We start from the raw sequence: 57,671 nt of genomic DNA on the forward strand, positions 1-57,671 counted from the left end.
CTTTTTTTTTCCCTTTCGCCGATTTCTTTGAAAAAGTCGAACTTCCCCCCCCCCCCAATCAACCCCCCAAAGCCGAAACAGTCTGCCCCCAGGCAGACGCCCTTGATCTTGATCTTGATCTTGATACGAAGCACGGCAGGTCAGCCGTGTACCGACCTTGATACATTCACGACAATCCACCGACACCTGCCCCCCTCACCCTTCCGCCCCGCTCGCCAGCGAAGTAGCATGGCAGCGTCGACTCCTACCCGCGGCCCACTCGGCAGCACCACACGGCGGCAGCACCATGCAGACAACACCCGACAGCACCACCGCCACCGCGCCGAGCGAAGAGCGCCGCTGGAACACCCGCGCCCTTATCGTCGACGACGACATCCCCATCCGCGAACTGCTCTGCGACTACCTCGCCCGCTTCAACATCCACAGCACCGGCGTCACCGACGGCAACGCCATGCGCCAGGCCCTCACCGAAGACACCTACGACGTCGTCGTCCTCGACCTCATGCTCCCCGGCGAAGACGGCCTCTCCCTCTGCCGCTGGCTGCGCAGCACCTCCGACATCCCCATCCTCATGCTCACCGCCCGCTGCGAACCCACCGACCGCATCATCGGCCTGGAACTGGGCGCCGACGACTACATGGCCAAACCCTTCGAGCCCCGCGAACTCGTCGCGCGGATCCAGACCATCCTGCGCCGCGTGCGCGATGACCGCACCGAAGAACGCACCACCCTGCGCTTCGACAACTGGCGCCTGAACAGCGTCCTGCGCCAACTCACCGCGCCGGACGGCCTCGTCGTGCCGCTGTCCAATGCCGAATTCCGCCTGCTGCGGGTCTTCCTCGAACGGCCGCGTCGCGTGCTCAACCGCGAACAACTGCTCGACGCCGCCCGGGGCCGCTCCATTGAAGCGTTCGATCGCAGCATCGACCTCCTCGTCTCGCGCCTGCGGCAGAAGCTCGGCGACGACCCGAAGTCACCGCAACTGATCAAAACCGTGCGCGGCGAAGGCTACATGTTCGACGCCCGGGAGATTGGTTGATCCGCTCGGCCGATACCCTGTTTGCCCGGCTGTTTGGCGGGGCAATGCTGGCGATCGTCCTGGCGCACCTGCTCGCATTCGTCTGGTTTCACCACTACGGCCCGAGAATGCCGCCCCCGCCCGGTTGCGATCGGCCGATGGAAAGCCAGATGCAACCGCCACCCGAACGCGACGCTGCAACGGACGACGACCTTCAGCGCCCTCCTCCACCGCAAGGATGCCGCCCGCCGATGCTCGGCATTCCGCTGGTGCCCTTGCTGTTCCAGCTGATCAGCCTGGTGCTCGCCGCCTGGTTCGGCGCCAAGGCCCTGAGCCGGCCGATCCGCCGACTGAGCGAAGCGGCCGAGCGCCTCAGCGAAAACCTCGACAGCCCGCCCCTGGCCGCCAATGGCCCTCGCGAGGCACGTCAGGCGGCGCAGGCGTTCAACCTGATGCAGGAGCGCATTCGCGAACAGGTGCAACAGCGCGGGCGCATGCTCGCCGCCGTGTCCCATGACCTGCGCACGCCGCTGGCGCGTCTGAAACTGCGGGTCGAACAGATCGACGAGCCGCGGCTGCACGGGCAGATGAGCCAGGACCTCAACGACATGATCGGCATGCTCGACGCGACCCTGACCTACCTCAACGAACAGCGCACCAGCGAAGCGCTGCAGTATTTCGACGTGCAGGCGCTGATCGAATCCCTCGCCGAAAACGCCCAGGACAACGGTGACGACATTCAGGCGAGCGGCACCTGCCGGCCACTGAAGTCCCAGCCCATGGCCCTGCGCTCTTGCCTGAACAACCTGATCGACAACGCCCTGCGTTACGCCGGGCACGCGCGGGTGGAGATCGAAGACGCCAGCGATCGCCTGCGGGTCAGCGTCATCGATCACGGCCCCGGCATTCCTGAAGACCTGCGTGAAGTGGTGTTCGAGCCCTTCTATCGCGTCGAAAGCTCGCGCAATCGCAACTCGGGCGGCGTCGGCATCGGCATGACCATCGCCCGGGAAGCCGCGCGCCGAATGGGCGGCGACCTGCGCCTCGAAAAAACCCCTGGTGGCGGCCTGACCGCAGTGCTGGATCTGCCGCGAATCTGACCCGGAGCCATCAGCAGGATGGGACCGGGTGAGTTCGGTGGTACTGGCGATGGAGCCCATTGTGGGACCGGCTTTAGCCGGGAATTCGTCAGGCGTCACACCCTAAATCTGACGGTGTTCTGACTGGCCTCTTCCCGGCTAAAGCCGGTCCCACTGAGCTAAGCCTGACGCAAGCGCTCAGGTAACTCCGCCGGTACAAACCCAACACACCCACGACACGCCTTGCCCTGACGCTGCATAAGCCGGAGCACCGCCCGGCATTATCCATCTGATGGGGAGTCAGTCCGATGATCACAGGCGTCAGCGGCAGCAGCAGTTATTCCAGCTACACCAGTGCCAGCACGAGCAGCACCACCAGCACAGCCAACAGCAAGAAGTTCGCCGACGAATTATTGAAGAAACTCGACGCGAACGGCGACGGTAGCATCGACAAGGACGAGCTGAGCTCGTCGCTGTCCTCAGATTCAAAAGACGGCATTACCGTCAGCTTGAGCAAGGCGTTCGGCGATCTCGACAGCAATGACGACGACAGCCTCGACGCCGACGAACTGGCTGCGTTGACGCCTCCGCCGCCACCGCCGATGCAGATGGACGCCGCGTCCTCCGAAGACGAAGCGCAAAACCTGCTCAGTGCGCTGGACAGCGACGGCGACGGGACAGTCAGCAGCGCTGAACTGACCACAGCGTTGAGCAGTTCCGGCAGCAGCGCCGACAGCAGTAAAGTGTTCGATGCCCTCGACACCAACAAGGACGGCACCGTCAGCCTCGACGAACTGACCGCCAGCCTGCAGGCCCAACAACCGCCGCCTCCGCCCCCTGCCGAAGACGCCAGTGACCTGTTCAGCAGCCTGGACAGCGACAGTGACGGCAGCATCACCGCGGCTGAACTGACCAGCGCGTTGCAGGGCACGACAAATTCCGCCAGCACCTCGTCCTCCAGCAACCAGACCGCCGCTAGCCAAACAGCCACTTCGCAAACCACCACCCAGGCCACCGAAGCCTTGAACCGCATGGTCGCGGCCCTCAGTGACCGTTACAACCTCAACAGCAACGCCACGTCCGGCAAATACGTCAGCACCTCGGCCTGACGAAAAAAAACCGCCGCCGGGCTGAGCTCGGCGGCGGTTTTTTATGCCCGTGTTTTTTACGGGTGTGAGTTACTTGACCGGCTGCCGCGCGCGGCTGTCGCCGACCCAGTCCAGCAGCAAGCTGTAGGCCACCGCCAGCAAGGTCGGGCCGATGAACAGGCCGATGAAGCCGAACGCCAGCAACCCGCCAAACACCCCGAGCAAGACAATCACCAACGGCAGGTTGCCGCCGCGACTGATCAGGTACGGCTTGAGCACGTTATCGACGCCACTGACGATGAAGGTGCCCCACAGGCCGAGAAAAATCGCCATGCCGTAATCGCCTCTCCAGGCCAGCCACGCCGTGGCAGGTATCCAGATCAGCGGCGGGCCCATGGGCACCAGGCTCAGCAGGAAGGTGCCGATGCCCAGCACCAAAGCGCCCGGTACGCCGGCAATCAGAAAACCGATCAGGGCCAGCACCGCTTGCGCCGCAGCCGTGCCGATCACACCGTTGACCACCCGTTGCACCGTGCCGGCCACCAGATCGAGGTAATACTGAGCGCGATCGCCGATCAGCCGTTCCAGCAGACTCAGCACGAACGCCGCCACCCGCGGCCCGTCGCGGTAGAAAAAGAACACGAAGATGATGCTCAGGGTCAGCTCAAGAATGCCGCCGCCGATCTGCGCACTGCGCGCCAGCAGCCAGTTGCCTACTTGCCCGAGGTAAGGCCGGACGCTGACCAGCAGCGCCGCGCCTTGTTGGTCGATGGTGTTCCAGTAACCCACCAACCGCTCGCCCACCAGCGGAACGCCCGCCAGCCAGGTGGGTGGATCCGGCAGGCCGTCCACTTGCACGTCCTTGACGAACGCCGTTGCGTCGCGCACGTGGTCCGCCAGATTGAAGCCCAGCCAGACCAGCGGCGCGAGCACCAGCACCATCCACCCCAGGGTCAGAATCGCCGCCGCGAGGGACTCACGCCCCTTGAGCGCGCGGGTCAACAGACGCATCAGCGGCCAACTGGCAAACGCCAGCACCGCACCCCAAAACAGCGCCGACCAGAACGGCACCATCACCCACAGGCAGGCGCCGAGCAGCGCGAGCAGGAGAATCTGCACCAACAGGCGATCGTTATTGAACATCGGTCATTCCGCAAAAGAGGGGGTTTAATCCGAGAAGCATACCGTCTAACCACGCAGCCCGCCGCGCGCTCACACCCACGCCAGCCTTAAGGAAGGAACCGAGACGGGTCGATGCGTGCTGAAGACCTGTCCGCCGGTGTTTGCGGGCGAATTGACCTTCTATCACTCAGCCCATTCTTTATTAACGGTAAAGGCGATTGTCAGCCAACGATCAGGGCCGGTACCTCCGACCTCTTCGCCAATTTCATCCCGGATCAGATCCCATGCCTCCAGGGAGCGTGGCGGCAAGCCCGGTGGAACGATGAAGTAAATCTCGATCTGCCTCCCGCGCCCCACCCGGGCCACATAGGCACGGTAGGAAAGGAAGCCATGTCGCTGGACAGCATCGCTGGCAACGTCATCGACTCTTTTCTTCATTTCTGGCGGGGTCACCAACAGAACATCTGCGAGAGCGTCACGAATCGTTGGCAGAGGCAAGGGTAGAACGATGAGACAAACAAGCGCCAACACCGCTGGATCTATGTAAGGCGATAACCACTCCAGCTCTGTGCCCGTGATAATCCAGCCGGTCAGGAACGCGAGTAACAGAGCGCCGGTCATTGCAGCGGAGATTGTCCAGGCTTTAACGTCCAGGGCGATGAAGCTTGAATTGAGGCGTTTGTTTGCTCGTCTGCCATAGATGATCATTCCAACCGCGCTCACAAGGGCCACAAAAGCAAAAATGAGCGCGAGATCGAAGTCCAGGTGTCGCCCGCCCGCCATCAGGCTTCCGACGGCCATGATCAGGCCATAGCCAGCGGTTCCAACCAGTAGCGTGCCGGATAAACCAAGCACAATGGGCTCAAGGTGCCAGAACCCCATCGTGAAATTCTTGGTCAGGCGGGCGCGACCGACATCGTTGTGAGAGAAGGCAATAAGTTTGGCAACGACCAGCGCAAAGCTCGTCATGATTGCGTCGATAAGGGTGTATACGCCGTCAAAAATAATCGACGCAGACCCGGTCAGCAGACCGAATACCACCCCAAAAATAGCCAGAGCAAACGTCACAATAATGGAAAGGCGAAGCACGCTTGGCTCTGTCATCTGACTCACGAGTACGATTGGAGGGCGGCATTGTAAACACACGGTGAAGTCAGACCAAACCTGGCTCTGCGGCGGTCAGCGGATGAGTTCGAGGGTCAGGCCGGGATTTTTCCGGTCGCCCGCTTCCAGCCGTGCAGCGCGTACGCCTTTGGCCACCAGCGCTTGACGCCACGCTTCGCGCTGATCCCCGGAAAGCGTAACCCGCAAGGTGCTGTCCAGATTCAGGCCACGGGACAGCAAGGTGATCCACGGCTCCTGCGGCTCAGCGGCCAGCATCGGCAGTTCCAGCTCGCCGGTGCTTTTCAGCTCGCGCAACAGGGTCGCGGAAGTCGGCAGCAAATCCCCCAGCGGCGTGCTCGACTGAAACTGCTCGACATGGAGGAAAGCCCGGCGGTTGCCCCGGGTGATGCCGTACAACGCCACGAGTGTGTTGTCCGCCGGCGCGGCCAGGCGCAGCAGCAAATAGGACTGACCGTTGTCGGCGCCATACAGCTTGGCATTGCCGAACACCTCGTTGGCCCACAGGCTGCTTTCGCCGCAATCCCGCGCCTGGCACCAGAACAGCAGCTGCGCGCCCTGCTGCTGTAGCGCTTCGCGGGCGGCGGTGAACGCTTCGTCGGCGCTGTGCTCGACCGGCAATTGGTAGGTGATGGCGGTGACGTTGCCGCGCCCGGACACTTGCCCGTCGAAGCGCAACTGGCCGCTGATCTTGCGAATCGAGCCCAGCGGGTAAATGCGTTCCAGCTCAACGGCAGGCCGATAATCAACGATTTCCGCGTCTGTCAGCGGCGGCACGATGGGCAAGTCCTGACTGCCGGGAACGTCGGCCGCCTGAGTGGCGACGCTGACGCCGGTCAGCAGCAGCGTCAGCGCGAGCGTGCGGGTGAACGTCATGGAGGCGCTCATGGCAGGGCAATCGGCGAGGCGGCGGCGAATGCAGCAGGCAAAGCACCCGGGGACGTAATCGGCAGGCAAAACAAAGCCGCGACAACGCGCGGCGAGCATGAAAATAAAACGGTGCGGCGTGGGCAGTGGTCCATCGTGCAGTCTCCTGTTTCAACTGCCCCAGCCTCGGCAGTTGCAGGTCGCAAGTCAAGACACGGCGAAGAAGCGATTGAAACAGTCTGCAACAGAGCGCGCCCCCGCCTCGTCGTTGAGGTGCAGATGGTGCCCGCCCGGCAAGGACGTCACCGTAAAAGGAACACTGGCGAGCAGCTCCCGGTTCTGCGCGAGCATGCCCTCCTCGGCCACGATCAACTGTGCCGGACAGCGCACCGCCGTGACGAAAGCCAGCGCCTGCGCGCGGGTCAGACGAATCGACGAGGGCAAGGTCAGTCGGCTGTCGCTGCGCCAGGTGTAACCACCCGGCACCGGCATCAAGCCACGCTGGGCCAACAGTTCGGCCGCCTCACGACTGACCGCGACCATGCCTTTCATCCGCGCCTCCACCGCCCGGTCCATGTCCGGGTAGACGGGCTTGCGCTTGCTCTGCTGGGTCAATTGCGCCTGCAGCGCCGCGCCCATGCGCTCGACCACAGACTCGGGCTCGCCCACAGGCGGAACCAACCCGTCGATCAAGGCCAGACGATTAACTCGTTCGGGGACCGCCGCCGCAACGATCACGGAAATAATTGCCCCCAAGGAATGCCCCAGCAGAGAAAACCGCTCCCAGCCCATCTGCCCCGCCACCTGCAACACGTCGTGGGCGTAGTCCGGCAAACCATACGCCGAACCCGGCGGGCGGTGGTCGGAGTGGCCATGCCCGGCCATGTCCAGTGCCAGGATCCGCAGCCCTTCAAGCTTGGGCGCCAGCCGCGCGAAGCTGTTGGCGTTGTCCAGCCAGCCATGCAGAGCGATTACCGGAATGCCGTCCTGGGGACCGAACAGATGAGCGGCCAGCTCGATATGGGGCAGGCTCAGGCGGATCTCTTCCACCGAGCAGGTCATGCGCGGGCTCGTTGCAGGGCGGCGTCAGTGGTCGCGCCTTCAGCCCTGGCCGTCCAGCGGGAAAACAGCGTTCTGAGCATGTGGGCGGTGTCCTCGGGGTGTTCGAGCGGGAACATATGCCCACCGGGCACGGAAAGATACTCGCCTTCGCGCATGCTTTTGACCGACAGCGCATGGTGGCGCCGCACCACATCGCTGCTCTCGCCGCGCACCATCGCCAACGGTACGCGCAACTGACGGGCCAGGCCGGGGCTGGTGTGGGGCACGCTGCGGTAGATGCTGATTTCGGTGGCGGGGTCGAAACGCAAGCGCAGCCCGTCGCCATCGGCTTGCAGCCCGTGAAGCAGATACGCCTCGAAACACTCGGGATCGAAACGCCGAAACAGCGACTTGCCGGCAAAATAATCCCGCGCCGCCTCCACGCTGCTGAACACCTCACGACGCCCCAACGTCCGGCCCGCAGGCGTGATGCGATCGATAAACCCGAAGCGCTTGGCCGCCCGAATCATCCACTGATCGAACCGGGTCAGCACCGGTGAATCCAGCATCACAACGCCGCGGTACAACTCAGGATGACGCAGCGCCGCGTGGTAATGCAGCACACCACCCAGCGAATGGCCTACGCCCCACACCGGTTGCGCCTGCTCGCGCAGATGATGAATCAACTCATCCACCAGCTCCGGCCAGTTGTCCGTCACCGGAAATTGCGGGTCATGGGCATGCTGCTCCAGATGACGAATCTCGAACTCAGGCCCAAGCGCCGCGAACAACTTCCCGTACGTACCCGACGGAAAGCCATTGGCGTGAGCGAAAAACAGAGGTTGAGACATGCCTACACACCCAGAGCAACCAGAACAAGCCGCGATTGTGCGCACCGCCCGCCAAGCGCGGCAATGACCGGAACTGCCATCGATGAGGCCACTCCGGTCATGGGGAGGTTTATCTGGTGGGTGTGAGCGCCACGGCAGAGACGCGGAGCGTCTGAGGCGGCATTACCACGCGGAGCGTGGGAACGATCGAGCGTTGGACCGTAAGATTGATGGTGCACAATCCGGCCTCTTCCCGGCTAAAGCCGGTCCCACTCACAGCAGCGCGTGCAGCCAGTGGGACTGGCGGTGACCCTGTGGGACCGGCTTTAGCCGGGAAGCTTTTGATCTGCTTTGCTTTTGATCTGCTTTTGATCTTCATGCACAAGAAGCTCAGACGCCGCCAATCGCGACTTGGGTGCAGGCTGAACGCAGGTTTTGCGGAGTGGGCCGAGCCGCATGGATGCGGCGAGAGCGCCGTCAGGACATGGATGTCCGTTCGGCGCGGGCCCACGGAGCGAGACCGGAGTGAAGGAACCCTGAGGAACGAAGGGCCCAACCAGGAGCAGGCACCTTTGGTTACTTGGGGTGCTTTTCCAAGTAACTCGCCGAAGGCGAAACCCGAGGCCGTTAGGCCGACGCCCTTGATCTTGGCGTCAAGCGCCCAACCATCAGCGAGACGGAGGCTGCTCACCATGGGGCACCACCGCCACCGTCAACCGGGAAATACAAAAGGCCTTGCCGTCCTCCGTCGTCAGACGAATATCCCAGACATGGGTCGTGCGCCCGATATGCACCGGGTGCGCCACTGCCGTTACCCGCCCACTGCGCACCCCGCGCAAATGGTTCGCGTTGACCTCAATACCCACACAAAAAAACCGATCGGTATCAATCACCAGATAACTGGCCGTAGACCCCACCGTCTCCGCCAGCACCACCGACGCGCCGCCGTGCAACAAACCGTAAGGCTGATGAGTGCGCTCATCCACCGCCATGCTCGCCGTCAGAGACCGATCGTCGACCGCTTCAAACCGAATATCCAGCACCTCACCGATGGTGTTCTTCTGCTTCGCATTAAGCGCGTCAAGGTCCGGAGGGCTACGCCATACACTCATGGTTCTTCCTTGTTATTAGCGAGTTATCAATACATATCACAGGCAGCAGGGGGAGCTGAGCAAACCGCTCACCGCCCCATCACTCAGCGTGCCGAACATCCACCAGTTCCATCGCACCGGCAAGGGGCAAATCCGCCTCAAGCTGAGCAAGACTGGCGGTGTGCATCGGTTGCGCCTGCTGCAAAGAGCCATGCACCGCCAGCCCGATCAACGTGCCCACCAAGGGCTGATGGCTGACCAGCAACACATTCTCCGCGCTGTACGCATCCAACTGCTCGAGCACCTTGTGCGGATTGCAGTCTGGCGTCAGCCACGGCACGGTCACGATGGCATCGGTGAACCCGAGGGCCTGACGGACCAGCTCGGCGGTCTGCTGAGCACGCACATAGGGGCTGGCGATAATCCGCTGCAGCGGCTGACCCATCAAGTGAGCGGCGCTGCGCAACACCTCTTCGCGGCCCTTGGCCGTCAGCTCCCGCTCGGCATCGGTACGGGCCTGAGGTTTCGCCTCGCCGTGTCGCAGAATCCAGAGCTTCACGGTTTCGGCTCTTCGTCGGGCTTAACCGGCGGAGTAACCGACGGGCTACCCGGCGCAGAGGACAATGCATCGGCAACAGGGGGCGACGTGTCGACCACCACCGGCGGGGTTTCGGAAACCACCGGCGGCGTGGCGGGAACCGGGTGCGGAGTCACTGGCGCCGGTTGAGGCGTGACGGGCGTCGGCTCAGCCGCGGCAGGCGCCGGTTGCGGCTTGACAACCACCACATGCGGCGCCTCGCCCTCGGGCGCACGCGGCGCAGGCCAGTCAGCAAACGGCCATGGCTTCTGATCGGTGTGGAAGGTGCCAAAGCGACCGATCTGCGCCAGATACTGGCTCAGGCTATCACCGAACGACATGACGCTGAGGCTCGGCGCGCCATTGAACAGGCGGTAAACCAGCTGCACCAGGACAGCCACCCCCAGCACCACCTCCGCCACTTGCCAGACCAGCACAAACAGCACCATCCACAGGATGCGCAGCAGGATCGATTCGTGTTGCTTGAGTTTTGATTCGTTCAAGAGCTTCTCCGTGAAGGGATCAGTTGAAACCACTGGTTGAAATGAAGTCGACATCGGTCTTCGGCTCGGCGCGCATCAGTAGTTCGATGACCTGCTCCAGCGTGCGGCCCTCGAAAAGAATGGCGTGAAGCCCGGCCACCAGCGGCATGTAGACCTGCAGTTCCTGCGCCTTGGCCTTGAGCACCTTGAGGGTGTTGACGCCCTCCGCGACCTCGCCCAGTCGGGTCACCGCTTCGTCCAGGCTCAGGCCCTGCCCCAGGGCAAAACCGACCTGATAATTACGGCTCTTCGGCGACGAACAGGTGACGATCAGATCGCCGACACCGGCCAGCCCAAGGAAGGTCATCGGGTTGGCACCCTGACTGACCGCAAAGCGGGTCATCTCGGCCAGCGCGCGGGTGATCAGCATGCTCTTGGTGTTCTCGCCCATATTCAGCGCCACCGCCATGCCGGCGATGATGGCGTAAACGTTTTTCAGCGCGCCGCCCAGCTCCACGCCAAAACGGTCGGCGCTGGCGTACACGCGGAAGGTACGACCGTGCAGCGCGGCCTGAACCTGCTGACAGAGGTCTTCATCTTCGCTGGCGACCACCGTGGCGGTGAGGGCGTGTTCGGCGATTTCCCGGGCCAGATTGGGCCCGGACAGCACGCCAATCCGCGCAGCGGGGGCGATATCCTGGAGGATCTCGCTCATGAGTTTGAAGGTGTCGGCCTCGATGCCCTTGGTCAGGCTGACCAGCATCTTGCCGGCGAGCAGATCGACATGCGGGGTCAGTACGCCACGCAGCGCACTGGACGGCAGCGCCACGAACACCAGTTGACTGTCTTGCAAAGTGGCGTGCAGGTCGGTGACCGGCTCGACGCCGTCGAGCACCTTGATGCCCTTGAGGTAGCGCGGGTTCTCGCGGTTCGTCCGGATCGCCTCGGCCTGCTCCGGATCGCGCATCCACTGCGTCACCCGATGACCGTTGCCGGCCAACAGATTGGCCACTGCGGTCCCGAAGCTGCCGCCGCCAAGGACCGCTATTGGTTGCTGCTGGGTCATAAAACAATCCATTCAGGGCCATCACATCTGGCGATGCGGGCATTATACGGAGCGTTAGTCTCGGGGCCAGCGGCAAAAGGTGCCCCCACGAACTTATAGCCGATCCCCCACTCTTGCCGAGGAAATTGCCCACAGCTCGGTTAAGATGCGCCCCCGAGATGAAAATTCCTCAGCGACGCCGATGAGCTATCGTCAGGTCGTTCCCGAAGAGATCAGTGACATGACACCAAGCGTTCACTTCCCGTGCCCCGTCAGGCGTTGCCATGCCTGACCCTCGGTACATCCTGCGAATCCGGCCAGCTGGAATCGCGTCGTGACGGCTCAGCGCGGCTGGAACATCAGCACCCGGACGCAGATCCTCAGCCTGGGCCCCGCGTTATTGCTGACCCTCCTGCTAATCAGCTTCTTTACTGTGGTGCGAATTCAGGACCTGCGACAGGAACTCAATCACACCGGGCAACTCATCGCCAACCAGTTGGCGCCCGCGTCGGAATATGGGGTCATCGTCGGCAATAACGCCGTCCTGGAAAACCTCATGAACGCCACGATGAACACGCCCCACGTGCGTTTTCTCGAAGTGCGCAACAGTGCCGGCAAGGTGCTGGTTCATGTCGAACCCGCCGAGGAACAAGGGCATTCGCGGCAGATGGAAGTGTTCCAGGCGCCTATCCGCCTGCAGCCGGACAGGTCCGCGCAGCCGTTCGAAAGTGCCAACGAGGCCGGTTCCGGTGACGACCCCAGCGTACCGGTGGAAGGTTATCTGGGACGGGTGCTGGTGGGCATGTCCAGCGACGCCTTCAATCAGCGCGAGCAGGAGATATTGCTGAAGGCCGGTGTGCTGGCGATGTTCGCCCTTCTCTTTACCTACATGCTGGCGAGACGCCTGTCGCTGAGCCTGTCCCAGCCGATCAGCGCCATGAGCGCGGCGGTGAAAGCCATTCAGCACGGCGATTACTCGGCCCCGCTGCCGGTTGCCGACGATGCCGAGCTGGGCGATCTGGCCAGACACATCAACAATCTGGCCCTGGGCCTTGAGAAGGCCAGCCGCGAGCAAAAGCAGGCAATGGACGAGCTCATCCGCACCCGCGAAGAAGCCGAACGTGCCAACAACGCGAAGTCCGAATTCCTCGCGATGATGAGCCACGAACTGCGCACGCCCATGAATGGCGTACTGGGCATGCTGCAGTTGATGGAAACCACGAAGATGACCGATGAGCAGGCTGAATACGCCGCGTTGGCCATGGAATCCACCGAGCACCTGCTGCGGGTCATCAACGACATTCTGGATTTCTCCCGCTTCGAACGCGATGCGCTGGAACTGGAAAGCATTTCGTTCAACCTCGCCGACCTCATCAGCACCTCGGTTCAGGCGTTTGCCCACAACGCACAGCAGCGCGGTCTGGTACTGGAACTGGATCTGCCGCCGTCGATGGGGGCGCTACAAGTCAAGGGCGACCCGACGCGCATCCGGCAGATTCTGGTCAACCTGATCGGCAATGCGCTGAAATTCACCGAGTTCGGCAGCGTGCGCGTCGAGGCGGACTTCACCCTCGCCGACCCGCAGCACATTTTCTTCACCTGCGCTGTGCGCGACAGCGGCATCGGCATTTCTCCGGACCTGCTGGAATCGATGTTCGACGCGTTTCAGCAAGCGGACAATTCCATCTCCCGTCGCTATGGCGGCACCGGCCTGGGCCTGCCCATTGCGCGCAACCTGGCCGAACGCATGGGCGGGTCACTGCAGGCCCAGAGCAGCGAAGGACTCGGCTCGGTGTTTCAGTTAAAAATCCCGTTGCAGCGGGTTCAGCCGCCAGTGATAGAACCCACGTCCGGCGGCGTCGGCGAAATGCCCCAGAGCCGCGACGCCTGTGTGTTGCTGGTCGAAGATAACCCGGTGAATCGCACCGTGGTCGAGGCGATGCTGCGCAGCCTGGGCTTGCAGGTAAGCGTGGCGGCGGATGGCGTTGAAGCGGTGAACATGGCCAGCCGGGAAAGCTTTGCGCTGATTTTGATGGACTGCCGACTGCCGGTCATGGACGGCTACGAAGCCACGCGCCGAATCAGAATGCTGCCGGGGCTGGCGACGTTGCCCATTATTGCCCTGACCGCCAACGCCCAGCACGGCGACCGGGACATCTGTCTGCAAGCCGGAATGAACGATTACCTGGCCAAGCCATTCAAACGTACTGATTTACAGCAGGTTTTGCAGCGATGGTTGACCATTAAGGCATCTGCGACTGGCGGTAAAGGATAAATTCCGGCAGTCTTGTGTGCCGATTCGACCCACGCCCACGCGCGGTCGAAAAATTTCAGTGCACAGGTGTACTTTCATTTCACCCGTGCTGTGACTTTCACTACAACGCAATAGTCTATGAGTAGGCTGCCAGCAGAGGGATGACCCGCTGGCCAGACTGGGTAAGTAACGCCACACCCTGCCGCACAGGATTATCGAGGAGTTCGCATGACCAAACAAAACGCCTTTACCCGGGAAGATCTGCTGCGCTGCAGTCGCGGCGAGCTGTTCGGCCCAGGTAATGCGCAATTGCCCGCCCCCAACATGCTGATGGTCGATCGCATCACCCACATCAGCGAAGAAGGCGGCAAGTACGGAAAAGGTGAATTGGTCGCCGAACTCGATATCAACCCGGACCTGTGGTTCTTCGCCTGTCACTTCGAAGGTGATCCGGTGATGCCGGGCTGCCTGGGCCTCGATGCCATGTGGCAGCTGGTCGGTTTCTTCCTCGGCTGGCAAGGCCTGCCGGGCCGCGGTCGCGCACTGGGCTCGGGCGAAGTGAAATTCTTCGGTCAGGTCCTGCCGACCGCCAAGAAAGTCACCTACAACATTCACATCAAGCGCGTCCTCAAAGGCAAGCTGAACCTGGCGATCGCCGACGGTTCGGTCAGCGTGGACGGCCGTGAAATCTATACCGCCGAAGGCCTGCGCGTCGGTGTCTTCACTTCCACTGAAAATTTCTAAGGGTATTCGCATGCGCCGCGTCGTTATCACTGGTCTGGGCATTGTTTCCTGCTTGGGCAATGACAAAGACACCGTCTCCGCCAACTTGCGTGCAAGTCGCCCTGGCATCCGTTTCAACCCGGAATACGCCGAAATGGGTCTGCGCAGCCAGGTATCGGGTTCCATCGATCCAAACCTGCCGCTCAAGGAACTGGTCGACCGCAAAACCCTGCGCTTCGTTGGTCAGGCGGCGGCTTATGCCTACGTGGCCATGAAAAGCGCCGTGGAAGACTCCGGCCTGACCGAAGAGATGGTATCCAACCCGCGTACCGGTCTGATTGCCGGCTCTGGCGGTGCTTCGACCCTGAACCAGATGGAAGCGCTGGACATCCTGCGCGAGAAAGGCATCAAAAAGGTTCTCCCGTATTACGTCACCCGGACCATGAGCAGCACGGTTTCAGCCTGTCTGGCGACGCCATTCAAGATCAAGGGCCTGAACTACTCCATCGCTTCTGCCTGCGCCACCAGTGCTCACTGCATCGGTACCGCTATGGAACAGATTCAGATGGGCAAGCAGGACATCGTGTTTGCCGGCGGTGGCGAAGAGGAGCACTGGAGCCAGTCGTTCCTGTTTGACGCCATGGGCGCACTGTCCAGCAAACGCAACGACAAGCCTGAACAAGCTTCCCGTGCCTACGACGCTGACCGTGACGGTTTCGTCATCGCCGGCGGCGGCGGCATGGTGGTGGTCGAGGAACTGGAGCACGCTCTGGCCCGTGGCGCGAAGATCTACGCAGAGCTGGTAGGCTACGGCGCCACTTCCGACGGTTATGACATGGTCGCTCCAAGCGGCGAAGGCGCCATCCGCTGCATGCAGCAGGCGTTGTCCACCGTTGATGGCACCATCGACTACCTGAACACCCACGGCACCTCCACTCCGGTCGGCGACGTCAAGGAAATGGAAGGCGTGCGTGAGGTGTTTGGCGACAAGGCGCCTGCCATCAGCTCCACCAAGAGCCTGTCGGGTCACTCCCTGGGCGCCGCCGGCGTTCACGAAGCGATCTACTGCATGCTGATGATGGAAGGCAACTTCATGGCCGGTTCGGCGAACATCGACGAGCTGGACCCAGCCGTTGCCGACATGCCGATCCTGACCAAGACCCGCGAAAACACCGAACTGAATCTGGTGATGAGCAACAGCTTCGGCTTCGGCGGCACCAACGCCACGCTGGTGATGAAGCGCTGGACTGGCAAGTAATAGAGTCAGTTGCAGATAAGAAAGGCGCCCCTCGGGGCGCCTTTCTTATTGCCAGCACAAATGCACTGCGTGGGGCCTTCTTTTTGTGGGACCGGCTTTAGCCGGGAAGACTCAAGGTGTCACACTGAGAATGCTGCAACCATGCCATTAAGGTCTGTCGCCAGTCGCGACAGTTCGTGGCTGGCAGCGCTGGTCTGGTTGGCGCCGGCCGAGCTCTGCAGGGAGATGTCGCGGATGTTGGTGAGGTTGCGGTCGACCTCCCGCGCGACCTGTGCCTGTTCCTCTGACGCACTGGCGATGACCTCGTTGCGTTCGGTAATGAGTGTGATCGCCGCAGCGATATCGTCCAGCGCCACCCCGGCGGATTGTGCCAGCTCAAGGGTGGTCTGCGCGCGGCTGTTGCTGCCTTGCATGGCGGCCACGGCCTGATCGGTGCCCTGACGGATGTCGCCCACCAGTTGTTCGATTTCCTGGGTCGATGACTGAGTCCGATGGGCCAAAGCACGCACCTCATCCGCCACCACCGCGAAGCCTCGTCCCGCCTCTCCAGCCCGCGCTGCTTCAATAGCCGCGTTCAACGCCAGCAGATTGGTCTGCTCGGCAACCGAGCGAATCACGTCCAGCACCTTGCTGATGCCATACACCTTCTGGGCCAGGGTCTGCACCTGCTCGCCGGCGTCGGTCACGTCTTCGGCCAGATGGGCGATGGACGCCACCGTCTGCTTGACCTGCTGCCGGCCATGTTGAGCAATCCGGTCAGACTCACCGGACGCTTCGGACGTGGCCACGGCATTGCGTGCCACTTCCTCGACCGCCGCGGTCATCTCGTTGACCGCCGTCGCCGCCTGATCAATCTCAAGGCTCTGCTGGTGAAGGCCGCGGGTGGCATCCTCGGTGACGGTGCTGAGTTCTTCGGAAGCCGACGCCAGCTGGTTCGAGGAGTCGGCGATGCGCATGATCGTGCTGCGCAAATTCTGTTGCATGGTCTTGAGGGCTTCCAGCAACCGGGCGGGCTCATCACGGCCCTCCACGACGATCGGTGCGGTGAGGTCACCCGCTGCAACCACCTGAGCAATGCCCAACGCCTGGGCGATCGGTCTGACGATGCTGCGGGTCAACCCCCACGCCAGCAACAGCGTGATCAGCGCCGTCAGCAGCATCATGCCGGCGACCCAGCCGACCGCACTCGAGAACACCACCCGCGCCAGATCGCTTGCCTGCCCGGCGCCCTGCTTATTCAACGAAGTCAGCTCGGTCAACGCGAGGGTCATCTTGTCGGCGAATTGATTCATTTCACCATTGACCAGCTGCATCGCGTCCTGCACCTGGTTGGCGGCGGACAGCTCCATCACCCGGTTCTGGCGCTGGAAGTAGGCCTCTTGGGCGGCTGCAAAGGTTTGGTACAACTCACGCTCGCGAGGCGATCCGATCAAGGTGGCATAGTTCTGCTGGGTGGTCTGCAGTCCCGCCTTGAGCTGATCAAGCTTGGCGGTATTGTCACGCAGGGCATCCAGGCTGCGGTTGAGCATCAGACGCAGCGTCAGGGTGCGGATCCGCATGAGGTCCTGGCCCATGGTGCCCAGCTCCATCACGCTGGGCAGCCACTTGTATTCGACTTCGTCCGACTGCTTGCGCATGTTCGACATCTGCACCAATGCGAATGCACCCAGACCGAACACCAGCAAGGCGAGCATGCCGAAACCGAGGGCGGCCCGGGGCGCGATGTTCATGTTTCTCACGGTCATATCCGATCCCTTCCCAAGACGCTGCTCCGGAGAGAGCAGTAGCCTGTGATGTCGGCTTACCTATGACGCTCTGTAGGACAATTCCCTGAGTACTTCGTAATAATTCATTACGGAGCGCGTGGCACTACCGTTCCAGCCACGTGCGCGGGAGATCTGTATCCTGCGTGCCATGTCCAGAGAGAGCGCCATCATGCTGACCATCATTCCCCGCGCCGAAGACGTCGAAGGCCAACCGATCCTGCGCCCCCTCCCCGCTGCGCAATGCCGAAGCGTCGGGCCTTTCGTTTTTTTCGATCACATGCTGGAGACCACCTACGCGCCCGGCACCGGCATGGACATCCGCCAGCATCCGCACATCGGCCTGTCGACGCTGACCTACCTGTTTGAAGGCGAAATCCGACACAAGGACAGCCTCGGCAGCGATCAGCACGTAAGGCCCGGCGAGGTCAGCTGGATGACCGCCGGCAGCGCCATCGCCCACATTGAACGCACACCCGAGGACTTGCACGCCAGTGGCTCTCGCCTGCATGGCCTGCAAGTCTGGCTGGCCTCGCCCAAATCCCATGAGCAAGGCGCCGGTCATTACAGCCATCACCCCGCCGCCACACTGCCGGTCAGCGACGCCATGGGTATTCGCATCCGCTTGATCGCGGGCGAAGGCTTTTGCCTGAAGTCGCCGGTGCCGGTGCTGTCACCCACGCTTTACGCCGAACTGAACCTGCAGACGGCGACGACGCTGTGTGTGCCCGACGAGCACGAGCAGCGCGCGTTGTACGTTATCGAAGGCGACTTGCTACTAGATGGCGAGCCGGTGCAGCCGCGCAGTCTGGTGGTGCTGGATTCAGGCAGCGAGCCGACGCTTTGCGCGCAGAGCGAATGTCACGCGGTGCTGATCGGCGGCGCGCCACTGGATGGGCCGAGGAGGATGAACTGGAATTTCGTCGCCAGTGACCCGGCGCTGATTGAACAGGCCAGGGCGAAATGGGCGGCCGGAGACTGGCCGACGGTGCCGGGGGAAGTGGAGCGGATTGAATTGCCGGTGGGCAGCAGGCCGAAGCGCTGATTGGCCGCGGCCTGCCCGGACGCTGTGGGAGTGACCGGAGGGGCACTCCCACAACAGTTAAAACATCACATCAGCCCGCGAACACTTCGTCCAGCAGGTTGTGCATCGAGGTAAACGCGCGCTTCGAAACGGTCGGGTTGTACATCTGTACGCCCGGATTGTTGGCGTGTGGGTCGGTGAACGAATGGAACGCCCCGCCGTAGCTCAAGAGTTGCCAGTCGACGTTGGCAGCGTTCATCTCGGCTTCAAACGCCGGCAGCTGCTCTTTTGGCACCAGAGGATCGGACGCGCCGTGCATCACCAGCACTTTGCCCTTGATGTTGTTGGCGTCAGCCGGGTTCGGTGTGTCGAGTGTACCGTGAAAGGACACCGCAGCCTTCAACGGCGCACCGGTGCGCGCCAGTTCCAGTGCGCAGCAACCGCCGAAGCAGAAGCCAAACGCCGCCAGCCGGGACGTGTCGACGGCCGCAATGGTCTGCGCAGTCAATTGATCCAGGGCGGCCTTCATGCGTGTGTTCAACAGCACGCGATCGTTCTTCAACGGCATCATGGCAGCCGCCGCTTCGTCACCATTAGTCGGGCGCACTTGCTGGCCGTAAAGATCCGCCAGCAAGACCACATAGCCCTTCGCCGCCACGTCTTTGGCAATCTGCTCGGCGTCTTCGCTGACGCCCATCCAGTTAGGCGCCATCACCAGACCCGGTGCGGCCTGAGCACCTTCGCTGAAGGCCAGACGACTCTCGTAGCTCACGCCGTCGATGTCATACACGACGGACTGCACGGTCACATTGCTCATAGCGAACTCCTGCTGATAAGGATGGAGGGAGATTAAATGACAAAACCCGCCGGAGCGGGTTCTGCCGTGACGCGGATGTTAAACCGAGAGCTCGACCAACAACTTGTTCAGACGGCGCACGTAGGCAGCCGGATCTTTCAAACTGTCGCCGGCTGCCAGCGCAGCCTGGTCGAACAGGATGTGCGACAGATCGCCGAAGCGGTCTTCATTCTGCTCGTTGTCCAGCTTGCCAATCAGCGGGTGCGACGGGTTGAATTCGAAGATCGGCTTGGAGTCCGGCACCTTCTGACCGCTCGCTTCCAGGATCTGACGCATCTGCAGACCAAGGTCCTGCTCGCCGATCGCCAGGATCGCCGGCGAATCGGTCAGACGGTGGGAAACACGCACTTCACTGACGGCATCACCCAGCGCAGTTTTCAGGCGCTCGATCAGGCCTTCCTTGTCCTTGGCGACTTCTTCCTGGGCTTTCTTGTCCTCTTCGGAGTCAAGCTTGCCCAGGTCCAGGTCACCGCGTGCAACGTCGACAAAACCCTTGCCGTCAAAGTCGCTCAGGTAGCTCATCAGCCACTCGTCGATACGGTCGGTCAGCAGCAGCACTTCAATGCCTTTCTTGCGGAAGACTTCAAGGTGCGGACTGTTCTTGACCTGCGCGTAGCTTTCGCCGGTGAGGAAGTAGATCTTGTCCTGACCTTCCTTGGCGCGCGACAGGTAGTCGGCCAACGAAACGCTCTGCTCGCCGCTGTCGTCGGAGGTTGATGCGAAGCGCAGCAGGCCGGCGATCTTCTCCTTGTTGGCGAAGTCTTCGGCCGGGCCTTCCTTCAGCACCTGACCGAAGTTTTTCCAGAAGCCTTTGTATTCTTCCGGCTGGTTTTTCGCCAGCTTCTCCAGCATGTCCAGCACACGCTTGGTCAGCGCCGACTTCATCGAATCGATAATCGGGTCTTTCTGCAGGATTTCACGGGACACGTTCAGGGACAGGTCGTTGGAATCGACCACGCCCTTGATGAAGCGCAGGTACAGCGGCAGGAACGATTCGGCCTGGTCCATGACGAACACGCGCTGCACGTACAGCTTCAGGCCGCGCGGTGCTTCACGCTGATACAGATCGAATGGCGCGCGGGCCGGCACGTACAGCAGCGAGCTGTATTCCAGCTTGCCTTCGACCTTGTTGTGGCTCCAGCTCAGCGGGTTCTCGAAATCGTGGGCGATGTGCTTGTAGAACTCCTGGTATTCCTCGTCCTTGACCTCGGTACGTGGACGGGTCCACAGCGCGCTGGCACGGTTGACGGTTTCCCACTCTTCAACAGGCTCGGCGTCGCCTTCGACCGACGCCTGCTCTTTCGGCAACTGGATCGGCAGGGCGATGTGGTCGGAGTACTTTTTGATGATGTTGCGCAGACGATAGCCGTCAGCGAACTCATCTTCGGCGCTCTTGAGGTGCAGCACGATGCGCGTACCGCGATCGGCTTTCTCGATCGTGGCGACTTCGAACTCGCCCTCGCCTTTCGACGACCAGTGCACACCTTCGCTGGCGGACAGGCCGGCGCGACGGGTGAACACTTCAACCTGGTCGGCCACGATGAACGCGGAGTAGAAACCTACACCGAACTGACCGATCAGGTGAGAATCTTTCTTCTGATCACCGGACAGGTTCTTCATGAAGTCGGCGGTGCCGGACTTGGCGATGGTGCCCAGATGAGTAATGACATCCTCGCGGCTCATGCCGATGCCGTTGTCTTCCAGAGTGACGGTCTTCGCGTCCTTGTCGTAGCTGACACGGATCTTCAGCTCGGCGCCGCCTTCCAGCAGCTCAGGCTTGGACAGTGCCTCGAAGCGCAGCTTGTCCACCGCGTCGGACGCGTTGGAGATCAGCTCGCGAAGGAAGATTTCCTTGTTCGAGTACAGCGAATGGATCATGAGGTGCAGCAGCTGCTTCACCTCGGTCTGGAAGCCCAGGGTTTCCTTTTGAGTTTCCACACTCATGGTCATCAAACTCCAATCAGTCCACACAAATAGGGGTAGCTGCGCGAAACGCCGAGGACGGCTCCGAGCAGCGGGTTGTCATCAAGGTGGGGGCTGGGGAGACGATTTCAAGGGCAGGCGTGCTGTGAGCGAAGAATCTTCACCCGCCGAAAACCTCCGGGCTGCAGATCTGTCGACTGAACACCGGACATAAACCACTAACCGCCTGTGATCAGCCGAGTTGTTACACCGCTGAGACGCTTATGTATTTATCCCGCCGGAACATGGAACTAACCTTATAAGCGAATGCTCGAAGGCACGTTGATGACCAATAAGGAGAAACACCCCATGCGTAAATCTTTAGCTATTGCCCTCATGCTTTCTGCCACTCTGGGCCTCGCCGCCTGTGACAAAAAATCCGAAGATAAACAGCAAGATGCAAACAAGGCTGCCGAGCAGTCGCAAGAATCGATGCAAAAAGCGCAAGACAAAGTGAACGACGCTGCCAAAGAAAGTCAGGAAGCCGCTCAAAAGAACGCTGAAGCCGCTCAAGAGCGCGCGAAAGAAGCGAACCAGGCAGCACCTGCAACTAAGCAGTAAGTTTCCAGAGTTTCAAAAAACAAAGCCCGCATTTAGCGGGCTTTGTTTTGTCTGCTTGAAAAGATCGGCGTGTTTATTCTGCGAAGCGCCGACCTTCCCCCTCAGGCCAGCGCTTCGCTGCGCTTGCCCAGCATGCGATCCACCACGAACGCGATGAACAGCGTGATCAGCGACGGGATCAGCCAGGCCAGGCCTTGCTCGCTCAACGGCAGATGGGCCAGCGCATCCGGCAGGTACACACCCAGCGCAGAACCCTTGACCGCATCCACCGCACCGATCAGGAACGCCACCAGCATGACCGGCGCGACGATCCGACCCTGCTCATGCCAGAAGTCCTTGCAGAAGCTCAACGCCACCAGCGCAATGCACGGCGGGTAGATGGCGGTCAGCACCGGGATCGAGAACTGGATCAGCTTGGTCAGACCAAGGTTGGACACCAGCAGCGAAAACGCCGCCAGCAGGATCACCAGTGTCTTGTAGGACAGCGGCAGCACGCGGCTGAAGTACTCGGCGCAAGCGCAGGTCAGGCCAACCGCGGTGACCAGACACGCCAGCGAGATCAGAACGGCAAGGAAGCTGCTGCCCAGGGTGCCGAAGGTGTGCTGAACGTAAGCATGCAACACCGCAGCGCCATTGGTGGCACCGGCGGCGATGGCATGGCTGTCCGAGCCCAGGCGGAACAGGCTGATGTAGACCAGGGCCAGACCGACACCGGCAATCAGGCCGGCAATGATGGCGTAACGGGTGATCAGCCGAGGCGACTCGACACCGCGGGAGCGAATCGCATTGACGATGACGATGCCGAAAACCAGCGCGCCCAGGGTGTCCATGGTCAGGTAGCCGTTGATGAACCCTTGGGAAAACGGCGCGGCGACGTAAGCAGGTTCGGCAATGCCCACCTCCCCCGCTGGCAGGAGAAACGCGGCGATGCCGAGGATGGCCAGGGCGATGATCTTCAGCGGCGCAAGGAAGCGGCCCACGGTGTCGAGCAATCGACCCGGATAAAGGGAGATCCAGAACACCAGCACGAAATAAACCAGGCTGTAGAGAAACAGTGCGAGGGGGCTTTCGCCGGTCAACGGCGCCAGGCCGACCTCAAACGACACCGTCGCCGTGCGCGGCGTGGCGAACAACGGCCCCACGGACAGGTAGCAGACGGCGGCGAGAATGGTCCCGGCGACCTTGCCGATCGGACTGCTCAACGCGTCCATGGCGCCGCCAACTTTGGCGAGCGCGATGACAGTGACCACCGGAAGGCCGACGGCCGTGACCAGAAAGCCCAAAGCGGCCATCCATACGTTGGGGCCGGCCTGGAGGCCTACGATCGGGGGGAAGATGATATTGCCAGCGCCGACGAACAGCGCAAACGTCATGAAACCCAGTGCCAGAATGTCCTGGCCTTTCAACACTTTCATTAAGGAAACCACACTGCTGAATCGGAATTAAGAAGAGGATTTCCCTGAGGGTGGGGGAAATGCTGCCCGCCCTTTTAAGACAGACCCTGAGCGCGCCGCCGCTCCTTGTGGGAGCCGACTGCACAAAACGGCGGGTAGCCTACCCTATTTGGCGCACCGATACAGGGCGGTGCGACCGCTGAATGCACATTCGTGTCGCATATCAGAAATGTCTGACAGGATTGGGCGAAGAGCACAAGGCAAATCGAAACGCCGGAAACGCAAAAGCCACCCGAAGGTGGCTTTTGTTGATCAAGTAGTGAGATGAGGGCGATTAAGCCTTCTTCACTTCCCAACCGGTCAGCTCAGCCAGGGCTTTGCCGATGTCTGCCAGCGAACGCACGGTTTTCACGCCTGCGTCTTGCAGTGCAGCGAATTTCTCGTCTGCAGTGCCTTTGCCGCCGGAGATGATCGCGCCCGCATGGCCCATGCGCTTGCCCGGAGGAGCAGTCACACCCGCGATGTAGGAAACGACTGGCTTGGTCACGTGTGCCTTGATGTAGGCAGCCGCTTCTTCTTCAGCCGAACCGCCGATCTCGCCGATCATGACGATCGCTTCGGTCTTCGGGTCTTCCTGGAACAGCTTCAGGATGTCGATGAAGTTCGAACCCGGGATCGGGTCACCACCGATACCGACGCAGGTCGACTGACCGAAACCGGCGTCAGTGGTCTGCTTCACAGCTTCGTAAGTCAGGGTGCCGGAACGCGACACGATACCGACCTTGCCTGGCAAGTGAATGTGACCTGGCATGATGCCGATCTTGCACTCGCCCGGGGTGATGACGCCTGGGCAGTTAGGGCCGATCAGGACCACACCCAGTTCGTCGCACTTGACCTTGGCTTCGAGCATGTCGATGGTCGGGATGCCTTCGGTGATGCAAACGATCAGCTTGATACCGCCGAACGCTGCTTCAAGGATGGAATCCTTGCAGAACGGAGCCGGAACGTAGATGACCGAAGCGGTCGCGCCGGTTTTTTCTACTGCTTCGGACACCGTGTTGAACACGGGCAGGTTCAGGTGCGTGGTGCCGCCCTTGCCTGGGGTCACGCCGCCAACCATTTTGGTGCCGTAGGCAATGGCTTGCTCGGAGTGGAAGGTACCCTGGGAGCCGGTGAAGCCCTGGCAGATAACCTTGGTGTCTTTATTGATCAGGACGCTCATTATTTGCCCTCCGCAGCTTTGACGACTTGTTGAGCAGCGTCGGTCAGGCTGGTAGCTGCGATGATGTTCAAGCCGCTTTCTGCCAGTACTTTAGCGCCCAGCTCAGCGTTGTTGCCTTCAAGGCGAACAACCACCGGGATTTTCACGCCGACTTCTTTCACGGCGCCAATGATGCCTTCGGCAATCATGTCGCAGCGAACGATGCCGCCGAAGATGTTGACCAGTACTGCCGCGACGTTGGTGTCGGACAGAATGATCTTGAACGCTTCGGTAACGCGTTCCTTGGTTGCGCCGCCGCCTACGTCGAGGAAGTTGGCTGGCTTGCCGCCATGCAGGTTGACGATGTCCATGGTGCCCATGGCCAGACCGGCACCGTTGACCATGCAGCCGATGTTGCCTTCCAGTGCCACGTAGTTCAGTTCGAACTTGGCAGCGTGGGCTTCACGTGGGTCATCTTGCGATGGGTCGTGGAAAGCCTTCAGCTTTGGCTGACGGTACATGGCGTTGGCGTCGATGTTGATCTTGGCGTCGAGGCAATGCAGATCGCCGTCAGCCTTGATCACCAGCGGGTTCACTTCCAGCAGGGCCAGATCGTGGTCCTGGAACAGCTTGGCCAGACCGGTGAAGATCTTGGCGAACTGGGTGACCTGCTTGCCTTCCAGACCCAGCTGGAATGCCAGATCGCGACCCTGGAATGGCTGAGCGCCAACCAGTGGATCGATGGTCGCTTTGAGAATCTTCTCAGGCGTGTCGTGAGCGATCTTCTCGATGTCCACGCCACCTTCGGTGGAAGCCATGAAAACGATACGACGGCTCGAACGATCGACTACAGCGCCCAGGTACAGCTCTTTGGCGATGTCAGTGCACGATTCAACCAGGATCTTGGTGACTGGCTGACCGTTGGCATCAGTCTGGTAAGTGACCAGACGCTTGCCCAGCCACTGTTGAGCGAACGCAGCGGCGTCTTCCTTGCTGCGAACCAGCTTGACGCCGCCCGCTTTACCGCGACCGCCTGCGTGAACCTGGGCTTTGACGACCCACTCGGTTCCGCCGATCTTGTCACACGCTTCTGCTGCTGCTTCCGGGGTGTCTACTGCATAGCCCTTGGATACTGGCAGGCCGTATTCAGCAAACAGCTGCTTACCCTGATACTCGTGAAGATTCATGCTTATTACCGTCTTCGTTAGGTACTGCGCATTCGGTGCTGCTCGTCAAAGCGTGCCGCACCACCTGTGACCGCTTCTCCCGGAGAACGCCGGTCAGGCATCAAGCCTGCCCTTCGCCGCCGGGAGTTCGAGTCCAACGGACCTTCCGCGGTAAGCCCTGCGAGCAGGGCCTACGACGGGCGGACCGTCGTGGTTATCTTTAGCGTTTTTTCTTGTTCTGGATGTGGATGGCGCCGCCATTCACAGCCAGTGCCGCTTCGTGCAGCGCTTCGGACAGCGTCGGGTGAGAGAAGACCATCATGCCGATGTCTTCGGCACTGGTGCCGAACTCCATGCCGATCGCGCCCTGCTGTACCAGCTCTGCAGCGCCAGGACCAATGACGTGCACACCCAGTACACGGTCGGTCTTGGCATCAGCGATGACCTTGACGAAACCGCCGGTGTCATTCGCTGCCATTGCACGGCCGCTGGCCGCGAACGGGAACTGACCGACGTTGACTTCCACGCCTTCAGCCTTGAGCGTCTGCTCGGTTTTGCCGACCCATGCGATTTCCGGATGGGTGTAGATAACCGACGGGATCAGGTCGTAGTTCATCTGGGTCTTGTGACCCTTGATGCGCTCGACAACCATGATGCCTTCTTCGGACGCCTTGTGCGCCAGCATCAGACCACGAACCACGTCACCGATCGCGTACACGCCAGGAACGCTGGTCTCGCACTGCTCGTTGACGAAGATGAAACCGCGCTCGTCGATGTCGACGCCGCTATCGGCAGCCAGCAGTTCGGTGGTTACCGGGCGACGGCCCACGGCCACGATCACGCGGTCGAAGGTGATGTTCTGCTCGCCGTCCTTGTCGGTGTAGGTCACGACGACTTCGTCGCCATTGACCTTGGAACCGGTGACGCGTGCGCCCAGCTTGATGTCCAGACCCTGCTTGGTGAAGGTCTTCTGCGCTTCTTTGGCAACAGCTTCGTCAGCGGCCGGCAGGAATTTCTCCAGGGCCTCGAGCACCGTCACTTTGGCACCCAGGCGAGCCCAGACCGAACCCAGTTCCAGACCGATTACACCCGCTCCGATAACGCACAGGCGCTCAGGCACAGCCGGGAATTCCAGGGCGCCTGTCGAATCGACGATGGTGACCTGATTGACCGGAGCCGGCGGAATGTCGATAGGACGCGAACCCGAGGCCAGAATGATGTTCTCGGCTTCGATGACTTCGGTGGTGCCGTCAGGCTTGGTCAGCTCGACTTTCTTGCCGGCCAGCAGCTTGCCGTGGCCTTGCAGGGACGTGACGCCGTTGGCCTTGAACAGGCTGGCAACGCCGCCGGTCAGGCCTTTGACGATCTGGGCCTTGCGGCCAATCATGGCAGCAATGTCCATTTTCAGGTCGTTGAGCGAGATACCGTGAACACCGAACTGGTTCTTGGCTTCGTAGAATTTCCAGGAGCTGTCCAGCAGCGCCTTGGAAGGGATGCAGCCCACGTTCAGGCAGGTACCGCCGAGGGCCAGCTTGCCCTCTTTATCCTGATACTTCTCGATGCAGGCAGTCGTGAGACCGAGTTGCGCGGCCTTGATAGCAGCCACGTAGCCGCCAGGGCCAGCGCCAATCACTACCACGTCGAATTTCTGGGACATAGAAAAGAGTTCCTCTTTAGCTGCGAGCTTTAAGCTGCAAGCTACAAGCTGACCTGCGATGAACTGCAGGATCGGCTTGCGACTTATTCATTGATACCAACCGCGAGTGACAAGCTGCATACCGTACCGCTTCTGACTTGAAGCTTTCGGATTGCAGCTTGACGCTGCTTCGTTAGATGTCCAGCAACAGACGCGCCGGGTCTTCCAGCAGGTTCTTGATGGTCACCAGGAACGTCACGGCTTCTTTACCGTCGATCAGGCGGTGATCGTAGGACAGCGCCAGATACATCATCGGACGGATGACGACCTGACCGTTGATCGCCATAGGACGCTGCAGAATGTTGTGCATGCCCAGGATGGCCGCTTGCGGCGGGTTGACGATCGGGGTCGACATCATCGAACCGAAAGTACCACCGTTGGTGATGGTGAAGGTACCGCCAGTCATCTCGTCGATGGACAGTTTGCCGTCACGGGCTTTCTTGCCGAAGGTGGCGATGCCGCCTTCGATTTCAGCCAGGCTCATCTGCTCGGCATTGCGCAGCACCGGAACCACCAAGCCACGATCGCTCGACACGGCAACGCCGACGTCGGCATAACCGTGGTAGACAATGTCGGTGCCGTCGATCGAAGCGTTGACGGCCGGGTAGCGTTTCAGCGCTTCGGTCGCTGCCTTGACGAAGAACGACATGAAGCCCAGGCGTACGCCGTTGTGGGACTTCTCGAACAGGTCCTTGTACTTCGAACGCAGCGCCATGACTTCGGTCATGTCGACTTCGTTGAAGGTGGTCAGCATCGCCATGTTCGACTGAGCTTCAACCAGACGCTCGGCAACCTTGGCGCGCAGACGGGTCATCGGCACGCGCTTCTCGGTGCGGTCGCCAACAGCGGTCACAGGAGCAGCGGCTGCAGCAGCAGGCTTGGCGGCAGGCGCGGCGGCCGGAGCGGATTTCTTCGCTTCGATGGCAGCGACGACGTCTTCCTTGGTCACGCGACCGTCTTTGCCAGTGCCATTGACGCTGGACAGGTTGATGCCGTTTTCTTCGGCCAGCTTACGGGCAGCCGGAGCGCCGATCGCGTCTTCGTCACCGGAAGCAGCGGCTGGGGCAGCGGCAGCCTGGGCAGGCGCAGCAGCAGGAGCCGACGCAGCGGCGGCTGGAGCGGCCGCAGCTGGAGCGGCAGCGGCGCCGCCCTCTTCGATCGAGCCCAGCAACTGGTTCGACAAGACAGTGGCGCCCTCTTCGGCAACGATTGCGCCCAGTACGCCGTCAGCTTCGGCCAGTACTTCCAGAACGACCTTGTCAGTTTCGATATCGACGATCAGGTCGTCACGCTTGACGGCGTCGCCCGGTTTTTTGTGCCAGGTGGCAACGGTGCCGTCGGCAACGGATTCCGGGAAAGAGGGGGCTTTGATCTCAATAGCCATTATCTGTAATTCCTTTAATTCGGTTTCTAGTGCGCGAAGGCGTTAAACGGAGAACGCGTCTTTCAGCAGTTTTTCCTGCTGTTCGGCGTGCATCGAAGCGTATCCACAAGCAGGAGCAGCGGAAGCATCACGGCCGGCATACTCGAGAACGAGGTTGCGGTTGTGATTGCCGATGCTGCGGCGCAGGTGGTGCTGACTGCTGTACCAGGCGCCCTGGTTCATCGGTTCTTCCTGACACCAGACCACGTTGGTCAGATTGGTGTAAGGCGCGATGGCCTCCATCAGGTCGTCTTCCGGGAACGGATAGAGCTGCTCGAGACGCACGATAGCGATGTCTTCGCGGCCTTCGGCACGGCGTTTTTCCAGCAGGTCGTAGTAGACCTTGCCGCTGCACAGCACCAGACGCGTCACTTTCGCGGCATCGAGGGTGTCGATTTCCGGGATGACGGTCTGGAACGAGCCATGGGCCAGATCTTCCAGGGTCGACACGGCCAGCTTGTGGCGCAGCAACGACTTCGGCGTCAACACGATCAGCGGCTTGCGCAGCGGACGGATCACCTGACGGCGCAACAGATGGTAGATCTGAGCCGGGGTGGTCGGTACGCAGACCTGAATGTTGTGCTCGGCGCACAATTGCAGGTAACGCTCAAGACGTGCCGATGAGTGCTCCGGGCCCTGCCCTTCGTAGCCATGGGGCAACAGCATGGTCAGACCGCACAGACGGCCCCACTTGTGCTCGCCGCTGGTGATGAACTGGTCGATCACGACCTGCGCACCGTTGGCAAAGTCACCGAACTGGGCTTCCCAGATCACCAGCGCATTGGGCTGAGTGGTCGAGTAACCGTATTCGAACGCCAGCACCGCCTCTTCCGACAGGAACGAGTCGTACAGGTCGAAACGAGGCTGACCGGCGTACAGGTTCTGCAGAGGCACGTAGGTCGCGCCGTCTTTCTGGTTGTGCAGCACGGCGTGACGGTGCGAGAACGTACCGCGACCGACGTCCTGCCCGGTGATGCGCACCTGATGGCCTTCGAATGCCAGCGTGGCGTAAGCCATGGTTTCCGCGTAGCCCCAGTTGATCGGAAGGCCACCGACTTGCATCTTCTGGCGGTCTTCGTAGATTTTCTGGACCTGACGCTGAACCACGAAACCTTCTGGCACTTCCATCAGCTTGGCTGACAGTTCCTGGAGCGTCTTGAGGTCGAAACTGGTGTCGTGACGTGCCGTCCACGCGTGACCCAGGTACGGACGCCAGTCGACGAACAATTCCTTGTTCGGCTCTTTGACCAGGCTTTTGACCACATGCATGCCGTTGTCCAGCGCGTTGCGGTACTCGTCGACCTTGGCCTGAGCGGCTTCGGCGTTGAGGATGCCGGCGGCGGCCAGAGAATCGGCGTACAGCTCACGGGTGGTGCGCTGCTTGGCGATCTGCTGGTACATCAGCGGCTGGGTGCCGCTCGGTTCGTCGGCTTCGTTGTGGCCGCGACGACGGTAGCAGACCAGGTCGATGACCACGTCACGCTTGAACTGCATGCGGTAGTCGATCGCCAGCTGGGTCACGAACAGCACGGCTTCCGGATCATCGCCATTCACATGGAGGATCGGCGCCTGAATCATCTTGGCAACGTCGGTCGCGTACTCGGTGGAGCGCGAGTCTTCCTGCTTGCTGATGGTGAAGCCGACCTGGTTGTTGATCACGATGTGGATCGTGCCGCCCGTCTTGAAGCCACGGGTCTGCGACATCTGGAAGGTTTCCAGCACCACACCCTGGCCAGCGAACGCAGCGTCACCGTGGATCGAGATCGGCAGCACTTTCTCGCCAGTGGCGTCGTTGCGACGGTCCTGACGGGCACGCACCGAACCTTCGACCACAGGGGAAACGATTTCCAGGTGGGACGGGTTGAACGCCATCGCCAGGTGGACTTCGCCGCCGGTGGTCATCACGTTGGACGAGAAGCCCTGGTGGTACTTGACGTCACCGGAGCCCAGTTCGACCTTCTTCTTGCCTTCGAACTCGTCGAACAGATCGCGCGGGTTCTTGCCGAAGGTGTTGACCAGCACGTTGAGACGGCCACGGTGGGCCATGCCGATGACGACTTCCTTGGTGCCGTAGGAACCGGAGCGCTGAATCAGCTCGTCGAGCATCGGAATCAGACTTTCGCCGCCTTCCAGACCGAAACGCTTGGTGCCGGGGTACTTGGTGCCCAGGTACTTCTCCAGACCCTCGCCCGCCGTGACGCGCTCGAGCAGGTGGCTCTTGATGTCGGCGGAATAGGCAGGACGGCCACGCACGCTTTCGAGGCGCTGCATGAACCAGTTGCGCTGGTTGGAATCGACGATGTGCGTGAACTCGGCGCCGATGGTGCGGCAATATGTCTGCTGCAACGCTTCGACGATTTCGCGTAGGCTCGCTTCTTCCTTGCCGATGAACAGGTCGCCGGCACGGAATGTGGTATCGAGGTCAGCGTTGGTCAAACCGTAATGGTTGATCGACAGGTCAGCTGGCGCAGTACGCTTCCACAGACCCAGAGGATCGAGTTGCGCACCCTGATGGCCGCGCATACGGAATGCCTGGATAAGTCGCAGCACTTCAACTTGCTTCTTTTCATGCTCGCTGCTCACGCTGCCGGCAGAGACCGGTTGGGCGCGGCGCTGGTTTTTCCCCAGCAACACAAAATGATCGCGAACCGTAGAGTGCGATACATCGGTGGCAGTGCTGCCGTCAGCCGGCAACGTCTGAAAATAGGTGCGCCACTCTTCTGGCACAGCGTTAGGGTCGTGCAGGTAGAGCTCGTAGAGCTCTTCCACATAGGCAGCGTTACCACCGGAAAGGTGGGCGCTGTTCCACATGCGCTGCATCACGCTTTCTTGCATGCTTGGTCACCCTCGATTAGGGGACACCATCGGCGTCGATGCCAGCGCAAACTTGAAAAGTCCATGTGCAGCGACTTCAAGTCACTAGGGATCACGCAGATAGTCCGGGTACCAGCCCGGATGCCCCTGCTGGTTTCATTTCTTCAAAATAAGAGCTGAAGCCATACGACAACTGCTCAGGTTAAAACTACGGCGCCGGTTGAAGCCTGCGCCGCAGCGTTTACGGGTGCTGCAGTAGCGGGTGCTGCGATGTTACAGGTGCGGCAAACTCAGACACCGCTTTTGAGCAGCATGTTGCGCACGTGACCGATAGCCTTGGTTGGATTCAAGCCTTTCGGGCACACGTTGACGCAGTTCATGATGCCGCGGCAGCGGAACACACTGAACGGATCGTCCATGGACGCCAGACGCTCTTGCGTCCGGGTGTCGCGGCTGTCAGCCAGGAAACGATAGGCTTGCAGGATCGCGGCAGGACCCAGGAACTTGTCGGGGTTCCACCAGAAGGACGGGCAGGACGTCGAGCAGCAAGCGCACAGAATGCACTCGTACAGGCCGTCGAGTTTTTCCCGCTCTTCCGGGGTCTGAAGGCGCTCGATGGACGGAGCCGGCGTGTCGTTCTGCAGGAATGGCTTCACCTTCTCGTATTGCTTGTAGAAGATGCTCATGTCGACAGCGAGGTCACGGATGACCGGCAGACCAGGCAGTGGGCGAACCACCAGCTTGTTGCCCTTGACCACGGCCGACAGCGGCGTGATGCAGGCCAGGCCATTCTTGCCGTTGATGTTCATGCCGTCGGAACCGCACACGCCTTCGCGGCACGAACGACGGTACGAGAAGCCTTCGTCCTGCTCTTTGACCAGAGCCAGCACGTCCAGCACCATCAGGTCCTTGCCACCGGTGTCGACCTGGAAATCCTGCATGAACGGCGCGGCGTCCTGATCAGGGTTGTAGCGATAAACACTGACTTGCAACATGGCGGTCACCCTTAATAAGTCCGAATCTTAGGTTCAAAAGTCGGAACAGTTTTCGGCGAGAAGTTCACGGCACGCTTGGCTACGCGTTTTTCACCCGGGAAGTACAGGGTGTGGCACAGCCAGTTCTCGTCGTCGCGATCTTCGAAGTCTTCACGGGCGTGAGCGCCACGGGACTCCTTGCGATGCTCTGCGGCGATCGCCGTTGCTTCAGCGACTTCCAGCAGGTTCTGCAGCTCCAGCGCTTCGATCCGGGCAGTGTTGAACGCCTGGCTCTTGTCGTTGATCTTGACGTTGGCGATACGCGTGCGCAGGTCAGCCAGCTGGGCAATACCCTTCTGCATGTATTCGCCGGTACGGAACACACCGAAGTAGTTCTGCATGCAGCTCTGCAGCTCTTTGCGCAGGGTCGCGACGTCTTCGCCATCGGTACGCGAGTTCAGGCCGTTGAGGCGAGCTAGCGCGACGTCGATGTCGGTTTCGGAAGCGCGACGGTAGTCGACGCCCTCGTTGAGCGCCTGCTCCAGGTGCAGACCCGCAGCACGACCGAAGACCACCAGGTCGAGCAGCGAGTTGCCGCCCAGACGGTTGGCGCCGTGAACCGATACGCACGCCACTTCACCGACCGCGAACAGGCCCGGGATGATGGTGTCGACGCCGGCGGCGTCCTGGGTGATCGCCTGACCATGAATGTTGGTGGCAACGCCGCCCATCATGTAGTGGCAGGTCGGTACGACAGGGATTGGCGCCACGGCTGGATCGACGTGTGCGAAGGTCTTGGACAGTTCCATGATCCCTGGCAGACGGCTGTGCAGCACTTCTTCACCGAGGTGATCAAGCTTGAGCATTACGTGGTCGCCGTCAGGACCGCAACCGTTGCCGGCGATGATCTCTTTAACCATGGAGCGAGCCACAACGTCACGACCGGCAAGGTCCTTGGCGTTTGGCGCGTAGCGCTCCATGAAACGCTCGCCGTGCTTGTTGATCAGGTAACCGCCTTCACCACGGCAGCCTTCGGTGACCAGTACACCTGCGCCGGCGATGCCAGTCGGGTGGAACTGCCACATCTCGATGTCCTGCACCGGTACACCGGCGCGCAACGCCATGCCCACGCCGTCGCCGGTGTTGATCAGGGCGTTGGTGGTGGAGGAATAGATGCGGCCGGCACCGCCGGTGGCCAGCACAGTCGCGTCGGCGCGAATGTAGGAGGTTTCACCGGTTTCGATACAGATGGCGATGATGCCGACGAAGGCGCCGTCCTGGTTCTTCACCAGATCAACTGCGTAGTACTCGTTCAGGAATACGGTGCCGGCTTTCAGGTTGGCCTGATACAGGGTGTGCAGCAGCGCGTGACCGGTACGGTCGGCAGCGGCACAGGTACGTGCAGCCTGACCGCCCTTGCCGAAGTCCTTCGACTGACCGCCGAACGGACGCTGATAGATGCGGCCCTGCTCGGTACGGGAGAACGGCAGCCCCATGTGCTCGAGCTCGAACACGGCTTCCGGGCCAACGGAACACATGTATTCGATAGCGTCCTGGTCACCGATGTAGTCGGAGCCCTTGACGGTGTCGTACATGTGCCAGCGCCAGTCATCGTTCGGGTCGGCCGAAGCGATTGCGCAGGTGATGCCACCCTGGGCGGAAACGGTGTGGGAGCGAGTCGGGAAGACCTTGGTGACGACAGCGGTCTTGTGGCCGCCCTGAGCCAGCTGCAATGCGGCACGCATGCCCGCACCGCCGCCGCCGATGATAATGGCGTCGAATGAAAGCGTATTAATGTTAGCCATGAATCAGATACCCCAAAGAATCTGCACACCCCAGACGAAGTAAGCGAACATCGCAATGCCGCACACCGCCTGAAAAAGGAAACGCACCACTGTCGCGGACTTGCCCAGCGCCATCGGCGTCAGGTAGTCGGTCGCGATGGTCCACATGCCAACCCAGGTGTGAGCCGCCAGGGCTACAAGGGCCAACAGGCTGAAGATGCGCATTGCGTTATGGGAGAAGAGCGCGTGCCACGTGGCGTATTCGATGCCAGGGTGAGCGATCAGGTACCCGATCAGGAAAATGAAATAAGCCGCGAGTACGACGGCGGAGACGCGTTGCGCCATCCAGTCATACAGGCCCGAACGAGAAAGGTTGGTGACGTTGGTTACCATATCCACACTCCTGCCAGAACGATCACCACCACAGACACGGCGATAACGATTTTAGAGCCCAGCTTGCCGCCTTCCAGCGTCTCGCCGATGCCCGAGTCCATGATGAGATGACGGACGCCCGCCACCAGGTGATACAGCAGTGCGGACAGAAGAGCCCAGATCACGAACTTGGCCAGCGGACTGGTCAGTCCCGCTTTCACCGACGCGAAGCCTTCCTCGGAGTCGAGCGACAGGTCCAATGCATAAAGCATGATGGCAATGCCGACGAAGAGGATGACACCGGAGATACGGTGAAGGATGGACGTGTAAGCAGTGATAGGGAGTTTGATGGTCCTTAGGTCTAGGTTTACAGGTCGTTGGCTTTTCACGGCTTTTTTTCACACTGAAGAGCCCTAACACTCAGGGCAAGTTGTTGGGAAGTGTACTGGTCAGGTACCCACTACCCAGGAAGTGACCAACCCCGTTGAATCGGGCCTGAAAGCCCCTGGCGGTCGGACGCGGAGTATAGACAGTTAGCCAACTAATGACAACGCGCAGACCCTGTCCCAAGGGTGGATTGCTTTAGCCCGATAATTGGCGTAAATGGCCCGTAATTTCGACGAAAACCCTGCGTTAAAGCCTTCTGCTACAAGACTTTTGGCAAATTGACTTTAGAATTTATCTCACTATAGTGATGCGGGCCCTGCGTGGGGGGTCTGTCTGATGATTTGAAGCATAATTAGGAGGCCACATGGCTGATAAAAAAGCGCAGTTGATCATCGAGGGCGCAGCCCCCGTCGAGCTGCCCATTCTGACCGGCACCGTTGGTCCCGATGTTATCGACGTACGCGGCCTGACTGCCACCGGACGCTTCACATTTGACCCTGGCTTCATGTCCACCGCCTCATGCGAATCGAAGATCACCTACATCGATGGTGACAACGGCATTCTTCTGCATCGCGGCTACCCGATCGAACAGCTGGCCGAGCAATCGGACTACCTGGAAACCTGCTACCTGCTGCTCAATGGCGAACTGCCAACCGCCGAGCAAAAAGCCGAATTCGTCGTCACCGTGAAGAATCACACCATGGTGCACGAGCAACTCAAGACCTTCTTCAACGGTTTCCGTCGCGACGCCCACCCGATGGCGGTCATGTGCGGTGTGGTCGGTGCCCTCTCGGCGTTCTACCACGACTCACTGGACATCAATAATCCGCAGCACCGCGAAATCTCCGCGATCCGTCTGGTCGCCAAGATGCCGACCCTGGCGGCCATGGTTTACAAGTACTCCATGGGTCAACCCATGATGTACCCGCGCAACGACCTCAGCTACGCGGAAAACTTCCTGCACATGATGTTCAACACGCCGTGCGAGATCAAACCGATCAGCCCGACGCTGGCCAAGGCCATGGACCGGATTTTCATCCTCCACGCCGACCACGAACAGAACGCCTCGACGTCCACCGTGCGCATGGCAGGCTCGTCGGGCGCCAACCCGTTTGCCTGTATCGCCGCCGGTATCGCCGCACTCTGGGGCCCTGCCCACGGTGGCGCGAACGAAGCCGTGCTGACCATGCTCGATGAGATCGGCGATGTGTCCAACATCGACACCTACATCGCCAAGGCCAAGGACAAGAACGATCCGTTCAAGCTGATGGGCTTCGGTCACCGGGTTTACAAGAACCGAGACCCGCGCGCCACTGTGATGAAACAGACCTGCGACGAAGTCCTGCGCGAACTGGGCATCACCAATGACCCGCAGCTCGAGTTGGCCATGCGTCTTGAAGAGATCGCCCTGACCGACCCGTACTTCATCGAACGCTCGCTGTACCCGAACGTCGACTTCTACTCGGGCATCATCCTCAAGGCCATCGGCATCCCGACCAGTATGTTCACCGTGATTTTCGCCCTGGCGCGAACTGTCGGCTGGATCTCTCACTGGAAGGAAATGCTCTCCAGCCCTTACAAGATCGGCCGTCCACGCCAGCTGTACACCGGCGAAGTGTCGCGCGACATCGTTCCGCTGGCCGAGCGCAAATAACTCGACAGCCACCACGACGACGCAAAAAAGGCTGCCCTCGGGCAGCCTTTTTTGCGTGTGGCTTTAGCGTCTCAAGCGAACCGATCAGTTCTTCTCGGCTCGGTCCTTCAGCGCTTTCAGGGTGTTGAACGGCGCATCCACCACGAACTTGTTCGCCAGCCAGGACGGCACGCTGCCGCCAGGTTCAGTGTGCACCTGATAGGTCACCTCGGTCAGGTTGTCGCCCTTGGGCACGAATTTCCAGAACCCCTCAACCTGCGCCACCCGCACAAAGCCCTTCTCTTCCGGGATGTACTTGGGCTCGCCTTCCAGCTCACGGGTCACGCTGCCATCGGCACCTTCCACCGTCGTTACTTTCAGCACCGAATCCCGCGGCGTGACCGGCCACGGCGTGTTGAACTGGGAGTAGGTCCAGGTCTTGTCGCCGTCGTGCTTGAGGATCTTCTGCAGCTTGCACTCGTGAATCCACGCGCAGGCAGCGGCGACGTCTTCCTGCAACGCTCTGAGCTTGCCGATGCCCGCCCTGATGGTGGTCACGCCTTGATAAGCCTTGTACTGCGATCCGGGAACTTCGCTGAGGGAGACCTTGATGCCCTCCTCGTTCTTCGCGACTTTCCATTCCTCAGCCTGCGCTGAAGCAGCCACCCATACAGTCAGTCCCAAGCCGAAAGCAATGCGGTACAGCGAACTCATATGTTGTTCCTTATTGTTGAAGTTCAGTCGCGCCTCGGGTGCGCTTCACGCCACCGATGTCATTTTTTCCCACCAGCCGATCAGACGGATCGCGTCCTCGGGGCCGGTGCCACACACCTCAGGGTCCGCCGCAAACTGACTACACACCGCCGGCCTGCCCGGCTGTCCAAAAATGCCGCAGAGCATATCCAGCGACAAGTGCAGACAGCGCATGCCCGCAGGCTTGCCGTTGGGCATCCCGGGAATCGGTGAGGTAATGGACGGCGCGATGCAGCACGCGCCGCAGCCTGGACGGCATTCCATGAAAAGAACCTGTGTGGCAGTGAGAGTGAGAACGATGGCCTGATCTTACGCGCTAAAACACACGTTTGAAAATCGAGCGCTCTGACAGCGTCATGGGTTCATCACTTTTTGAAGGTGAAATCCAGCGCAGCGCCTTCCACGTCCTTGCGCGCCTCATTGCGCAGCTGCAGGTCCATTTCGTTGCTCAGCAGACGGCCTTGCATCTGGAAGTCAGGGTCGGCGTTTGCGTCAGGGAACATTTTCGGAAGCAGCGGCTTGGCACCGGTTGACGGGGCTTTCGCCTTCGACGCGGAGGTAATCACGTTAGACGGCGGAGTCAGTTGCTTGACCATCTCGGGCGGCAAGCTCAGGTCAAGTGGCACTTTGTTCAGCTTGGTTTCCTTGACCACTTGCGATGCCGATTTGGTCTTGCTGGCCACCGGAGCACGCCGCGCCACTTCGGCGTTATCCGCTTTAACCTTGGCGGATTTGGCGTTGGGGCCCGCTGCCTTGTCGTCGGCTGTTTTGGCGTTGGTAACCGTTCGCGGCGCTTCAGCCGATGACTTGCCGGATGCGACTACAGGCACGGTCGTGATATTTGGCGCAAGGGTATGGACCGCCGGCGCGTCAGCCACAGACTTGTCCGGCAACGCAGGCGAAGGCTCAGGTCCGGAAGCAGGCTTCGCTGGTTCGGGAGACACGGGCGCCACAGCGGGCGCATCGGCAGGCGCGGCAGGCGCCGAGGCGGTGGCTTTCGCCGGTGGCGTGGGCGCTTTATCCGCATCACAGGCGCTCAGCAACACCAACAACATCACACTTATACAACGCAGTGATTTCATAGTCTGAACGGCAGTAAGTAAGACAGGGGCCATATGCTGGCCCTTTGCACGGCGGCTGACAAGTTCCCTTGTCCGCCTCCCCCGATAGTATGGAAAGCTGGCAACCCTACGAGTTCACCAGGATTGCCCGGCATCCTGGCACAACTGCTTGGCCAGCATGCCCACCGTCATCAGCGCCCTCTCTGCTTCCCGGTTCCACGGCAACCCGCAGTTAAGGCGGATGCAATGGTTGAACTGCTCCGTGTTACTGAAGATCAGCCCCGGCGCAATGCTGATGCCCTGCTCCAACGCGCGCACGTGCAACTCCTGAGTGTTCACCCGTCCCGGCAGACTGATCCAGAGAATGAACCCGCCCGCAGGCCGGCTGATCTGCGTGCCTTCGGGAAACATCTGCTGCACCGCCAGCTGAAACGCGCTGAGATTTTTGCGGTGCTCCTGGCGGATAAAGCGTAGGTGCCGGTCGTACCCGCCGTTTTCCAGGTAGGACGCCACCGCCATCTGCGTCACGCTGCACGCTGAATGGGTGCTGAAGGTTTGCAGGCGCTGGATTTCCGCCTGATATTTCCCGGCGATCATCCAGCCGATCCGCACTCCCGGCGACAGGGTTTTGGAGAAGCTGGAGCAGTAGATGACATGGCCCAGCCGGTCGAAGGCCTTCAATGCCTTGGTCTTGTTCTGCTCGTACATCAACTCGCCGTAGATATCGTCTTCGATGATTTGAATGTCGAAGTCCGAGGCCAGGCGCAGCAGGTGTTTCTGCCGCTCTTCCGGCATGGTGCTGCCCAGGGGATTGCTCAGCCGCGAAGTCATCACCAGGGCCTTGATCGACCACTGATTGGCCGCCAGTTGCAGCGCTTCCAGGCTGATCCCGGTGTTCGGGTCGCTGGGTATTTCGATGACTTTCAGGCCAAGCAGATCGGCCAGTTGCAGCAAGCCGTAGTACGTCGGAGATTCTGCGGCGATCAGGTCGCCCGGGCTGGTCAGCACCCGCAGCGACATCTGCAGCGCATCGACACAGCCATGGGTGATCACCACTTCCGAGGGATCGATCACCACGCCGGCGTCGCGCATGCGAATCGCCACCTGACGGCGCAGCGGTTCGAAGCCAGGGCTGAACATGTAATTGAACGCCCGAGGGCTCTGAAATCGGGTGACCTTGGCCAGTTGCTGATGCAACGCGCGCAGGGGCAAGTAATCGATGTGAGGGACAGCAGCGCCAAACGCGAACACCCCTTCCCGCCTCGCTTCGACCAGCACCTGTTGAATGATGCTGGCGCGGGTGACCAGACCGGGTCGCTCGACTCGCGCGATATCGGGGGTCGCCGCCGTGAGGGCCGGGGTTTGATGCACGTAGTAACCGGACTGCGGCCGCGCACGGATCAGACCCTGGTCTTCGAGATTGGCGTAGGCCTGCAGGACGGTGGCATGACTGACGTTGAGCTGGGAGCTCATCTTGCGCACCGAGGGCACGCGCTCGCCGGGCTGATACACGCCCCGGCGAATGTCTTCGGCCAGCTGTTGGGCAATACGTTGGTACAGCAACAGACTGGTCATTTCGCGTCCCTCGATCCCGTGCTTTGATCATGCGTGCGGCGATCGAAACGAAAGGATCACCGGAACAGTTCGGAAGTGTACGGTGACAGTTCCTGTTCCGGCTAGAGGGCGCGGTGTTTGAATCACCCGGATCCTGACAATCCCGTGATCCTTAACGAGGCGCGCTCAGATGGCCCTTGTCGTCGGAGAACACAATTTCCACACGACGATTCTGCGCACGCCCGCTTTCGGAGGTGTTTGCGTCCACCGGGTACTGATCGCCGTAACCCTCGACCTGAATCCGGTCTTCCTCGATGCCCAGATCAGACAGCACGTCAGCCACGGCCTGTGCACGGTCTTTCGACAGCGCGAGGTTTTCCTGAGCGTCGCCGGTGCTGTCGGTGTAACCCTCGATGCGCACCACGCGCTTGGGATTGAATTGCAGGAACTGCACGACCTTCAGCACCGTGCGATTGGCCGAGCTTTTCAGTTCGGCGCGGCCGGTGTCAAACAGCATGTCGCCCAAGGTCATCACCAGCCCGCGCTCGTTCTGCTGCGTCGACAGGCTGATCACCTGATCTTCGGCCCACTTGCCCTGCTGCTGTGCGCCGGCCAGCTTGGCTTCACGCAGCGCCAGTTGCAGACGCTGACGTTCCAGCTCCAGCCGCGCGAGCTTTTCCTGATTCAACAGCAGCTTGCTGTGCTCCCGGGCGATCGCGCTGTAACGGCTGCTCAGGTAGGCGTAATGACTGACGTCGTCAGCGCTGCCGATGTAGCTCGACAGGCGCTCGGCCCTGCCCAGCAACTCGCCGGCGCGGATGACGTCCTTCGGCGCGCTGCGCAGAACGTTGGTGTCTTCCTTGACCTTCTGGTAATCGGCAATGGCGCCCTGCAGCGCCTGCTCACTGTTCTGGTGGCCGGCACAGCCGGCAAGACCGGCACTGACCAGCAAGAGGCCGAGACTGAGGGTTCGCGCAACGGCATTCATTGGCCAGCCCCCAACTGCTTGCGCAGACGCTCGAGGCGGATATTGACCTGGGCCACCTGCGCTTCGCTCTTCTGCGTCAGCACTCGGGCCTCGGCCAGACGCGCGTCCAGCTCGGCCTGTTCGGCCTGCATGCGCGCGTCCTTGTAGGACTTGTCCGCGATGTAGGCGCGAGCCTGGGCCAGCTTCGTCTGCGCTGTCACCAGGTCCGGCTCTTCATCCGTAGCACCGACTGCGGCGGCCTGGGCGACGGCCTGTTCGGTGAGCTTGAGTTGTTCGGTGGGCGCCGGGTCGTTGGCACAGCCCACGAGGGCGGCGAGCACGACGGCGGCGAATACAGGCTGGATTTTCAAAAGAAAGCTCAAAACACATTCCTACTGATGGAGGGCGCTACCGGACTGCTGCAACTGGATTTTCCACAGGTCCAGATTGCGCGTGACGGCTTCACTGGAGCGACCGGAAGCCTCCAATTCTGTCATTTTTTTCGCCAGCTGTCCGCGCAGCCATGGATCGTTGCAGGCGGAGTTGAACGACAGCGCCAGATAAAAGCCCGGCCGATCGAGGGGCAGTGGCTGGGTTTGCAGGTCTTTGGCGATGTCCAGCGCCTGGGTCACGGCCATACCGGCATAGCGGCCGGCGAGGACAAACTCGACCTGCCCCGCCGCGAGCTTCTGAAAGGCCTTGGGGAGGCTGGCCTGCTTCTCCAGCGTCAGGTGCGCCTTGATTGCCTCATCGAATCCGGCGGTCACGCGGGTCTTTTCGGACATGGCGCCGGGATGGCCCTGTAGATCGGCCAGGGAATTGAACGGCTGCTCATGACCGTTGCGGGTCCAGACCATGATTTCGTTCTGGGCAATGGGCGGGTGGATGAAGTCCAGGGATTCCAGCTCGGCGCTGTTGAGCGGCGTGTCGGCGAGCATGTCCATGCGCCCGGTGCGCACCTCTTCCAGGGCCTGGCTGCGCTTGCCGCCATACAGCAGCTCGACCTTGACGCCGATCTGTTGCGCCACCTCCTTGAGCAGGTCGGCATTGGCGCCCATCAGGTGCTTGGGGTCCTGCGGGTCGCGCCACAGGTACGGCGGGGCGTCAGGGCTGCCGGTGACGATCAGCCGGTCACACTTGCCCGCCGACCAGGCCAGCGACGGCAGCAACAGCAACCCGCTCAGCAGTGAAGCCAGCGTCTGCTTTGGCGACAACATGACAACGTCCTTTTTTGAGCCCATAAAAAAACCCGTCAGTTCCGACTGCCTGAGCGCTGGTTCATAGTGAACACGCTTGCGGCAGCCCGAACGAACGGGTTCTCTTTATAAGTCAGGGAAGTGGATTAAACCAGCTTCTCCAACTCCGGGATCGCTTCGAACAGATCCGCCACAAGGCCATAATCGGCCACCTGGAAGATTGGCGCTTCTTCGTCCTTGTTGATCGCGACAATCACTTTGGAGTCTTTCATGCCGGCCAGGTGCTGGATCGCGCCGGAGATGCCGACCGCGAGGTACAGCTGCGGCGCGACGATCTTGCCGGTCTGGCCGACCTGCATGTCGTTGGGCACGAAGCCTGCGTCGACGGCCGCGCGGGAAGCGCCGACCGCTGCACCCAGCTTGTCAGCCAGGGTGTACAGGTGCTTGAAGTTGTCACCGTTCTGCATGCCGCGGCCGCCGGAAACGACGATCTTGGCAGCGGTCAGTTCCGGACGATCGGACTTGGCCAGTTCTTCGCTGACGAAGGACGACTTGCCGGCATCGTGGGCTGCGCTCACGGCTTCAACCGAAGCAGAACCGCCCTCGGCTGCCACTGCATCGAAGCCGGTGGCGCGAACGGTGATGACTTTCACGGCTGCCGACGACTGAACGGTCGAAATAGCGTTACCGGCATAGATCGGGCGCTTGAAGGTGTCAGCGCTTTCGACCGAGATGATCTCGGAGATCTGATCGACGTCCAGGTGCGCTGCGACGCGGGGCAGGATGTTCTTGCCGTTGGAAGTTGCAGCAGCCAGCACGTGGCTGTAAGCCGAAGCCAGCTCGACCACCAGCGGGGCGACGTTTTCCGGCAGTTGGTGCTCGTAGGCGGCGTTGTCAGCCACGAGGACCTTGGACACACCGGCGATTTTTGCAGCAGCTTCGCCGACGGCAGCGACGTTCAGGCCGGCGACCAGAACGTGGATGTCACCACCGATTTTGGTGGCTGCGGCAACGGTATTCAGGGTGGCGGGAGCGATTGCGCCGTTTTCGTGCTCAGCGATAACCAGGGTCGTCATCAGATCACCTTCGCTTCGTTTTTCAGTTTATCAACCAGTTCAGCAACCGACTTGACCTTGATGCCTGCGCTGCGGGCAGCCGGGGCTTCAACTTTCAGGGTCTTGTTGGTGGACGCAGTCGAAACACCCAACGCATCAGGCGTCAGCACTTCGAGGGGCTTCTTCTTGGCTTTCATGATGTTTGGCAGCGACGCGTAGCGCGGCTCGTTCAAACGCAGGTCGGTGGTGACGATGGCTGGCAGCTTGAGCGATACGGTCTGCGCGCCGGCGTCGATTTCACGGGTGACGTTGACGCTGTCGCCGGACACTTCGACTTTGGAGGCGAAGGTGCCTTGGGCATAACCGCTCAGCGCAGCCAGCATCTGGCCGGTCTGGTTGTTGTCGCTGTCGATCGCCTGTTTGCCGAGAATGACCAGTTGCGGCTGCTCCTTGTCGACAACGGCCTTGAGCAACTTAGCCACGGCCAGGGAGGTCAGTTCGTCCGCGGATTCCACGAGGATGGCGCGATCGGCACCCAGTGCCAGCGCGGTACGCAGTTGCTCCTGAGCGGTGGTCGGGCCGATGGAAACGACGACGATCTCGGTCGCAACGCCCTTCTCTTTCAGGCGCACGGCTTCTTCTACAGCGATTTCGCAGAAGGGGTTCATCGACATTTTAACGTTGGCGAGATCGACGCCGGAGTTGTCCGCTTTGACGCGAACCTTGACGTTGTAGTCGACCACTCGTTTGACAGCTACAAGAACCTTCATGGATTCCTCGTTTCTCTCCGGTGAAAAGAAATCGCCAGGCCAGGCCCGGCGATGGGTACTCGTCAGTGTAAGGAACACCTGTGAAAACAACGTATTCACGGTTGCTGAATGCGGATGTCAGCAAAAGCGGCCACACTACGGCGGCAATCCAAGCCAGACGCCGATCGCCCGTGTAAACTGCAGCGCGCCGCCGGCCTGAGGCTGACGGTTGCGCGGGGCGATGCTCACGTTGCTTTTACCGGTGTTCTGCTACCGACGGTTCGTACGCAATCATCAGGGCTGACAGCCAACCCGTAGCCAGCGCAAAACCGCCCGTATCTTGACCGCAACGTCTAGTCGGGTCAATACGACATAAACGCCAGTCACAAGCCGCCTCACCATGATTTATCAGGGTTTCGGCCGATTCAAACAAACGTTTGTATTGGACCTGTGAGGTGGTGTAGATATAATGCGCGCCTTTGAGATGACACCCGGGCCAACGACCTTCCCGGTGTCGGTTTAGCCATCAATAAAAAAATACGCCGTTAAGCCTTGAGTAGGAGATAGCCTGTGGAACGCGAATTTATGGAGTTCGACGTCGTCATCGTCGGAGCCGGGCCCGCCGGGCTGTCTGCCGCTTGCCGCCTGAAACAGAGAGCCGCTGACACCGGTCAGGAAATCAGCGTCTGCGTGGTGGAAAAAGGCTCCGAAGTCGGTGCCCACATACTCTCCGGTGCGGTGTTCGAACCCCGCGCCCTCAACGAGTTGTTCCCTGAATGGAAAGCCCTCGGCGCCCCGCTCAACACGCCGGTCAAAAGTGACGACATCTATGTGCTGACCGGTGCCGACGCCAGTCAGAAAGTCCCGGGCGCATTCGTGCCCAAGACCATGCACAACGAAGGCAATTACATCATCTCCCTGGGCAACCTGTGCCGCTGGATGGCGCAGCAGGCCGAGAACCTGGGCGTAGAGATCTACCCGGGCTTTGCGGCTCAGGAAGCGCTGATCGATGAAAACGGCGTGGTCCGCGGGATTCTCACCGGCGATCTGGGCGTGGACCGTGAAGGCAATCCGAAAGAAGGCCTGTACACCCCCGGCATGGAACTGCGCGGCAAGTACACGCTGTTCGCCGAAGGCTGCCGTGGTCACATCGGCAAGCAACTGATCAACCGCTTCAACCTAGACAGCGAAGCCGACGCCCAGCATTACGGCATCGGCCTGAAGGAAATCTGGGAAGTCGATCCGGCCAAACATCAGCCAGGCCTGGTGGTGCACACCGCCGGCTGGCCGCTGGATATCATGGGCACCGAAAACACCGGCGGCTCGTTCCTTTACCACCTGGAAAACAATCAGGTCGTGGTCGGGCTGATCGTGGATCTGTCCTACGCCAACCCGTACTTGTCGCCGTTCGACGAATTCCAGCGCCTCAAGCACCATCCGGTCCTCAAGCAGTATCTGGAGGGCGGCAAGCGCATCAGCTACGGGGCGCGGGCGATCTGCAAGGGCGGCCTGAATTCGCTGCCGAAGATGGTCTTCCCCGGCGGCGCGCTGATCGGTTGCGACTTGGGCACGCTGAACTTCGCCAAGATCAAGGGCAGCCACACCGCCATGAAGTCCGGCATGCTCGCCGCTGAAGCGGTGGCGGATGCACTGTTCGCCGGCAATGAGGGTGGCGACGCGCTCAACGGCTACGTCGAGGGCTTCAAGGCCAGTTGGCTGCATGAAGAGCTGTTCGCCAGCCGCAACTTCGGCCCGGCGGTGCACAAGTTCGGCGCGATTTTCGGTGGCGCGTTCAACTTCATCGACCAGAACCTGTTCGGCGGCAAAATCCCCTTCACCCTGCACGACACCAAGCCGGACTACGCGTGCATGAAGCTGGCGGCCGATTCGAAGAAGATCGATTACCCGAAACCCGACGGCAAGCTGAGCTTCGACAAATTAAGCTCGGTGTTCATCTCCGGCACCAACCACGAAGAAGAGCAGCCGTGCCACTTGAAGCTGAAGGATCCGAGCATCCCGATCAGCGTCAACCTGCCCAAGTGGGATGAGCCTGCTCAGCGGTACTGCCCGGCGGGGGTTTACGAGGTGGTGACCCAGGAAGACGGCGCCAAGCGCTTCCAGATCAACGCGCAGAACTGCGTCCACTGTAAAACCTGTGACATCAAGGATCCGTCGCAGAACATTACCTGGGTAGCACCGGAAGGCGCAGGCGGCCCGACCTATCCCAATATGTAATGGATTCTGAGTAGGACCGGCTTTAGCCGGGAAAGCGTCAGCGGCCACATCGCACAATTGATGTTGCACACACTGACCTCTTCCCGGCTGAAGCCGGTCCTACCGCCGGGAAGCTTTTGAGGTTCGGCATCACCCCTCACGCTGATATCTTCAGCCGCTCGCCCTCTTCCCCCGGATTGCGCTCGAAGTAGCGTTTGTACTCGCGACTGAATTGCGACGTGCTCTGATACCCGACCTTGTGCGCGACCTGCGCCACCCCCATGCCCTCGCCGATGAGCATCTGCTGGGCCTTGAGCAGGCGCACGCGTTTCAGGTACTGAACGGGTGACAGCAGCGTGCTGCGCTTGAAATGCTCATGAAAGGTCGAGGCGCTCATGTTGGCGCAGCGGGCCAGATCCTCGACGCTCAGGGCCTGATCGTAATGGTCGCGCAGGTATTGCAGCGACGCCGCAATGCGCGCGAAGTGGCCGGTCTGTTCGACCAATGCCCGCAGCACTCCGGCTTGGGGACCGCGCAACGCGGCGTACACCACTTCCCTGACACGGGCCTGCCCCATCACTTGCGCGTCCAGCGGATCGTGCAGGCAGCGCAGCAACCGCTCGACGCTCTCGCGCATTGGCGCGTCCAGTTCAGCCGACGTCATGGATTCCGGCGTTTGCGCCCTGACCTTCACGTTCGGCGCCTCGCCCATGGCCTGCACCAGCTCGCCCAGCAGCGCGCGATCGATTGACACGGCGACGCCATACATGGGCGCTTCGGCCGTGGCGAAGGTCTCGCACATGAACGGCACCGACAACGCCTGCACCAGATAATGACCGGCGCCGTATTCCAGCGTTCGCGGGCCGAGGCGCGCGAGTTTGCTGCCCTGGGCGATGATCACCAGGCTGGGTTCATAGATCTGCGGGCTGCTGGCGACGTAGTAATCCCAGGACATCGCCTGCACGCCCGGCACGAGGGTATCGACGAAACCCGGGCGCGGCGCCAGGGGCTTGATGAGAGAGACCAACTCGGCGTTGGCGTCGGAATGAGAAACAGGAGACATGGGCAGCCATACGGAGGATTTGACACCGCCATCATCGCAGATCAGCCCCGCGCGGCGTGAATCGATGTGTCAGGTTCGGAGGATCAGGCATGACAGGCGGAGGAATGACCATGGCCGGCGACGTCCCGGCTGCGGACAATGCACCGCCTCAACCGTCATCGTTTTTGCGAGGTTCTTCATGTACACAGCGATCGGTTACGCCGCCCAGTCCGCCACCGCTCCCCTCGCCCGCATGACGTTCAGCCGCCGCAGCCCGCGGCCGGACGACGTGGCCATCGAGATCCTCTACTGCGGCGTCTGCCACTCCGACATCCACCAGGCACGCAACGAGTGGGGCATCGCCGTGTACCCGCTGATGCCCGGCCACGAGATCGTCGGCAAGGTCACCGAAGTCGGCGCCAACGTCAGCAAGCACAAAGTCGGCGATCTGGTCGGCGTCGGCTGCATGGTCGATTCCTGCCGTCAGTGCGAAGCCTGCGCGCAGGACCTCGAGCAATATTGCCTCGAAGGTCCAACCATGACCTACGCCACTCCGGACCGCGTCGACGGCAGCAACACCATGGGCGGCTATTCCAACAGCATCGTGGTCAGCGAGCACTTCGTCGTGCGTATCCCGGAGAAACTCGACCTGGCCGCTGCGGCGCCAATCCTGTGTGCGGGCATCACCACCTACTCGCCGCTCAAGCATTACGGCGTCAAGGCCGGCGACAAAGTGGGCGTGCTGGGCATGGGCGGTCTGGGCCACATGGGCATCAAGTTCGCCAAGGCCATGGGCGCAGAAGTGACGCTGTTCACCCGCTCGGCGAGCAAGGCTGAAGAAGGTCGTCGTCAGGGCGCCGATCACGTCATCGTCTCGACGGATGCCGAGCAAATGAAAGCCGCTGCCGGTCATTTCGACTTCCTGCTGGACACCATTCCGGTGCAGCACGACTTGAACCCCTACCTGGAAACCCTGCGTTTTGACGGCGTGCACATTCTCGTCGGCCTGATCGAACCCGTCGATCCGGCGCTGCATGCGGCCAATCTGGTGATGAAGCGTCGCGTGCTGGCGGGTTCACTGATCGGTGGTATCGCCGAAACCCAGGAGGTGCTGGATTTCTGCGCCGAGCACGGCATCACCTGCGACATCGAGATGCTCGACATCAAGAACATCAACGAGGCCTATACCCGCATGATTGCGGGCGATGTGAAGTACCGTTTCGTGATTGACATGGCCACGTTGAAGGCCTGATCCACCGGTCGCCCCGCGCAATGCGGGGCGACCGGCGACACCACTAAAGCGAGCCCTCGAGCCATTCCGGCTGGAGCGCGGATTCAGCATGAGGCGCCTCATCCGGCTCGGGCGCAGCGCTGGCCTCGGCGACCCCGTGGGCCAATGGTGCAACCTCGCTGGGTGCATGCTTTCGTCCCTTGACCACCGTCACCGTGGGCTTGGCGACCACCGCATTAGCAATCGCTTTCAGTGCTGTTGCCTGCTTTGCAGCGCGCAGGGTCGCGGGCGAAGGCTTCACGGCAGATTTGGCGGCCACTTCCATTTGTGCGGATGGCAAGCTACCTCCGTCTTCTCGCTGGCGCAGCATTTCACCGGCGGCTTCACGTACCTTGCCCACGCCCTGCACCAACGTGAGACTTACGTGAATGTCGTGCTTCAAGTGACTGATGTATTGCCGGGTCTCATCGATCTGAAGTTGCAACTCAACCAAAGCGGCCTCAAGCAGTGAGAGAGTGGCTCGCAGCTTCGTCTGCTTTTTGCGTTTTGCGGTAGGCGTGGAGTCGAGACGGGCCCGCTGCTTGCCACGCTTTTTTTCCACCTTGCTGTGCTTCTTTTCGAACCTGGAAAGCTTCTTCTCAGCGTCAGCGAGGGCTTGTCCGCAGGCCTGCTCAAAATGCTCCAGCAAAATGGTGGTGAGTTCCTGAAGCAGCAGCAGCGGTGTGAGCTGTATTTTTTTTCTACTCGCCATAACATCCCTCCTTCGCGAATCACGCGTGCCTTGGCCGGACGGCCGCTGGCCTCTGAACAATTAGGACCGCGGGTCGGGGTTATGGTTGGGTCAATCACAAAGCCATTTCTCGATCTCGTCACCTGCAGGCGCTTCCCGGGTTTTCAGCAATGTGTGATTGCCGCCCGTTGCGTCAACGTTTCGCCCGTTCCCCCTTCCTGCTCTGCTCTGCGCAGCGACACGCTAGCCGCCCAGCTCCGCCGACAGCCGTGCCGCCGCGTCCTTGATCACCGGCACCAGGTCGGCCATTTTTTCCAGCGGCATGTACGGCACGGTGCTGGCGATGCTGATGCCAGCGACGATCTGTTTGCTGGCGTCACGCACCGGCGCGGCCACGCAGCGAATGGACGGCTCGTTGTCTTCCAGATCGAATGCATAACCGCCCCGCACGTACTCGTGCATGCGCGCCTGCACCTGCTCCCAGGTCTGTTCTTCATGGGCCGGCCACAGCGGGTTTTTGCCGGTGGTCGGCACGCTGATTTCGTACAGCCGCTGCCATTCGCTTTCCGGGCTGTCCAGCAGCAACGCCTTGCCGATGCCGGTGCGCGCCAGCGGCATGCGATGGCCCACCCGCGAACGCATCTCCGGGCCATTGCGCCCGGGATTTTTATGCAGGTACAAGACTTCGTCACCGTCGCGCATCGCCAGGTGCACGGTGTCGCCGGTGAGCGCCGACAGTTCGTCGAGAAAGGGTCTGGCCAGCACCAAAAGCGGCACTTCTTCCTGGGCCTGGAATCCCAGCTCGATCAACCTGGGCCCCAGCACATAACCCGTTTGCGGCAACACCCGCAGGTAACGCTCCTCCACCAGGCAACTGGCAAGCCGGTGAGTGGTGCTGCGCGTGGTGCCGATCAGCCGGGCGATTTCCTTGAGGTCGCGAGCGCCGCTGGCGACCGCCTGAATCACGCCCAGGCCGCGAATCAGCGTTTGCGTGCCGGTGGGTGCAGGGTCTTTGCCAGTGACGGCGGTGTCGGATGCATCTTGCATGGCGCGCCTTATCGAATCAGAAAACCGGCGTCATTATCGTCGCCAGGCTTGAAGCCTGCCAGCGCTGCAGAGCATCTTACTTTCATACGGCGGGACGTCGCGACCTGGCGCTGGCTGTCGCTGCCGATGCACTGAAGTGTTGCGGAACAATCCGACCGACTCATGAGCCTCCCTGGAGCGGCACCTGGTTCCGCAAGCACGGCTTCGGTACGGTGCCCAGTGAACACACAGCCGAGGGTTTGAAACAGGTTATGGACGAAGCATCGCTTGCCGCGCCAGCACTGCGCTAAGTTGCGCAAACATAATAATTGAGCCAGCGGCCCCTTTGGCGCTCGTGTACTTAACGCCCATTACTGCTGATTCACGCTAGTTATGACTTGAATAAATCCTTGCTACGCATCCCGCATAGAACTGTGACTGTGGAAGGTTCGCCAAGGCGCGTACGCCAGATCAACTAAACGCGCTACTTTTTTTGGGATAATGCAACTAAAAGGCCACTATCCCACACCCCCCTTAGTTGTGCCCGGACCGCCTGGATGCCTTGTCACAGCGCCTTATGGCTAATTATCTGCATTTTTTCCATTCGTTGGCTTTGTATCAAAATTGAAACAAATGAGTTGCCATACCCTGCGCAGCGGACTATTTTCTTACGGCGCTCACTAGGGAGCTAATAACTAAAAAAGGTGTGCAGGGATGCGAAGGTTCAAGCCGTCCAATGCTGTCCGTTATTCCATTAAACCCGCAACCACGACCGCACTTTGCGCGTTGTCTTTTACCTTTGGCTGTTCGGCGTATGCCGACTATGCAGAACAGGGCAAGTTAGGCGACGCGGCCAGTTGGCGCTCGGAAGAATTTCAGAGCGACTGGGGATTGGGCCGTATCCAGGCTGATCAGGCCTATGCTGCCGGTATCACCGGCAACGGCGTAAAAATCGGCGCGATGGACTCGGGATTCGCCCCCTCTCATCCCGAAGCCAGCCCATCCCGCTACCATGCGGTAACGGCCAACGGCACCTACGTAAATGGTTCGCCCTTTAGCGTCACGGGTGCCATCAACCCCAATAACGATACCCACGGCACGCACGTGACCGGGACCATGGGCGCGGCCCGTGATGGCGTTGGCATGCATGGCGTGGCGTACAACGCGCAAATCTATGTGGCCAACACCAACCAGAGCGATAGCTTCTTGTTTGGCCCGAGCCCAGACCCGCAGTACTTCAAGGCGGCCTATGGCGCGCTGGCCGATGCCGGTGTGCGGGCGATTAACAACAGTTGGGGTAGCCAGCCGCCGGATGTGACCTACGCGACACTGGAAGGCGTGCAGGCCGCTTATGCCCAGCATTACAACCGGGGCACCTGGCTGGATGAAGCGGCTAACGTCTCGCGCAAGGGCGTGATCAACGTCTTCAGTGCTGGCAATACTGGCTATGCGAACGCCAGTGTGCGTTCTGCGCTGCCATATTTCGAGCCAGACCTGGAAGGCCACTGGCTGGCGGTGTCTGGTCTGGATAGCGCCAATGCCCAGCGCTACAACCAGTGCGGCATTGCCAAATATTGGTGCATCACCACACCTGGGAGGCTTATCAACAGCACCGTGCCGGGCGGCGGCTATGCGCTCAAGTCCGGTACGTCCATGGCCGCGCCCCATGCCACCGGCGCACTGGCGCTGGTGATGGAGCGCTACCCTTACATGAACAACGAGCAGGCCTTGCAGGTGCTGCTCACCACCGCGACCCAGCTCGATGGTTCGGTCACCCAGGCGCCTAATGGCACTGTGGGCTGGGGCGTGGTCAACCTGGAGCGGGCCATGCGCGGGCCAGGCCAGTTGCTGGGCACCTTCGATGCCACCCTGGGCGCCGGCCGAACCGATGTCTGGAGTAACGATATTTCTGATCAGGCGTTGATCCAGCGTCAGGCCGAGGACACTGCCGAACAGGCCGCCTGGCGGCAAACCCTGGTCAACAGAGGTTGGCAGAACGGCGTGGCCAGCACCGCCAGCCAACAGGACCAGACCGACTACGCCGTGGGCACCGCCCGTGCTGCGGCCGCGGCTCAGCGCCAGTACCAAGGGAGCCTGATCAAGTCCGGCGCGGGCCGATTGATCCTTGAAGGGAACAATACCTATCGCGGCGACACCCAAGTCAACGGTGGTGTGCTGTCGGTCAATGGCTCCCTGGCGTCCGCCGTGCAGGTCAATGCGGGTGGCACCTTGGGCGGCAATGGGCAGGTCGGTAACCTCACCGCGTTGAGCGGCGGGCAGGTGGCGCCGGGTAACTCCATCGGCACCTTGCGAGTGAACGGTGACTTAACCTTCGCGCCAGGCTCAACCTACGCGGTAGAGCTTTCGCCAACGGCCAGTGACCGCATTGTGGCCACCGGCAGTGCCACGGTGTCGGGAGCCAACATGACCCTGGCCCTGGACCCAACACCGCTGGCCTTGAATGCCACGCCTGGCCAGACCCTGCTTGGCCGCCAGTACAGCGTGTTGCAGGCCGCCAATGGTGTGAACGGGCAGTTCGCAGCGGTTACCTCCCACTACGCTTTCCTCGGCGGCCGGTTGGACTACGCCGCTAACGGCGTTGCGCTGAATATCGAACGCACGGCGGCTTTCGACAGCGTGGCGCAAACCCCTAACCAGGCAGCCGTGGCCTCGGCCGCCGAACAATTGGGAGCGGGGAACGCGGTGTATGAAAACCTGCTGCTCGCGCCAAGTGCCGCCTCGGCCCGGGAGAGTTTCCAGCAGCTGTCGGGCGAGATCTACCCGGCAGTCGCCACCCAATTGATCAACGACAGCCGCTATGTGCGTGATGCGGTTGGCGAGCGCCTGGGCACCAGCGTGTTCGGCGCCGATGCCCATACGGCGGCGCAAGACAATGTGTGGTTCAAGGCCTTGGGCGCGTGGGGCAAAACGGATTCCCGTAGCGATACGGCTGGCTATACCTCGTCCATTGGCGGCGTGCTGGCGGGGGTCGACGGCAACGTAGGTGACGACACGCGCCTTGGCCTGCTCGGCGGCTACAGTGACAGCTCGGTCAACATGGGCTCGGGTACCCATTCCCGTGCATCAGTGGACAGCTACCATCTGGGCGCCTACCTGGGTCATGAGATCGGCGCCTGGCGCTTGACCCTCGGCGGTGCCTACAGCTGGCACCGGATCGATGCCCACCGCGATGTACAGGTCGGCGGCGCCAGTGGCCGGGAGAAAACCAAGCACGATGCGCAAACCGCACAGGTATTCACCGAAGCGGCGTACCGTATTCAGTTGCAGCCCGCAGTGCTTGAGCCCTTCGCTAACCTGGCCTATGTCCACCTTGGCACTGACAGCTTCAGCGAGAAGGGCGATGCCGCTGCGCTTGCCTCCGGCAGCGATACCCGTGAAGCCGTGCTCGGCACGCTGGGTGTACGGGCGCTTAAAACCATCGCAATCAATGATCATCAGAAGCTGGACCTGTCCGGCAGCCTGGGCTGGCAGCACAACCTGAGCGACACCGATTCAGAGCAGCACATGGCCTTTGCGGCAGGCGGCAGCAGCTTTGGCATCGAAAGTTCGCCCCTGGTACGTGACGCGGCCCTGGTGGGTGCCCATGCCCGCATGGCGCTGAGCCGTGAGGCCAGCGTTAGCCTGGACTACAACGGCCAACTGGCCAGCCGTGAAAAAAGCCACGGCATCGGCTTGAGCCTTAACTGGCAGTTCTAAACGCAAACCGGCAGGGCGAACCAGGCCATCGCCCACCGCTTGCATAAGGCTGAATGTTTCAACCTACCCATTGTTGGAAAAAGAACGAAGCGGATGCCAAGACGGCATTCGTGCGGGGTTTTGTGTGCGTTAACTAAGGACAGTTATATCTATGAAAGAGCTATCCACCACTCGACAGGTTGCTGTCAGCTCCATTCGGCACGCTATTCGGCAAGCCAATCGCGCTTCTTGCGGCGCCCTCGCCTGTTACCTGGCCACCCTCGGTGTAGCCCATGCTGCGCCTTACGTAGAAGCCGGCCAGACCGGGAATGTCGCCAGTTGGCGCAGCCCGGAGTTCACGGCCCAATGGGGGCTGGGCGCGATCAACGCCGACCAGGCCTACGCGGCCGGTTACACCGGCAAGGGCGTGAAGTTGGGGATTTTCGATCAGCCGGTGTACGCACCGCACCCGGAATTCGCCAGCCCGGATAAGGTGATCAACCTGGTTACCAGTGGCATTCGCGAGTACACCGACCCCTATATTCCGGTAAAGGCCGGCGACGCCTTCCGTTACGACGGCGCCCCTACCCCTGACTCCAACGGCCGGCTGGGTAACCATGGCACCCACGTAGGTGGCATCGCTGGCGGCAACCGAGACGGCGGGCCCATGCACGGCGTGGCCTTCAACGCCCAGATCATCAGCGCCGACAACGGCGACCCAGGCCCGGAAGACGGGATTGTGCTGGGCAACGACGGCGCGGTTTACCAAGCTGGCTGGAACGCATTGGTCAGCAGTGGCGCGCGCATCATCAATAACAGCTGGGGCATCGGCATTACCGACCGCTTTGCCCAAGGCGGTCGCGACCCGGCCTTTCCGCACTTCACCGTGCAGGATGCGCAGCTGCAGTTCGATCAGATCCGACAGATCCTCGGCACTCGCCCAGGGGGCGCTTATCAGGGCGCCATCGATGCAGCGCGCAGCGGCGTGGTCACCATTTTCGCAGCAGGCAACGACTACAACCTGAACAACCCGGACGCCATGGCCGGACTCGGATATTTCGTGCCAGAGATCGCCCCCAACTGGCTGACGGTTGCTGCCTTGCAGCAAAACCCGAACGCCGCGGCCGCCGGCACCACGCCTTACACCTTGAGCACCTTTTCTTCTCGCTGCGGTTACACGGCCAGCTTCTGCGTGTCGGCGCCAGGTACGCGGATCTACAGCTCCGTGCTCAACGGCACCAGCCTGCAAGACCTGACCGTGGGCTGGGCCAACAAAAACGGTACCTCCATGGCCGCGCCCCATGTCGCGGGCAGCATGGCAGTACTGATGGAGCGCTTCCCCTACATGACCGGCGCACAGGTGGCCGACGTGTTGAAAACCACCGCCACCGACCTCGGCGCGCCTGGCGTGGACGCACTCTATGGCTGGGGCATGATCAACCTGGGGAAGGCCGTCAACGGCCCGAGCATGTTCGTCACCGAGGCGGATATTCCCGCCGAGTTTCGTATCAGCGGCGCCTATGGCGACAGCCAGTTCGTTGCCAACCTGCCGGGTACCGGCGCGGTGGTCGATGCCGGTAAACCGACCCAGCGCCTCTGCAGCGGGCCACAATGCGGGCGGGACGTGTGGAGCAATGACATAGCCGGGCATGGCGGCTTGACCAAGCTGGGTATCGGTACCTTGGTGCTGACCGGCGCCAACACCTACAGCGGCCCAACCCTGGTCAATGAAGGGCGCCTGGCGGTCAATGGTTCGCTGGCCTCGGCGGTGACCGTCAACGACACCGGCATACTGGGCGGCAACGGCCGGGTCGCGTCCCTTGCCGCCAACCGTGGCGGTACGGTGGCGCCGGGCAATTCCGTGGGCACCTTACAGGTGGCGGGGGACCTTAACCTGGCGCCCGGCGCTGTGTATGCCGTGGAGTTGTCGCCCGCTGGCAGCGACCGCATCATCGCCGGCGGACAGGCTACGGTGAGCGGTGCGACCATGGCCCTCTCGCTGGAAAACGGTGCCGGCTTCACCACAAGCGAGGTCAACAGCCTGATCGGCCGGCCGTTCAGCGTGCTGCAAGCCGCTGGCGGCGTGCAGGGCCAGTTTGGGTCGGTGCTGGATAACTACGCTTTCCTGGATGGCAACCTGGCCTACAGCGGTACGGGCGTTGCCCTGGCCCTGGAGCGCAACGGGGACAGCTTCGCCAGCGCCGCGCAAACCGCTAACCAGGCCAACGTAGCGGCGGCCGCCGAGCAATTAGGGGCCGGTAACGCGGTGTACGAAGAGCTGCTGTTGAGCCCTGATGCGGCTACCGCCCGGCGTGCCTACACCCAGTTGTCCGGCGAAGTGCACCCGGCCATCGCCACTCAGTTGATCAACGACAGCCGCCAGGTACGCGATGCCGTAGGTGATCGCCTGCGCGTCGAAGGGCTGTACGACCAGCCTGCGGCGGGCGTTGAAGGCAACAACCTGTGGGTGAAAGGCCTGGGCGCCTGGGGCAAGAACGGCGGCAGCAGCGACAGCGCCAGTTCAACCTCATCCCTGGGCGGCCTGCTCGCCGGTGTGGACGGCCTGGTGGCTGAGCAGACCCGGTTGGGCGCCATGGTCGGTTACAGCGATACCTCGTTAGGCATGGGTGACGACACCCATTCCAGCGCCTCGGCCGATAGCTACCACCTGGGTGCGTACATTGGCCACGAGGAAGGGGCGTTGCGCCTGACCGCAGGTGCATCCCATAGCTGGCACCGCATTGACGTCAAGCGAGACGTGCAACTGGGTACTTCGGCCGACCGCCTGAAGGTCAAGCGCGACGCGCAATCGACCCAGGTGTTCACCGAAGCGGCCTATCGCCTCAACCTGCAGCCTTTGGCGCTGGAGCCCTTCGCCAACCTGGCCTATGTGCACTTCGACAGCGACAGCTTTACGGAGAAAGGAGGCGACACGGCGCTCAAGGGTGATGACGACACCCGCGACACGGTGCTGTCCACGCTGGGCGCGCGTGCCGGTAGCCGGTTTAACCTCACCGATACCCAGAAACTGGACGTCTCAGGTACGTTGGGCTGGCAGCATAACCTGAGCGATACCTCGGCCGAGCAGCACCTGGCCTTTGCCAGCGGGGTGAATAGCTTTGCCGTGCAAAGCGTGTCCATGGACCGGGACGCCGCCGTCGTGGGCGCCCGCGCCAGCCTTGCTTTGAACCGGGATGCGCGGATCAACCTGGACTACAACGGCCTGCTGGGCGCCCGGGATAAAACCCACGGCGTAGGGCTGTCGCTGAATTGGGCGTTCTAACCTCAAGCGCTGCCTGAAAGCCTGCGCCAGCTCAGGTGCTCTTGCCAGATACTAAAAACCGTTTGAAGGGTCCACTTCGACCCTTCAAACGGTTCAGAAGCGATCCGGTAGAGCGCCTGAGCACCTGCGCGAAAGATTGCTCTCTTCGATCTAGACCACCCCTCAAGCCCGGTCTTACCCAGGCATTGACGGCTTCCATGCCTCTCTCAAGCAAACGTCCGTCACCGGGCACGTGATTGACGTCCCTCGTTACGTATCGACAGGGTCATGACAACTCGATGCGTTCCACCTTGCCCACCAACAGGATGTAGGACAACGCCCCGAGCAGCGCCAGAACGGCGATGTAGGTGATAGCTGGCGCAAAGGAATCACCCGACGCGAGGAAGCCGATCACGATCGGGGTGGCGATTGCCGCCAGGTTGCCGATCAGGTTGAACGTGCCGCCGGTCAGTCCCAACAGCCGCGCCGGGGCGAGGGTCGAGACCAGCGACCAAGTGATCGACGCCA

General features: G+C 61.2%; 46 protein-coding genes and 4 pseudogenes (1 of these 50 running past the window's edge). 14 read left to right on the top strand and 36 right to left on the bottom strand.

Annotated features, from left to right (window positions below; all coding sequences use genetic code 11):
• Positions 1-286: 286 nt before the first annotated feature.
• From AC07VF_RS18370 to xopAW, 3 genes are all read left to right on the top strand, one after another.
• A complete protein-coding gene (locus tag AC07VF_RS18370; protein WP_346626371.1) occupies positions 287-1,039 on the top strand; it encodes a response regulator in 753 nt (250 codons plus the stop codon).
• Positions 1,036-2,118 (top strand): sensor histidine kinase, encoded by a 1,083-nt coding sequence (locus tag AC07VF_RS18375; protein ID WP_192174905.1) that lies wholly within the window; start codon positions 1,036-1,038, stop codon positions 2,116-2,118. The genes AC07VF_RS18370 and AC07VF_RS18375 overlap by 4 nt, the downstream gene beginning before the upstream one ends.
• A 287-nt stretch (positions 2,119-2,405) precedes the next feature.
• The gene (xopAW, locus tag AC07VF_RS18380; RefSeq protein WP_495009710.1) at positions 2,406-3,206 is read left to right on the top strand and encodes a XopAW family type III secretion system calcium-binding effector; all 801 of its coding nucleotides are present in this window, start codon (positions 2,406-2,408) and stop codon (positions 3,204-3,206) included.
• A 69-nt stretch (positions 3,207-3,275) separates the two neighbouring features.
• On the opposite strand, the gene AC07VF_RS18385 is transcribed toward xopAW, so the two are convergent.
• From AC07VF_RS18385 to AC07VF_RS18425, 9 genes and pseudogenes are all read right to left on the bottom strand, one after another.
• Positions 3,276-4,328: an AI-2E family transporter gene (locus AC07VF_RS18385; RefSeq protein WP_172612548.1), complete on the bottom strand. Its 1,053-nt coding sequence runs from the start codon at positions 4,326-4,328 to the stop codon at positions 3,276-3,278.
• A 162-nt stretch (positions 4,329-4,490) separates the two neighbouring features.
• Positions 4,491-5,411 carry a cation diffusion facilitator family transporter gene (locus AC07VF_RS18390; RefSeq protein ID WP_495009709.1) on the bottom strand — a complete coding sequence of 307 codons (921 nt, stop codon included), beginning with the start codon at positions 5,409-5,411 and terminating at the stop codon, positions 4,491-4,493.
• A gap of 75 nt (positions 5,412-5,486) precedes the next feature.
• Positions 5,487-6,305, bottom strand: a complete 819-nt coding sequence (locus AC07VF_RS18395; protein ID WP_495009708.1) for a DUF4892 domain-containing protein — start codon at positions 6,303-6,305, stop codon at positions 5,487-5,489.
• Between the two features lie 198 nt (positions 6,306-6,503).
• Entirely contained in the window at positions 6,504-7,358 is an 855-nt protein-coding gene (locus tag AC07VF_RS18400) for an alpha/beta hydrolase (protein WP_495009707.1), read from the bottom strand.
• Positions 7,355-8,188, bottom strand: coding sequence for an alpha/beta fold hydrolase (locus AC07VF_RS18405; protein ID WP_495009706.1), 834 nt, complete (start codon positions 8,186-8,188; stop codon positions 7,355-7,357). Before AC07VF_RS18405 ends, AC07VF_RS18400 begins: the two co-directional genes overlap by 4 nt.
• Before the next feature lie 647 nt (positions 8,189-8,835).
• A complete protein-coding gene (locus tag AC07VF_RS18410) occupies positions 8,836-9,279 on the bottom strand; it encodes a hotdog fold thioesterase (RefSeq protein ID WP_346629733.1) in 444 nt (147 codons plus the stop codon).
• 79 nt (positions 9,280-9,358) lie between these two features.
• Complete coding sequence (gene sixA / locus AC07VF_RS18415) at positions 9,359-9,817, bottom strand: phosphohistidine phosphatase SixA (RefSeq protein ID WP_346626380.1); 459 nt, start codon at positions 9,815-9,817, stop codon at positions 9,359-9,361.
• A 200-nt stretch (positions 9,818-10,017) separates the two neighbouring features.
• Positions 10,018-10,338: pseudogene (locus tag AC07VF_RS18420) on the bottom strand (DUF4389 domain-containing protein); the annotation flags it as partial.
• A gap of 19 nt (positions 10,339-10,357) precedes the next feature.
• The gene (locus tag AC07VF_RS18425) at positions 10,358-11,383 is read right to left on the bottom strand and encodes an NAD(P)H-dependent glycerol-3-phosphate dehydrogenase (protein WP_346626381.1); all 1,026 of its coding nucleotides are present in this window, start codon (positions 11,381-11,383) and stop codon (positions 10,358-10,360) included.
• A 313-nt stretch (positions 11,384-11,696) separates the two neighbouring features.
• Here AC07VF_RS18425 and AC07VF_RS18430 point away from each other — a divergent pair.
• The 4 genes and pseudogenes from AC07VF_RS18430 to fabB form a co-directional block, all read left to right on the top strand.
• Positions 11,697-13,185: pseudogene (locus AC07VF_RS18430) on the top strand (ATP-binding protein); the annotation flags it as partial.
• A gap of 65 nt (positions 13,186-13,250) precedes the next feature.
• Positions 13,251-13,637: pseudogene (locus AC07VF_RS18435) on the top strand (response regulator); the annotation flags it as partial.
• 207 nt (positions 13,638-13,844) lie between these two features.
• Positions 13,845-14,360 carry a 3-hydroxyacyl-[acyl-carrier-protein] dehydratase FabA gene (gene fabA / locus AC07VF_RS18440; RefSeq protein WP_192174895.1) on the top strand — a complete coding sequence of 172 codons (516 nt, stop codon included), beginning with the start codon at positions 13,845-13,847 and terminating at the stop codon, positions 14,358-14,360.
• 10 nt (positions 14,361-14,370) lie between these two features.
• Positions 14,371-15,597, top strand: coding sequence for a beta-ketoacyl-ACP synthase I (gene fabB, locus AC07VF_RS18445; RefSeq protein WP_495009705.1), 1,227 nt, complete (start codon positions 14,371-14,373; stop codon positions 15,595-15,597).
• Positions 15,598-15,716: 119 nt separating this feature from the next.
• On the opposite strand, the gene AC07VF_RS18450 is transcribed toward fabB, so the two are convergent.
• Positions 15,717-16,580: a methyl-accepting chemotaxis protein gene (locus AC07VF_RS18450; RefSeq protein WP_463583019.1), complete on the bottom strand. Its 864-nt coding sequence runs from the start codon at positions 16,578-16,580 to the stop codon at positions 15,717-15,719.
• Positions 16,575-17,342 (bottom strand): annotated as a pseudogene (locus AC07VF_RS18455) (MCP four helix bundle domain-containing protein); the annotation flags it as partial. The pseudogene AC07VF_RS18455 and the gene AC07VF_RS18450, both read right to left, overlap by 6 nt.
• 190 nt (positions 17,343-17,532) lie before the next feature.
• On the opposite strand from AC07VF_RS18455, the gene AC07VF_RS18460 reads away from it, so the two are divergent.
• Positions 17,533-18,405, top strand: a complete 873-nt coding sequence (locus AC07VF_RS18460) for a pirin family protein (RefSeq protein ID WP_282372905.1) — start codon at positions 17,533-17,535, stop codon at positions 18,403-18,405.
• Between the two features lie 70 nt (positions 18,406-18,475).
• On the opposite strand, the gene AC07VF_RS18465 is transcribed toward AC07VF_RS18460, so the two are convergent.
• Together AC07VF_RS18465 and htpG are read right to left on the bottom strand one after the other, a co-directional pair.
• The gene (locus AC07VF_RS18465) at positions 18,476-19,201 is read right to left on the bottom strand and encodes a dienelactone hydrolase family protein (protein WP_122538412.1); all 726 of its coding nucleotides are present in this window, start codon (positions 19,199-19,201) and stop codon (positions 18,476-18,478) included.
• A 78-nt stretch (positions 19,202-19,279) separates the two neighbouring features.
• Positions 19,280-21,184 carry a molecular chaperone HtpG gene (gene htpG, locus AC07VF_RS18470; protein WP_495009704.1) on the bottom strand — a complete coding sequence of 635 codons (1,905 nt, stop codon included), beginning with the start codon at positions 21,182-21,184 and terminating at the stop codon, positions 19,280-19,282.
• Positions 21,185-21,511: 327 nt separating this feature from the next.
• On the opposite strand from htpG, the gene AC07VF_RS18475 reads away from it, so the two are divergent.
• A complete protein-coding gene (locus AC07VF_RS18475) occupies positions 21,512-21,763 on the top strand; it encodes a hypothetical protein (RefSeq protein ID WP_065986299.1) in 252 nt (83 codons plus the stop codon).
• Positions 21,764-21,864: 101 nt separating this feature from the next.
• Here AC07VF_RS18475 and brnQ read toward each other — a convergent pair whose 3' ends face one another.
• The 10 genes from brnQ to sdhC form a co-directional block, all read right to left on the bottom strand.
• Positions 21,865-23,178, bottom strand: coding sequence for a branched-chain amino acid transport system II carrier protein (gene brnQ / locus AC07VF_RS18480; protein ID WP_346629728.1), 1,314 nt, complete (start codon positions 23,176-23,178; stop codon positions 21,865-21,867).
• Positions 23,179-23,491: 313 nt separating this feature from the next.
• A complete protein-coding gene (sucD, locus tag AC07VF_RS18485) occupies positions 23,492-24,379 on the bottom strand; it encodes a succinate--CoA ligase subunit alpha (protein WP_037009399.1) in 888 nt (295 codons plus the stop codon).
• On the bottom strand, positions 24,379-25,545 hold the full coding sequence (sucC, locus tag AC07VF_RS18490; RefSeq protein ID WP_004882574.1) for an ADP-forming succinate--CoA ligase subunit beta: 1,167 nt from the start codon (positions 25,543-25,545) through the stop codon (positions 24,379-24,381). The genes sucD and sucC overlap by 1 nt, the downstream gene beginning before the upstream one ends.
• A 199-nt stretch (positions 25,546-25,744) precedes the next feature.
• On the bottom strand, positions 25,745-27,181 hold the full coding sequence (gene lpdA, locus AC07VF_RS18495; RefSeq protein WP_346626384.1) for a dihydrolipoyl dehydrogenase: 1,437 nt from the start codon (positions 27,179-27,181) through the stop codon (positions 25,745-25,747).
• 172 nt (positions 27,182-27,353) lie between these two features.
• Positions 27,354-28,604, bottom strand: a complete 1,251-nt coding sequence (gene odhB, locus AC07VF_RS18500; protein WP_495009703.1) for a 2-oxoglutarate dehydrogenase complex dihydrolipoyllysine-residue succinyltransferase — start codon at positions 28,602-28,604, stop codon at positions 27,354-27,356.
• A 42-nt stretch (positions 28,605-28,646) separates the two neighbouring features.
• On the bottom strand, positions 28,647-31,478 hold the full coding sequence (locus AC07VF_RS18505) for a 2-oxoglutarate dehydrogenase E1 component (protein ID WP_192174890.1): 2,832 nt from the start codon (positions 31,476-31,478) through the stop codon (positions 28,647-28,649).
• A gap of 269 nt (positions 31,479-31,747) precedes the next feature.
• Positions 31,748-32,452 carry a succinate dehydrogenase iron-sulfur subunit gene (locus AC07VF_RS18510; protein WP_122538402.1) on the bottom strand — a complete coding sequence of 235 codons (705 nt, stop codon included), beginning with the start codon at positions 32,450-32,452 and terminating at the stop codon, positions 31,748-31,750.
• 11 nt (positions 32,453-32,463) lie between these two features.
• Positions 32,464-34,236 (bottom strand): succinate dehydrogenase flavoprotein subunit, encoded by a 1,773-nt coding sequence (sdhA, locus tag AC07VF_RS18515; RefSeq protein WP_192174889.1) that lies wholly within the window; start codon positions 34,234-34,236, stop codon positions 32,464-32,466.
• 3 nt (positions 34,237-34,239) lie between these two features.
• On the bottom strand, positions 34,240-34,608 hold the full coding sequence (gene sdhD, locus AC07VF_RS18520) for a succinate dehydrogenase, hydrophobic membrane anchor protein (RefSeq protein ID WP_122538398.1): 369 nt from the start codon (positions 34,606-34,608) through the stop codon (positions 34,240-34,242).
• Positions 34,602-34,976 carry a succinate dehydrogenase, cytochrome b556 subunit gene (gene sdhC / locus AC07VF_RS18525; RefSeq protein WP_133771634.1) on the bottom strand — a complete coding sequence of 125 codons (375 nt, stop codon included), beginning with the start codon at positions 34,974-34,976 and terminating at the stop codon, positions 34,602-34,604. The genes sdhD and sdhC overlap by 7 nt, the downstream gene beginning before the upstream one ends.
• Positions 34,977-35,338: 362 nt before the next feature.
• On the opposite strand from sdhC, the gene gltA reads away from it, so the two are divergent.
• Positions 35,339-36,628 carry a citrate synthase gene (gene gltA, locus AC07VF_RS18530; RefSeq protein WP_037009384.1) on the top strand — a complete coding sequence of 430 codons (1,290 nt, stop codon included), beginning with the start codon at positions 35,339-35,341 and terminating at the stop codon, positions 36,626-36,628.
• A gap of 84 nt (positions 36,629-36,712) precedes the next feature.
• Here gltA and AC07VF_RS18535 read toward each other — a convergent pair whose 3' ends face one another.
• The 9 genes from AC07VF_RS18535 to AC07VF_RS18575 all read right to left on the bottom strand — a co-directional run bounded on the left by AC07VF_RS18535 (position 36,713) and on the right by AC07VF_RS18575 (position 43,963).
• Positions 36,713-37,321 (bottom strand): START domain-containing protein, encoded by a 609-nt coding sequence (locus tag AC07VF_RS18535; RefSeq protein ID WP_346629727.1) that lies wholly within the window; start codon positions 37,319-37,321, stop codon positions 36,713-36,715.
• Positions 37,322-37,366: 45 nt separating this feature from the next.
• Positions 37,367-37,624 carry a YkgJ family cysteine cluster protein gene (locus tag AC07VF_RS18540; RefSeq protein WP_346629726.1) on the bottom strand — a complete coding sequence of 86 codons (258 nt, stop codon included), beginning with the start codon at positions 37,622-37,624 and terminating at the stop codon, positions 37,367-37,369.
• A 101-nt stretch (positions 37,625-37,725) separates the two neighbouring features.
• On the bottom strand, positions 37,726-38,415 hold the full coding sequence (locus tag AC07VF_RS18545) for a translation initiation factor 2 (protein ID WP_495009702.1): 690 nt from the start codon (positions 38,413-38,415) through the stop codon (positions 37,726-37,728).
• Positions 38,416-38,556: 141 nt separating this feature from the next.
• Positions 38,557-39,996, bottom strand: coding sequence for an aminotransferase-like domain-containing protein (locus AC07VF_RS18550; RefSeq protein WP_122538388.1), 1,440 nt, complete (start codon positions 39,994-39,996; stop codon positions 38,557-38,559).
• A gap of 151 nt (positions 39,997-40,147) precedes the next feature.
• On the bottom strand, positions 40,148-40,963 hold the full coding sequence (locus AC07VF_RS18555) for an OmpA family protein (protein WP_495009701.1): 816 nt from the start codon (positions 40,961-40,963) through the stop codon (positions 40,148-40,150).
• Positions 40,960-41,313 (bottom strand): DUF4398 domain-containing protein, encoded by a 354-nt coding sequence (locus AC07VF_RS18560; RefSeq protein WP_495009727.1) that lies wholly within the window; start codon positions 41,311-41,313, stop codon positions 40,960-40,962. Before AC07VF_RS18560 ends, AC07VF_RS18555 begins: the two co-directional genes overlap by 4 nt.
• A 21-nt stretch (positions 41,314-41,334) precedes the next feature.
• Positions 41,335-42,156, bottom strand: a complete 822-nt coding sequence (locus AC07VF_RS18565; protein WP_495009726.1) for a substrate-binding periplasmic protein — start codon at positions 42,154-42,156, stop codon at positions 41,335-41,337.
• A 128-nt stretch (positions 42,157-42,284) separates the two neighbouring features.
• Positions 42,285-43,214 (bottom strand): electron transfer flavoprotein subunit alpha/FixB family protein, encoded by a 930-nt coding sequence (locus tag AC07VF_RS18570; protein ID WP_495009700.1) that lies wholly within the window; start codon positions 43,212-43,214, stop codon positions 42,285-42,287.
• Positions 43,214-43,963 carry an electron transfer flavoprotein subunit beta/FixA family protein gene (locus tag AC07VF_RS18575; RefSeq protein WP_282372558.1) on the bottom strand — a complete coding sequence of 250 codons (750 nt, stop codon included), beginning with the start codon at positions 43,961-43,963 and terminating at the stop codon, positions 43,214-43,216. The genes AC07VF_RS18570 and AC07VF_RS18575 overlap by 1 nt, the downstream gene beginning before the upstream one ends.
• Before the next feature lie 549 nt (positions 43,964-44,512).
• On the opposite strand from AC07VF_RS18575, the gene AC07VF_RS18580 reads away from it, so the two are divergent.
• Positions 44,513-46,177, top strand: a complete 1,665-nt coding sequence (locus AC07VF_RS18580) for an electron transfer flavoprotein-ubiquinone oxidoreductase (RefSeq protein ID WP_495009699.1) — start codon at positions 44,513-44,515, stop codon at positions 46,175-46,177.
• Positions 46,178-46,313: 136 nt separating this feature from the next.
• On the opposite strand, the gene AC07VF_RS18585 is transcribed toward AC07VF_RS18580, so the two are convergent.
• Entirely contained in the window at positions 46,314-47,219 is a 906-nt protein-coding gene (locus tag AC07VF_RS18585) for an AraC family transcriptional regulator (RefSeq protein ID WP_495009698.1), read from the bottom strand.
• Positions 47,220-47,397: 178 nt separating this feature from the next.
• Between AC07VF_RS18585 and AC07VF_RS18590 the strand changes: the two genes are divergently transcribed.
• Positions 47,398-48,450: an NAD(P)-dependent alcohol dehydrogenase gene (locus AC07VF_RS18590; protein WP_495009697.1), complete on the top strand. Its 1,053-nt coding sequence runs from the start codon at positions 47,398-47,400 to the stop codon at positions 48,448-48,450.
• Positions 48,451-48,493: 43 nt separating this feature from the next.
• On the opposite strand, the gene AC07VF_RS18595 is transcribed toward AC07VF_RS18590, so the two are convergent.
• Positions 48,494-49,180, bottom strand: a complete 687-nt coding sequence (locus tag AC07VF_RS18595) for an AlgP family protein (RefSeq protein WP_495009696.1) — start codon at positions 49,178-49,180, stop codon at positions 48,494-48,496.
• Positions 49,181-49,402: 222 nt separating this feature from the next.
• Complete coding sequence (locus AC07VF_RS18600; RefSeq protein WP_495009695.1) at positions 49,403-50,206, bottom strand: IclR family transcriptional regulator; 804 nt, start codon at positions 50,204-50,206, stop codon at positions 49,403-49,405.
• Positions 50,207-50,899: 693 nt separating this feature from the next.
• On the opposite strand from AC07VF_RS18600, the gene eprS reads away from it, so the two are divergent.
• Both eprS and AC07VF_RS18610 read left to right on the top strand, forming a co-directional pair.
• Positions 50,900-53,902, top strand: coding sequence for an autotransporter serine peptidase EprS (eprS, locus tag AC07VF_RS18605; RefSeq protein WP_495009694.1), 3,003 nt, complete (start codon positions 50,900-50,902; stop codon positions 53,900-53,902).
• A gap of 151 nt (positions 53,903-54,053) precedes the next feature.
• On the top strand, positions 54,054-57,164 hold the full coding sequence (locus tag AC07VF_RS18610; protein ID WP_495009693.1) for an autotransporter domain-containing protein: 3,111 nt from the start codon (positions 54,054-54,056) through the stop codon (positions 57,162-57,164).
• Positions 57,165-57,429: 265 nt separating this feature from the next.
• On the opposite strand, the gene AC07VF_RS18615 is transcribed toward AC07VF_RS18610, so the two are convergent.
• On the bottom strand, positions 57,430-57,671 hold the 3' portion of the coding sequence (locus AC07VF_RS18615) for an MFS transporter (RefSeq protein WP_427689148.1). Its footprint extends 1,006 nt past the window's final position; the window shows 242 of its 1,248 coding nt (coding positions 1,007-1,248); its start codon lies beyond the right edge, outside the window; it ends in the stop codon at positions 57,430-57,432.

The sequence above is a fragment of the Pseudomonas sp. GW821-FHT02H06 genome, assembly GCF_059421525.1.

Coding starts and splice junctions, on each gene's coding strand:
- AC07VF_RS18370 (WP_346626371.1), top strand. CDS start 287: ATGCAGACAACACCCGACAGCACCACCGCCACCGCGCCGAGCGAAGAG.
- xopAW (WP_495009710.1), top strand. CDS start 2,406: ATGATCACAGGCGTCAGCGGCAGCAGCAGTTATTCCAGCTACACCAGT.
- AC07VF_RS18385 (WP_172612548.1), bottom strand. CDS start 4,328: ATGTTCAATAACGATCGCCTGTTGGTGCAGATTCTCCTGCTCGCGCTG.
- AC07VF_RS18390 (WP_495009709.1), bottom strand. CDS start 5,411: ATGACAGAGCCAAGCGTGCTTCGCCTTTCCATTATTGTGACGTTTGCT.
- AC07VF_RS18395 (WP_495009708.1), bottom strand. CDS start 6,305: ATGACGTTCACCCGCACGCTCGCGCTGACGCTGCTGCTGACCGGCGTC.
- AC07VF_RS18400 (WP_495009707.1), bottom strand. CDS start 7,358: ATGACCTGCTCGGTGGAAGAGATCCGCCTGAGCCTGCCCCATATCGAG.
- AC07VF_RS18405 (WP_495009706.1), bottom strand. CDS start 8,188: ATGTCTCAACCTCTGTTTTTCGCTCACGCCAATGGCTTTCCGTCGGGT.
- AC07VF_RS18410 (WP_346629733.1), bottom strand. CDS start 9,279: ATGAGTGTATGGCGTAGCCCTCCGGACCTTGACGCGCTTAATGCGAAG.
- AC07VF_RS18425 (WP_346626381.1), bottom strand. CDS start 11,383: ATGACCCAGCAGCAACCAATAGCGGTCCTTGGCGGCGGCAGCTTCGGG.
- fabA (WP_192174895.1), top strand. CDS start 13,845: ATGACCAAACAAAACGCCTTTACCCGGGAAGATCTGCTGCGCTGCAGT.
- fabB (WP_495009705.1), top strand. CDS start 14,371: ATGCGCCGCGTCGTTATCACTGGTCTGGGCATTGTTTCCTGCTTGGGC.
- AC07VF_RS18450 (WP_463583019.1), bottom strand. CDS start 16,580: ATGCAACAGAATTTGCGCAGCACGATCATGCGCATCGCCGACTCCTCG.
- AC07VF_RS18460 (WP_282372905.1), top strand. CDS start 17,533: ATGCTGACCATCATTCCCCGCGCCGAAGACGTCGAAGGCCAACCGATC.
- AC07VF_RS18465 (WP_122538412.1), bottom strand. CDS start 19,201: ATGAGCAATGTGACCGTGCAGTCCGTCGTGTATGACATCGACGGCGTG.
- htpG (WP_495009704.1), bottom strand. CDS start 21,184: ATGAGTGTGGAAACTCAAAAGGAAACCCTGGGCTTCCAGACCGAGGTG.
- AC07VF_RS18475 (WP_065986299.1), top strand. CDS start 21,512: ATGCGTAAATCTTTAGCTATTGCCCTCATGCTTTCTGCCACTCTGGGC.
- brnQ (WP_346629728.1), bottom strand. CDS start 23,178: ATGAAAGTGTTGAAAGGCCAGGACATTCTGGCACTGGGTTTCATGACG.
- sucD (WP_037009399.1), bottom strand. CDS start 24,379: ATGAGCGTCCTGATCAATAAAGACACCAAGGTTATCTGCCAGGGCTTC.
- sucC (WP_004882574.1), bottom strand. CDS start 25,545: ATGAATCTTCACGAGTATCAGGGTAAGCAGCTGTTTGCTGAATACGGC.
- lpdA (WP_346626384.1), bottom strand. CDS start 27,181: ATGTCCCAGAAATTCGACGTGGTAGTGATTGGCGCTGGCCCTGGCGGC.
- odhB (WP_495009703.1), bottom strand. CDS start 28,604: ATGGCTATTGAGATCAAAGCCCCCTCTTTCCCGGAATCCGTTGCCGAC.
- AC07VF_RS18505 (WP_192174890.1), bottom strand. CDS start 31,478: ATGCAAGAAAGCGTGATGCAGCGCATGTGGAACAGCGCCCACCTTTCC.
- AC07VF_RS18510 (WP_122538402.1), bottom strand. CDS start 32,452: ATGTTGCAAGTCAGTGTTTATCGCTACAACCCTGATCAGGACGCCGCG.
- sdhA (WP_192174889.1), bottom strand. CDS start 34,236: ATGGCTAACATTAATACGCTTTCATTCGACGCCATTATCATCGGCGGC.
- sdhD (WP_122538398.1), bottom strand. CDS start 34,608: ATGGTAACCAACGTCACCAACCTTTCTCGTTCGGGCCTGTATGACTGG.
- gltA (WP_037009384.1), top strand. CDS start 35,339: ATGGCTGATAAAAAAGCGCAGTTGATCATCGAGGGCGCAGCCCCCGTC.
- AC07VF_RS18535 (WP_346629727.1), bottom strand. CDS start 37,321: ATGAGTTCGCTGTACCGCATTGCTTTCGGCTTGGGACTGACTGTATGG.
- AC07VF_RS18540 (WP_346629726.1), bottom strand. CDS start 37,624: ATGGAATGCCGTCCAGGCTGCGGCGCGTGCTGCATCGCGCCGTCCATT.
- AC07VF_RS18545 (WP_495009702.1), bottom strand. CDS start 38,415: ATGTTGTTGGTGTTGCTGAGCGCCTGTGATGCGGATAAAGCGCCCACG.
- AC07VF_RS18550 (WP_122538388.1), bottom strand. CDS start 39,996: ATGACCAGTCTGTTGCTGTACCAACGTATTGCCCAACAGCTGGCCGAA.
- AC07VF_RS18555 (WP_495009701.1), bottom strand. CDS start 40,963: ATGAATGCCGTTGCGCGAACCCTCAGTCTCGGCCTCTTGCTGGTCAGT.
- AC07VF_RS18570 (WP_495009700.1), bottom strand. CDS start 43,214: ATGACGACCCTGGTTATCGCTGAGCACGAAAACGGCGCAATCGCTCCC.
- AC07VF_RS18575 (WP_282372558.1), bottom strand. CDS start 43,963: ATGAAGGTTCTTGTAGCTGTCAAACGAGTGGTCGACTACAACGTCAAG.
- AC07VF_RS18585 (WP_495009698.1), bottom strand. CDS start 47,219: ATGTCTCCTGTTTCTCATTCCGACGCCAACGCCGAGTTGGTCTCTCTC.
- AC07VF_RS18590 (WP_495009697.1), top strand. CDS start 47,398: ATGTACACAGCGATCGGTTACGCCGCCCAGTCCGCCACCGCTCCCCTC.
- AC07VF_RS18595 (WP_495009696.1), bottom strand. CDS start 49,180: ATGGCGAGTAGAAAAAAAATACAGCTCACACCGCTGCTGCTGCTTCAG.
- AC07VF_RS18600 (WP_495009695.1), bottom strand. CDS start 50,206: ATGCAAGATGCATCCGACACCGCCGTCACTGGCAAAGACCCTGCACCC.
- eprS (WP_495009694.1), top strand. CDS start 50,900: ATGCGAAGGTTCAAGCCGTCCAATGCTGTCCGTTATTCCATTAAACCC.
- AC07VF_RS18610 (WP_495009693.1), top strand. CDS start 54,054: ATGAAAGAGCTATCCACCACTCGACAGGTTGCTGTCAGCTCCATTCGG.